61 protein-coding genes, 1 pseudogene and 3 riboswitches (2 of these 65 only partly in view) are annotated in these 56,235 nt (G+C 34.2%); of the genes and pseudogenes, 39 read left to right on the top strand and 23 right to left on the bottom strand.

Annotated elements, in window-relative coordinates; genetic code table 11:
* The 4 genes from AC1Q8L_RS12320 to AC1Q8L_RS12335 form a co-directional block, all read left to right on the top strand.
* Positions 1 to 829 carry the 3' portion of a GGDEF domain-containing protein gene (locus AC1Q8L_RS12320; protein WP_001023187.1) on the top strand. The gene continues 464 nt to the left of window position 1, outside the view, so 829 of the gene's 1,293 nt are visible here — the last part of the coding sequence; the start codon falls outside the window, past its left edge; its stop codon occupies positions 827 to 829.
* A 90-nt stretch (positions 830 to 919) separates the two neighbouring features.
* Positions 920 to 2,056 carry a serine hydrolase gene (locus tag AC1Q8L_RS12325; RefSeq protein ID WP_000592902.1) on the top strand — a complete coding sequence of 379 codons (1,137 nt, stop codon included), beginning with the start codon at positions 920 to 922 and terminating at the stop codon, positions 2,054 to 2,056.
* Between the two features lie 4 nt (positions 2,057 to 2,060).
* Positions 2,061 to 2,939: an NAD(P)-dependent oxidoreductase gene (locus AC1Q8L_RS12330; protein WP_000400437.1), complete on the top strand. Its 879-nt coding sequence runs from the start codon at positions 2,061 to 2,063 to the stop codon at positions 2,937 to 2,939.
* Positions 2,940 to 2,944: 5 nt separating this feature from the next.
* Positions 2,945 to 3,277 carry a DUF3909 family protein gene (locus AC1Q8L_RS12335; RefSeq protein ID WP_000365617.1) on the top strand — a complete coding sequence of 111 codons (333 nt, stop codon included), beginning with the start codon at positions 2,945 to 2,947 and terminating at the stop codon, positions 3,275 to 3,277.
* Positions 3,278 to 3,312: 35 nt separating this feature from the next.
* Here AC1Q8L_RS12335 and AC1Q8L_RS12340 read toward each other — a convergent pair whose 3' ends face one another.
* From AC1Q8L_RS12340 to AC1Q8L_RS12365, 6 genes are all read right to left on the bottom strand, one after another.
* Complete coding sequence (locus tag AC1Q8L_RS12340) at positions 3,313 to 3,588, bottom strand: hypothetical protein (RefSeq protein WP_000054659.1); 276 nt, start codon at positions 3,586 to 3,588, stop codon at positions 3,313 to 3,315.
* Positions 3,589 to 3,876: 288 nt separating this feature from the next.
* Positions 3,877 to 4,389 (bottom strand): 1,2-dihydroxy-3-keto-5-methylthiopentene dioxygenase, encoded by a 513-nt coding sequence (locus AC1Q8L_RS12345; protein WP_000057317.1) that lies wholly within the window; start codon positions 4,387 to 4,389, stop codon positions 3,877 to 3,879.
* A complete protein-coding gene (locus AC1Q8L_RS12350; RefSeq protein WP_000811341.1) occupies positions 4,367 to 5,005 on the bottom strand; it encodes a methylthioribulose 1-phosphate dehydratase in 639 nt (212 codons plus the stop codon). Before AC1Q8L_RS12350 ends, AC1Q8L_RS12345 begins: the two co-directional genes overlap by 23 nt.
* A complete protein-coding gene (mtnX, locus tag AC1Q8L_RS12355) occupies positions 5,002 to 5,661 on the bottom strand; it encodes a 2-hydroxy-3-keto-5-methylthiopentenyl-1-phosphate phosphatase (protein WP_000027487.1) in 660 nt (219 codons plus the stop codon). Before mtnX ends, AC1Q8L_RS12350 begins: the two co-directional genes overlap by 4 nt.
* A complete protein-coding gene (mtnW, locus tag AC1Q8L_RS12360; protein WP_061659899.1) occupies positions 5,658 to 6,902 on the bottom strand; it encodes a 2,3-diketo-5-methylthiopentyl-1-phosphate enolase in 1,245 nt (414 codons plus the stop codon). The genes mtnX and mtnW overlap by 4 nt, the downstream gene beginning before the upstream one ends.
* 64 nt (positions 6,903 to 6,966) lie before the next feature.
* Positions 6,967 to 7,072: riboswitch (SAM riboswitch) on the bottom strand.
* 64 nt (positions 7,073 to 7,136) lie between these two features.
* A complete protein-coding gene (locus AC1Q8L_RS12365) occupies positions 7,137 to 8,315 on the bottom strand; it encodes a pyridoxal phosphate-dependent aminotransferase (RefSeq protein WP_072940328.1) in 1,179 nt (392 codons plus the stop codon).
* 14 nt (positions 8,316 to 8,329) lie between these two features.
* On the opposite strand from AC1Q8L_RS12365, the gene AC1Q8L_RS12370 reads away from it, so the two are divergent.
* The 4 genes from AC1Q8L_RS12370 (at position 8,330) to AC1Q8L_RS12385 (ending at position 11,965) form a co-directional block, all read left to right on the top strand.
* Positions 8,330 to 9,193 carry a carbon-nitrogen family hydrolase gene (locus AC1Q8L_RS12370; protein WP_016512349.1) on the top strand — a complete coding sequence of 288 codons (864 nt, stop codon included), beginning with the start codon at positions 8,330 to 8,332 and terminating at the stop codon, positions 9,191 to 9,193.
* 71 nt (positions 9,194 to 9,264) lie between these two features.
* Positions 9,265 to 9,406, top strand: a riboswitch (SAM riboswitch).
* Positions 9,407 to 9,496: 90 nt separating this feature from the next.
* A complete protein-coding gene (gene mtnK, locus AC1Q8L_RS12375; protein WP_000542679.1) occupies positions 9,497 to 10,678 on the top strand; it encodes an S-methyl-5-thioribose kinase in 1,182 nt (393 codons plus the stop codon).
* Positions 10,675 to 11,736, top strand: a complete 1,062-nt coding sequence (mtnA, locus tag AC1Q8L_RS12380) for an S-methyl-5-thioribose-1-phosphate isomerase (protein ID WP_000104616.1) — start codon at positions 10,675 to 10,677, stop codon at positions 11,734 to 11,736. The genes mtnK and mtnA overlap by 4 nt, the downstream gene beginning before the upstream one ends.
* Before the next feature lie 67 nt (positions 11,737 to 11,803).
* The gene (locus AC1Q8L_RS12385; protein ID WP_000393338.1) at positions 11,804 to 11,965 is read left to right on the top strand and encodes a YvrJ family protein; all 162 of its coding nucleotides are present in this window, start codon (positions 11,804 to 11,806) and stop codon (positions 11,963 to 11,965) included.
* A gap of 30 nt (positions 11,966 to 11,995) precedes the next feature.
* On the opposite strand, the gene AC1Q8L_RS12390 is transcribed toward AC1Q8L_RS12385, so the two are convergent.
* Positions 11,996 to 12,772, bottom strand: coding sequence for a 3-hydroxybutyrate dehydrogenase (locus AC1Q8L_RS12390; RefSeq protein ID WP_000258450.1), 777 nt, complete (start codon positions 12,770 to 12,772; stop codon positions 11,996 to 11,998).
* A gap of 196 nt (positions 12,773 to 12,968) precedes the next feature.
* On the opposite strand from AC1Q8L_RS12390, the gene AC1Q8L_RS12395 reads away from it, so the two are divergent.
* The 4 genes and pseudogenes from AC1Q8L_RS12395 to AC1Q8L_RS12410 form a co-directional block, all read left to right on the top strand.
* On the top strand, positions 12,969 to 13,301 hold the full coding sequence (locus tag AC1Q8L_RS12395; protein ID WP_000107977.1) for a PadR family transcriptional regulator: 333 nt from the start codon (positions 12,969 to 12,971) through the stop codon (positions 13,299 to 13,301).
* Positions 13,301 to 14,068 carry a DUF1129 domain-containing protein gene (locus AC1Q8L_RS12400; protein WP_000952892.1) on the top strand — a complete coding sequence of 256 codons (768 nt, stop codon included), beginning with the start codon at positions 13,301 to 13,303 and terminating at the stop codon, positions 14,066 to 14,068. The genes AC1Q8L_RS12395 and AC1Q8L_RS12400 overlap by 1 nt, the downstream gene beginning before the upstream one ends.
* Positions 14,069 to 14,081: 13 nt before the next feature.
* Positions 14,082 to 14,843: a DUF1129 domain-containing protein gene (locus tag AC1Q8L_RS12405; RefSeq protein ID WP_001103075.1), complete on the top strand. Its 762-nt coding sequence runs from the start codon at positions 14,082 to 14,084 to the stop codon at positions 14,841 to 14,843.
* A gap of 12 nt (positions 14,844 to 14,855) precedes the next feature.
* Positions 14,856 to 14,999, top strand: a pseudogene (locus AC1Q8L_RS12410) (DNA-binding protein); the annotation flags it as partial.
* Between the two features lie 15 nt (positions 15,000 to 15,014).
* On the opposite strand, the gene AC1Q8L_RS12415 reads toward AC1Q8L_RS12410, so the two are convergent.
* Positions 15,015 to 15,632, bottom strand: coding sequence for an ImmA/IrrE family metallo-endopeptidase (locus AC1Q8L_RS12415; protein ID WP_000371606.1), 618 nt, complete (start codon positions 15,630 to 15,632; stop codon positions 15,015 to 15,017).
* A 174-nt stretch (positions 15,633 to 15,806) separates the two neighbouring features.
* Here AC1Q8L_RS12415 and AC1Q8L_RS12420 point away from each other — a divergent pair, with 174 nt between their 5' ends.
* The 3 genes from AC1Q8L_RS12420 to AC1Q8L_RS12430 all read left to right on the top strand — a co-directional run bounded on the left by AC1Q8L_RS12420 (position 15,807) and on the right by AC1Q8L_RS12430 (position 17,973).
* Entirely contained in the window at positions 15,807 to 16,100 is a 294-nt protein-coding gene (locus tag AC1Q8L_RS12420) for a DUF3928 family protein (protein WP_000288330.1), read from the top strand.
* A gap of 108 nt (positions 16,101 to 16,208) precedes the next feature.
* Positions 16,209 to 16,658 (top strand): NUDIX hydrolase, encoded by a 450-nt coding sequence (locus AC1Q8L_RS12425; RefSeq protein WP_002005651.1) that lies wholly within the window; start codon positions 16,209 to 16,211, stop codon positions 16,656 to 16,658.
* 139 nt (positions 16,659 to 16,797) lie between these two features.
* Complete coding sequence (locus AC1Q8L_RS12430) at positions 16,798 to 17,973, top strand: acetyl-CoA C-acetyltransferase (protein ID WP_000552075.1); 1,176 nt, start codon at positions 16,798 to 16,800, stop codon at positions 17,971 to 17,973.
* A 29-nt stretch (positions 17,974 to 18,002) separates the two neighbouring features.
* Here AC1Q8L_RS12430 and AC1Q8L_RS12435 read toward each other — a convergent pair whose 3' ends face one another.
* Positions 18,003 to 18,728 (bottom strand): AAA family ATPase, encoded by a 726-nt coding sequence (locus AC1Q8L_RS12435; protein ID WP_000568009.1) that lies wholly within the window; start codon positions 18,726 to 18,728, stop codon positions 18,003 to 18,005.
* A gap of 216 nt (positions 18,729 to 18,944) precedes the next feature.
* Here AC1Q8L_RS12435 and AC1Q8L_RS12440 point away from each other — a divergent pair, with 216 nt between their 5' ends.
* Positions 18,945 to 19,673: a DUF4184 family protein gene (locus tag AC1Q8L_RS12440; protein ID WP_061659896.1), complete on the top strand. Its 729-nt coding sequence runs from the start codon at positions 18,945 to 18,947 to the stop codon at positions 19,671 to 19,673.
* A 37-nt stretch (positions 19,674 to 19,710) separates the two neighbouring features.
* Positions 19,711 to 20,475: a hypothetical protein gene (locus tag AC1Q8L_RS12445; RefSeq protein WP_000973896.1), complete on the top strand. Its 765-nt coding sequence runs from the start codon at positions 19,711 to 19,713 to the stop codon at positions 20,473 to 20,475.
* A 46-nt stretch (positions 20,476 to 20,521) separates the two neighbouring features.
* Here the strand turns inward: AC1Q8L_RS12445 and AC1Q8L_RS12450 are convergent, their stop codons facing one another.
* Positions 20,522 to 20,953 (bottom strand): DUF3997 domain-containing protein, encoded by a 432-nt coding sequence (locus AC1Q8L_RS12450; protein ID WP_000758786.1) that lies wholly within the window; start codon positions 20,951 to 20,953, stop codon positions 20,522 to 20,524.
* 131 nt (positions 20,954 to 21,084) lie between these two features.
* Between AC1Q8L_RS12450 and AC1Q8L_RS12455 the strand changes: the two genes are divergently transcribed.
* The 3 genes from AC1Q8L_RS12455 (at position 21,085) to AC1Q8L_RS12465 (ending at position 22,429) form a co-directional block, all read left to right on the top strand.
* Positions 21,085 to 21,540, top strand: a complete 456-nt coding sequence (locus AC1Q8L_RS12455) for an RDD family protein (RefSeq protein WP_000769096.1) — start codon at positions 21,085 to 21,087, stop codon at positions 21,538 to 21,540.
* Positions 21,541 to 21,758: 218 nt separating this feature from the next.
* The gene (locus AC1Q8L_RS12460; RefSeq protein ID WP_000145638.1) at positions 21,759 to 21,848 is read left to right on the top strand and encodes a hypothetical protein; all 90 of its coding nucleotides are present in this window, start codon (positions 21,759 to 21,761) and stop codon (positions 21,846 to 21,848) included.
* 71 nt (positions 21,849 to 21,919) lie between these two features.
* Positions 21,920 to 22,429, top strand: a complete 510-nt coding sequence (locus AC1Q8L_RS12465; RefSeq protein WP_000218406.1) for an SDR family NAD(P)-dependent oxidoreductase — start codon at positions 21,920 to 21,922, stop codon at positions 22,427 to 22,429.
* A 64-nt stretch (positions 22,430 to 22,493) separates the two neighbouring features.
* On the opposite strand, the gene AC1Q8L_RS12470 is transcribed toward AC1Q8L_RS12465, so the two are convergent.
* Positions 22,494 to 23,594, bottom strand: coding sequence for an ABC transporter ATP-binding protein (locus tag AC1Q8L_RS12470; RefSeq protein WP_098311698.1), 1,101 nt, complete (start codon positions 23,592 to 23,594; stop codon positions 22,494 to 22,496).
* Positions 23,595 to 23,856: 262 nt separating this feature from the next.
* Between AC1Q8L_RS12470 and malL the strand changes: the two genes are divergently transcribed.
* Complete coding sequence (malL, locus tag AC1Q8L_RS12475) at positions 23,857 to 25,533, top strand: oligo-1,6-glucosidase (protein WP_000415172.1); 1,677 nt, start codon at positions 23,857 to 23,859, stop codon at positions 25,531 to 25,533.
* Between the two features lie 39 nt (positions 25,534 to 25,572).
* Here the strand turns inward: malL and AC1Q8L_RS12480 are convergent, their stop codons facing one another.
* Positions 25,573 to 27,333: an alpha-glycosidase gene (locus tag AC1Q8L_RS12480; RefSeq protein WP_061659894.1), complete on the bottom strand. Its 1,761-nt coding sequence runs from the start codon at positions 27,331 to 27,333 to the stop codon at positions 25,573 to 25,575.
* Between the two features lie 324 nt (positions 27,334 to 27,657).
* Here AC1Q8L_RS12480 and AC1Q8L_RS12485 point away from each other — a divergent pair, with 324 nt between their 5' ends.
* The 4 genes from AC1Q8L_RS12485 to malR all read left to right on the top strand — a co-directional run bounded on the left by AC1Q8L_RS12485 (position 27,658) and on the right by malR (position 32,439).
* Positions 27,658 to 28,917, top strand: a complete 1,260-nt coding sequence (locus AC1Q8L_RS12485) for an extracellular solute-binding protein (protein WP_000709931.1) — start codon at positions 27,658 to 27,660, stop codon at positions 28,915 to 28,917.
* A gap of 76 nt (positions 28,918 to 28,993) precedes the next feature.
* On the top strand, positions 28,994 to 30,295 hold the full coding sequence (gene malC, locus AC1Q8L_RS12490; protein WP_001194982.1) for a maltosaccharide ABC transporter permease MalC: 1,302 nt from the start codon (positions 28,994 to 28,996) through the stop codon (positions 30,293 to 30,295).
* Positions 30,296 to 31,138 (top strand): maltosaccharide ABC transporter permease MalD, encoded by an 843-nt coding sequence (gene malD, locus AC1Q8L_RS12495; RefSeq protein WP_001022603.1) that lies wholly within the window; start codon positions 30,296 to 30,298, stop codon positions 31,136 to 31,138.
* 269 nt (positions 31,139 to 31,407) lie between these two features.
* Positions 31,408 to 32,439 carry a maltose operon transcriptional repressor MalR gene (gene malR, locus AC1Q8L_RS12500; protein WP_000219057.1) on the top strand — a complete coding sequence of 344 codons (1,032 nt, stop codon included), beginning with the start codon at positions 31,408 to 31,410 and terminating at the stop codon, positions 32,437 to 32,439.
* Positions 32,440 to 32,443: 4 nt separating this feature from the next.
* On the opposite strand, the gene AC1Q8L_RS12505 is transcribed toward malR, so the two are convergent.
* Together AC1Q8L_RS12505 and AC1Q8L_RS12510 are read right to left on the bottom strand one after the other, a co-directional pair.
* Positions 32,444 to 33,607 carry an aminotransferase A gene (locus AC1Q8L_RS12505; protein ID WP_000434552.1) on the bottom strand — a complete coding sequence of 388 codons (1,164 nt, stop codon included), beginning with the start codon at positions 33,605 to 33,607 and terminating at the stop codon, positions 32,444 to 32,446.
* Positions 33,608 to 33,729: 122 nt separating this feature from the next.
* The gene (locus tag AC1Q8L_RS12510) at positions 33,730 to 33,930 is read right to left on the bottom strand and encodes a hypothetical protein (RefSeq protein WP_000929276.1); all 201 of its coding nucleotides are present in this window, start codon (positions 33,928 to 33,930) and stop codon (positions 33,730 to 33,732) included.
* A gap of 310 nt (positions 33,931 to 34,240) precedes the next feature.
* On the opposite strand from AC1Q8L_RS12510, the gene kinB reads away from it, so the two are divergent.
* Entirely contained in the window at positions 34,241 to 35,515 is a 1,275-nt protein-coding gene (gene kinB / locus AC1Q8L_RS12515) for a sporulation sensor histidine kinase KinB (RefSeq protein WP_000420372.1), read from the top strand.
* A gap of 38 nt (positions 35,516 to 35,553) precedes the next feature.
* Here kinB and AC1Q8L_RS12520 read toward each other — a convergent pair whose 3' ends face one another.
* Complete coding sequence (locus AC1Q8L_RS12520) at positions 35,554 to 36,303, bottom strand: DUF3967 domain-containing protein (RefSeq protein WP_000388467.1); 750 nt, start codon at positions 36,301 to 36,303, stop codon at positions 35,554 to 35,556.
* A gap of 226 nt (positions 36,304 to 36,529) precedes the next feature.
* Between AC1Q8L_RS12520 and nucA the strand changes: the two genes are divergently transcribed.
* On the top strand, positions 36,530 to 36,964 hold the full coding sequence (gene nucA / locus AC1Q8L_RS12525; RefSeq protein ID WP_098311697.1) for a DNA-entry nuclease: 435 nt from the start codon (positions 36,530 to 36,532) through the stop codon (positions 36,962 to 36,964).
* Between the two features lie 36 nt (positions 36,965 to 37,000).
* Complete coding sequence (locus AC1Q8L_RS12530) at positions 37,001 to 37,390, top strand: competence protein ComJ (protein ID WP_000424024.1); 390 nt, start codon at positions 37,001 to 37,003, stop codon at positions 37,388 to 37,390.
* Positions 37,391 to 37,428: 38 nt separating this feature from the next.
* Here AC1Q8L_RS12530 and metE read toward each other — a convergent pair whose 3' ends face one another.
* The 3 genes from metE to AC1Q8L_RS12545 all read right to left on the bottom strand — a co-directional run bounded on the left by metE (position 37,429) and on the right by AC1Q8L_RS12545 (position 42,417).
* Positions 37,429 to 39,717: a 5-methyltetrahydropteroyltriglutamate--homocysteine S-methyltransferase gene (gene metE / locus AC1Q8L_RS12535; RefSeq protein WP_061659893.1), complete on the bottom strand. Its 2,289-nt coding sequence runs from the start codon at positions 39,715 to 39,717 to the stop codon at positions 37,429 to 37,431.
* A gap of 128 nt (positions 39,718 to 39,845) precedes the next feature.
* A riboswitch (cobalamin riboswitch) is annotated at positions 39,846 to 40,033 on the bottom strand.
* Positions 40,034 to 40,228: 195 nt separating this feature from the next.
* The gene (locus tag AC1Q8L_RS12540; protein ID WP_000062063.1) at positions 40,229 to 40,786 is read right to left on the bottom strand and encodes a PadR family transcriptional regulator; all 558 of its coding nucleotides are present in this window, start codon (positions 40,784 to 40,786) and stop codon (positions 40,229 to 40,231) included.
* An 89-nt stretch (positions 40,787 to 40,875) separates the two neighbouring features.
* Positions 40,876 to 42,417 carry an MDR family MFS transporter gene (locus tag AC1Q8L_RS12545; protein WP_061659892.1) on the bottom strand — a complete coding sequence of 514 codons (1,542 nt, stop codon included), beginning with the start codon at positions 42,415 to 42,417 and terminating at the stop codon, positions 40,876 to 40,878.
* Between the two features lie 411 nt (positions 42,418 to 42,828).
* On the opposite strand from AC1Q8L_RS12545, the gene AC1Q8L_RS12550 reads away from it, so the two are divergent.
* The gene (locus AC1Q8L_RS12550) at positions 42,829 to 43,329 is read left to right on the top strand and encodes a hypothetical protein (RefSeq protein WP_000708119.1); all 501 of its coding nucleotides are present in this window, start codon (positions 42,829 to 42,831) and stop codon (positions 43,327 to 43,329) included.
* A 31-nt stretch (positions 43,330 to 43,360) separates the two neighbouring features.
* Here the strand turns inward: AC1Q8L_RS12550 and AC1Q8L_RS12555 are convergent, their stop codons facing one another.
* Complete coding sequence (locus tag AC1Q8L_RS12555; protein ID WP_000939446.1) at positions 43,361 to 43,594, bottom strand: SPP1 phage holin family protein; 234 nt, start codon at positions 43,592 to 43,594, stop codon at positions 43,361 to 43,363.
* A gap of 163 nt (positions 43,595 to 43,757) precedes the next feature.
* Between AC1Q8L_RS12555 and AC1Q8L_RS12560 the strand changes: the two genes are divergently transcribed.
* Both AC1Q8L_RS12560 and AC1Q8L_RS12565 read left to right on the top strand, forming a co-directional pair.
* Complete coding sequence (locus tag AC1Q8L_RS12560) at positions 43,758 to 44,411, top strand: diguanylate cyclase domain-containing protein (protein ID WP_000680816.1); 654 nt, start codon at positions 43,758 to 43,760, stop codon at positions 44,409 to 44,411.
* A gap of 613 nt (positions 44,412 to 45,024) precedes the next feature.
* Positions 45,025 to 45,687, top strand: a complete 663-nt coding sequence (locus tag AC1Q8L_RS12565) for a YkyA family protein (protein ID WP_000922465.1) — start codon at positions 45,025 to 45,027, stop codon at positions 45,685 to 45,687.
* Between the two features lie 31 nt (positions 45,688 to 45,718).
* Here the strand turns inward: AC1Q8L_RS12565 and AC1Q8L_RS12570 are convergent, their stop codons facing one another.
* Positions 45,719 to 46,177, bottom strand: a complete 459-nt coding sequence (locus AC1Q8L_RS12570; RefSeq protein ID WP_000804864.1) for a YkyB family protein — start codon at positions 46,175 to 46,177, stop codon at positions 45,719 to 45,721.
* A 141-nt stretch (positions 46,178 to 46,318) separates the two neighbouring features.
* On the opposite strand from AC1Q8L_RS12570, the gene AC1Q8L_RS12575 reads away from it, so the two are divergent.
* The gene (locus AC1Q8L_RS12575; RefSeq protein WP_050551976.1) at positions 46,319 to 47,893 is read left to right on the top strand and encodes a Ppx/GppA family phosphatase; all 1,575 of its coding nucleotides are present in this window, start codon (positions 46,319 to 46,321) and stop codon (positions 47,891 to 47,893) included.
* Between the two features lie 108 nt (positions 47,894 to 48,001).
* Positions 48,002 to 50,110, top strand: coding sequence for a polyphosphate kinase (locus AC1Q8L_RS12580; RefSeq protein ID WP_025118759.1), 2,109 nt, complete (start codon positions 48,002 to 48,004; stop codon positions 50,108 to 50,110).
* Positions 50,111 to 50,270: 160 nt separating this feature from the next.
* Here the strand turns inward: AC1Q8L_RS12580 and AC1Q8L_RS12585 are convergent, their stop codons facing one another.
* The gene (locus AC1Q8L_RS12585) at positions 50,271 to 50,507 is read right to left on the bottom strand and encodes a hypothetical protein (RefSeq protein WP_000283738.1); all 237 of its coding nucleotides are present in this window, start codon (positions 50,505 to 50,507) and stop codon (positions 50,271 to 50,273) included.
* Positions 50,508 to 50,604: 97 nt separating this feature from the next.
* A complete protein-coding gene (locus tag AC1Q8L_RS12590) occupies positions 50,605 to 51,462 on the bottom strand; it encodes a metallophosphoesterase (RefSeq protein WP_025118419.1) in 858 nt (285 codons plus the stop codon).
* A 231-nt stretch (positions 51,463 to 51,693) separates the two neighbouring features.
* Between AC1Q8L_RS12590 and fadH the strand changes: the two genes are divergently transcribed.
* The 3 genes from fadH (at position 51,694) to AC1Q8L_RS12605 (ending at position 54,601) form a co-directional block, all read left to right on the top strand.
* Complete coding sequence (fadH, locus tag AC1Q8L_RS12595; protein WP_000660913.1) at positions 51,694 to 52,458, top strand: 2,4-dienoyl-CoA reductase; 765 nt, start codon at positions 51,694 to 51,696, stop codon at positions 52,456 to 52,458.
* 254 nt (positions 52,459 to 52,712) lie between these two features.
* Entirely contained in the window at positions 52,713 to 53,930 is a 1,218-nt protein-coding gene (locus tag AC1Q8L_RS12600; protein ID WP_000564307.1) for an EAL domain-containing protein, read from the top strand.
* A gap of 182 nt (positions 53,931 to 54,112) precedes the next feature.
* Complete coding sequence (locus AC1Q8L_RS12605) at positions 54,113 to 54,601, top strand: DUF3993 domain-containing protein (protein WP_001233805.1); 489 nt, start codon at positions 54,113 to 54,115, stop codon at positions 54,599 to 54,601.
* A 77-nt stretch (positions 54,602 to 54,678) separates the two neighbouring features.
* Here AC1Q8L_RS12605 and AC1Q8L_RS12610 read toward each other — a convergent pair whose 3' ends face one another.
* The gene (locus tag AC1Q8L_RS12610) at positions 54,679 to 54,915 is read right to left on the bottom strand and encodes a glutaredoxin family protein (RefSeq protein WP_000717873.1); all 237 of its coding nucleotides are present in this window, start codon (positions 54,913 to 54,915) and stop codon (positions 54,679 to 54,681) included.
* Positions 54,916 to 55,147: 232 nt separating this feature from the next.
* Here AC1Q8L_RS12610 and AC1Q8L_RS12615 point away from each other — a divergent pair, with 232 nt between their 5' ends.
* From AC1Q8L_RS12615 to AC1Q8L_RS12625, 3 genes are all read left to right on the top strand, one after another.
* Positions 55,148 to 55,384 (top strand): YkuJ family protein, encoded by a 237-nt coding sequence (locus AC1Q8L_RS12615; RefSeq protein WP_000055151.1) that lies wholly within the window; start codon positions 55,148 to 55,150, stop codon positions 55,382 to 55,384.
* Between the two features lie 241 nt (positions 55,385 to 55,625).
* The gene (locus AC1Q8L_RS12620; RefSeq protein WP_000440540.1) at positions 55,626 to 55,775 is read left to right on the top strand and encodes a hypothetical protein; all 150 of its coding nucleotides are present in this window, start codon (positions 55,626 to 55,628) and stop codon (positions 55,773 to 55,775) included.
* Between the two features lie 74 nt (positions 55,776 to 55,849).
* On the top strand, positions 55,850 to 56,235 hold the 5' portion of the coding sequence (locus AC1Q8L_RS12625) for a ribonuclease H-like YkuK family protein (protein ID WP_000348490.1). 133 nt of this gene lie beyond the right edge of the window; the window shows 386 of its 519 coding nt (coding positions 1–386); it begins with the start codon at positions 55,850 to 55,852; the stop codon falls past the right edge of the window.

The raw sequence follows: 56,235 nt of genomic DNA on the forward strand, positions 1-56,235 counted from the left end.
TCTATTATTTATAGTAGAAGATGATGAGATTGTTGATTGTAATACAAATTTTTTAGCTTTTTTTGGATATGAAAATCTGTTTGCCTATCGTGAGCAACATTTAGTATTTGCTGAACATTTTATTAGAGAAAGTGGATACTATTCGACGACGCATGATATAACATGGTTAGACGATACTTTATCAAGTGGTAGAAGAATTAAGATGCTAAATTATGAAGGGGTAGTATCCACTTTTTTATTACGTGCGACACCATTGCCAGAAGATTTATCAAGATTTATTGTAAAGTGCACGGAAATTACAGAATTAGATGAAATCTATCAAGAGCAAGAAAGACTTGCTATGGTAGATTCATTGACAGAGATTTATAATCGTTTAAAGTTTCAACAAATACTAGAGGTAGAGTGGGAAAAGGTAATACGTAGTGATGAGAAAATAGCTATCATTTTATTTGATATAGATAATTTTAAAACGGTTAATGACACATATGGTCATGATTTTGGTGATTTGGCATTAATACAACTTGCAGAGCTTATGAAATCTAAAGTGGAGCAACAACATGTATTTGCAAGATGGGGAGGAGAAGAATTCATTATATTAGTGACAAATACAGTAGAAAAGGAAGCATTTCAAGTTGCGGAGTCATTACGATTCTTCATTGAAACAAAGCAATTCACTGGAATTTCGAAGCTAACAGCTAGCTTTGGAGTTGCGTTATATGAACAAGGAACTACAAGAGAAGAATTAATGCAACGAGCGGACATTGCATTATATGAAGCGAAAAAAAATGGGAAGAATCAAGTATGTGTGTATAGAAAAGAAAAAATGTAATTTTTCGCAACAAATTGTTGCGATTTTTTTTTATTGTTTGATAATAGAATAGGGGGACAATTTTTAGCGAAGGAATTATGGAGGATCAATATGATAAAAAAAGTAATGGTGATGGCTTCACTGTCTGCTATAGTTGGCGGCGGAGTATACTATTTTCTTGTTAGCCCCAATATAAAGGAAAACACTGTATTAACAACTAAAGTGAATCCTACTATTGAATCAGAAGTACAAGGGAATATAGAAGAAAAAGAAGAGCAACAAATTGATTATGCTAGCATATCTCAAAAATTAGATCAATATTTAGTCGGAAAGCAATTTAATGGAACAGTTTTGGTAACAGATAAAGAGCGTGTTATATTGAATAAAGGATATGGGTATGCTGATGTTCAAAATAAAATAGAAAATACGCCTCAAACAAAATATCGTATTGGTTCTATTACGAAAACAGTTGTTGCCACATCTATTTTACAGTTGCAAGAACAAGGTAAATTGAATATTCAAGATAATGTAAATAAATATATTCCTTCATTTCCGGAGAATAAAAATATTACGCTATATCATTTATTAACCCATACCTCTGGTTTACCTGAACATGCGAAAGGAAATGTGAATGCTGCTTCCCGTTTACAGTTAATTAATTGGATTGGACGTCAAAATTTAGAATTTCCTGCAGGAACAGGTTGGAGATATACAGATTATAATTATATGGTTCTTGCTTATATAATAGAACATATCTCGAAAAAACCTTTAGGAGATTACATAAAAGAAAACATATTTGTAAAAGCAGATATGCATGAATCCGGTATGGGAAATATGGTACCTGGAGATAAAAATTTTACAAAGGGTTATGTGAAAAAAAATCAAGAGCTTGTACCAGCGCAGAAGTTAGGCATGGATTGGCTATATGGTTGTGGTGAGATGTATACGACAGTTGGAGATATGAAGAAGTTAGACGAAGCAATTATAAATGGAAAACTTCTTTCTGAACAAAGTATACAAGCAATGTTTTCGCCTTCAGCAGAACGGAAATATGCATTTAGTTTTTATATATATCCAGATTATTTTCATAATCATGGTGTATTATCTGGTTGGAACACTTTCAATAATTTTAATAAAGAAAAAGGAATTTTTGTTATGTTATTTTCAAATGTAAAAAATAGTATGGATGATGACTTTAATAAAGAGTTCCGAAAGATGGTAAATGATTTATTAGAACAAAGGGGATGAGAAAATGGAACATAAAACTTTATCAATAGGTTTCATTGGTATTGGCGTAATGGGAAAAAGTATGGTTTATCACTTAATGCAAGATGGTCATAAAGTATATGTATATAATAGAACGAAAGCAAAAACAGATTCTTTAGTGCAAGATGGTGCACAATGGTGTGATACGCCAAAAGAGTTAGTGAAGCAAGTTGATATTGTAATGACAATGGTTGGATATCCACATGATGTAGAAGAAGTGTATTTTGGTATAGAAGGAATTATAGAACATGCAAAAGAAGGTACGATAGCAATTGACTTTACGACATCTACACCTACTTTAGCAAAACGTATTAATGAAGTTGCAAAAAGCAAAAATATATATACGTTAGATGCACCTGTCTCAGGAGGAGATGTTGGTGCGAAAGAAGCAAAACTCGCAATTATGGTAGGTGGAGAGAAAGAAATATATGATAGATGCTTACCTTTACTTGAAAAGTTAGGAACAAACATTCAATTACAAGGACCAGCTGGGAGTGGACAACATACAAAAATGTGCAATCAAATTGCGATTGCTTCCAATATGATTGGAGTATGTGAGGCTGTTGCTTACGCGAAGAAGGCTGGATTGAATCCAGATAAAGTGTTAGAGAGTATTTCAACAGGGGCAGCAGGTAGTTGGTCATTAAGTAATTTAGCTCCTCGAATGTTAAAAGGAGACTTTGAGCCAGGATTTTATGTAAAGCATTTTATGAAAGATATGAAAATTGCTTTAGAGGAAGCAGAGAAATTACAATTACCAGTCCCAGGCTTAAGTTTGGCGAAAGAATTGTATGAAGAGTTAATTAAGGATGGCGAAGAAAATAGTGGAACACAAGTATTATATAAAAAATATATAAGGGGGTAAACGAGGTGGACCTTCAAAAGTTTGATGAGATGATTGATACTGTACAGCGAGCTACTTGTATGCAAATTAATGAAAAACAAAAAGAAGCTTTTAAACAAAAATATGATTTTGAACCAGACTTTGAATATGGAAGAGATGAGAAGGGGCATTATGTAATTCGAACCTCTAAAAAGATGTTAGAAGAAATGGAGTTTTATTTGGCATTGAAATATGATCGTGATGGAGTGGATCTTTATATGCAAGCTGAGATTGACGGTATATTTCATGTATCTGTTAGCTATGGTGAAGATGCCCTACATCTACAAGAATTGTTTCAATTTCTAGAAGAAAATAAATAAAAGTCCTCATTTGAGGACTTTTATTTATTTAGTCATTATAAGTTAGAAGCGCGGCGACATCGTTCAACCGGGAATGGGATAATTTGTGCGATGTGATTAGGACCAAATTGTTTTGTACGAGCATGGCGTATTATATAAAAAGCACACAGAATTGAAACAGGAATAGCGCCGAATAAACCAAATAATAAAGCGCTTACACAAGATGCGACAAATCCTAAAACACCAATTTCTAACTCTTCCATAATAGCTCCTAAAATAACAGGAAATGCTCCACATGTAACTCCAAGTATAAGTGCGATAAGTAAGCTCATGATTATCCCCCTCTGTTTGCGATATTATTTTCCTTCTTAGTTAATTGTAGTATATCACATTTAAAACAGAATTTTCAGAAAGATTTCAATAAATGTTCAATAAATGTTCAAAAAATACACTTGAAAAATCAAGGCGTTAAATTTGTGATGAAATGGTACTTTTGAGTAAATAAAAAATCAGGCTTATTTCAAAAGTGAAATAAGCCTGTTCCATAGGAGGATGTATATATGTAGAGTGAATAAAAGTTTGGAAAAGGGGATCCAAGTCCTTTTATTCAACTAACTACCTTAATAGATTGGAACCCAGCCTTCAGTTGTTACAAAAATACGAATAGCTACAACTTGACGATCATCTTGCAAGGTAAAATAATGTCTTGCATTTTCTGGAACAGATATTAGATCGCCTGGCTCAAGTTCAACATCAAAGAATTTCCCATCTTTGCCTTCAATAGCGAAAATGCCATGACCACTGACGATAAAGCGGACTTCGTCGTCTGTATGATGATGTTCTTTTTGGAAATTAATTAATAATTCGTCAAGGTTAGGTGTGCTATTTGAAAGTGAAATTACATCATGTGCTTTATAACCTCGACGTGCTGAAACATCAGCGATTTCTTTTGAAAAAACAGCTAATATTTCAGCTTTGTTTTCATCTGTTAAAGAATAATTTTCATTTAAATGAGTAGGAAGTTTAGAAATATTCCATTTCTCATATAAAACGCCTTCCTCTTGTAGAAATTTAGATACTTCCACTTCATTTTCAATACGAGTATTTACTTCATGAATACGAATTTGCGCCATTAGAAACGCCTCCTTGAATTGATAATAGTTTTATATGAAATTGGAATAAAAACTCATAAGCTTCTAATCTCTTCTTTGCATCAAAGCTATCTCGGCCCCATACGGTAATACCGTGGTTACGGATTAATACCGCTCCCGAATCACCTTGTATATGCTTTCGGAAGTTTTCTCCAAGCGTTGGGATATGGGCATGGTTTTCGATAATAGGAATGTGAATTGTTGCCCCTTCTTCCCAAATATCGAGAGCTTTAATAATTTCTTGATTTTGAAGGGTAACTGCATCACTATATAAATTTGTGATGACATTATTATCAGTTGTATGAACATGAAGTACGCACCCGGCATTCGTATTGTTATAAATATGTGTATGCAATATTGTTTCTGCTGAAGGGCGTAATTCAGTCTCTAAAACGGGAACTCCTACATGATCTACTAATAGAAAATCATCTGGAGTGGTTTTTGTTTTATCTTTACCGCTTGCTGTAATGAGAAAAGTAAGTGGCTCATGACTAACTTTTATAGAAATATTACCACTTGTTGCTGGGAACCAATTTCGAGTTGTTAATTCTTTTTTTATCTCGCTTAAGTCATACCATTGACGAAAAAGTTGTTTCATGATTTCACCTCCAACAAATGTTTTAATTCATTTTGAATATCATGGAATGTTTCAAACGGTGTATAAGCAATATAATTCTCTTCACACTTTGTAATAAGGAAGTCACGAGCAAATACTTTATCTGCTTGTTTCGCAGCTTGTAAATCAGTAATTGAATCTCCAATCACAATATGGAAGTCATTCGTATCACTCAATTTACGGATGAGTGATGATTTACATAATCCGCAATGATTTTGACAATGATGATCACAAGGATGAGGCCAATTCACCGTAATGTATTCATTTGAAAAATCTGTTTCATTACAGTAAATTTGCTCTTTTGGAATGAGTCCTTGTAAGAGTGGATAGACGAAGAAATCCATTCCACCTGATATAACGTAAAAAGAAATGTTATTTTCATTTACAAATTGTATAAATTCATGAAAACCATTACGAATTTCAGCAGTTTCTATTAAAAATTGAATAATTTCATCGTGCAGATGAGTAGGTATTAATCGAAATAATTGAGAAACACCTTCTTGAATAGATAGCTCTTGTGATAAAATTCTATTCTTTACTTCTTCAGCTTCTGGTGGTGCGAATTTTTCCATAATGGACATAATGTTATCATTATTTGTAATCGTGCCATCGAAATCACAAAATACTTGAATACTCATAATTTCACCTCATGAGAGGGATTTCCCCATATTTGTAGTGCACTATGCAAATTTATGTCATCTACTTCATGGAGTGGTTTATTTTGCAAAGTAGCATCAATTGCAGTACGGAAAGCTTTACCACCGCCTTGCGCTCCATTTGGATGTCCATGTATCCCGCCGCCAGCATTAATAACAACATCTTTACCGAAATCTCGTACAATAAAGGGAACGAAACCAGGGTGAATACCAGCAGATGGAACAGAAAAGCTCTTCTTGAAAAATGCATCGTCTTCAGTTAAATATTTTGAGATAGCAAGAGCTTCCTCTTTTTCTAGCGCAACACTTCCGTATGGAGATGGGAATAATGAAAAGTCAGCCCCAGCATAGCGTAGTAGCTTTCCGAGTAATAATGGAGATGAAATTCCATATAACTTAGATGCTGAATAAGCACCACTTACAGCAGGGTGTGCCATAATAGGAACTGGGATTTCATCATCTTCTGCAAGTGATTGCAGTACATCTAGTCCGTAAGCAAATACGTTAAATAATAGAATATCAGCTCCAGCTTGCACTGCACGTTTCGCATTTTCTTTTAAATCAAAAGTTCGTCCTGTTAAATTTACGGCATATAACGTTTTATGTCCGTATGTTTCATATACGGATTGTAAAACTTCTTTTCCAGATACAATGCGTTTCGTAAGTGGTGTTAATGCATTTTCAAATAATATTTCATCATCTTTTACTATATCTACACCACCACTTGCTTGATCACGTAATTGCGTTTTTAAATACCCAATATTTCGTCCAATCATTCCTTTAAAAATACTCATTAAAAGGGGACGATCATGCACTTGTAAAAGGTTTCGAATCCCATCTATCCCGAATTTTGGACCAGGAAAATGTTCTTTCAATTCTTCTGAAAAAGTTAAGTCAATTAATTTTACTTCGCCATCAAGGGATAGCTTTCCAAATGTAGTCGTTAAAATTGCTGGTAAATCTGGACTGAAGTTTAATAACGGATATTCGATTTTAATAATTCCGCGTTCTACTTTTTTACGTAAATACGAATTCGTATGTTCATGTTCAGCTAATTCCTCAATATGAATGACGTTGCCTTTATGTTGCTTTAATTGTTCTTGCAATAATTGTGGCAAATGAGTCCAAGAGCCAATTGTTAAACCAAGAGCAATTTGCTCAGCTTTTTTTTCTAAGTTATGTGAATCATCATGGATTAAATACGTCGCTATAATTCCGCTCATTGTTATAACCTCCTAGTTAAATAAAAAAACCTCTCAGCTAAGGAGAGGTTTTTTTACAACCAGCTCCTTATCTGTCAGCATAATGCTGCGAGAATTAGCACCGTGTCTACGATTGTAGATCGGTTGCCGGGTTTCGTCGGGCTCGTCCCTCCACCTGCTCTTGATAAGAAGTATTTAGAAATGTTTAAATTTTTAAGATAACTGAATTTTGTCAGATATTTTTCATGTTGTCAATTACTTTTTGAAAAAATTTAATTTATCAATTCGATTAATGGCTTCTCGTAATCTATCTTCTGTATGCAAGAGACCAACACGGACATACCCTTCGCCATGTTCACCAAATCCAACACCAGGAGCAACTGCAACGTGTGCTTTTTCTAGTAAAATATCAGAAAATTGCTCGGATGTATAACCTTCTGGTACAGGAAGCCATGCAAAGAATGATCCGGTTGGAATGTCTACATTCCAACCAATTGAGTGACAAGCTGAAATAAGAGCGTTTCTCCGAGATTCGTAACTATTTACAAGATCTACTACACAAGACTGTGAACTTAATAGTGCTTCGCGAGCAGCATCTTGAATTGCACCAAAAATACTAACATACATATGATCTTGCAATAGGTTAATGGTTTCGATGACACTTTCATTTCCAACTGCAAAAGCAATACGCCAGCCAGCCATATTGAAAGTTTTTGATAACGTGTAAATTTCAATTCCTATATCTTTCGAACCATCTGCTTGCAAGAAACTAACAGGTTTTTGACCATCAAATCCGATAGCACCGTAAGCGAAATCGTGAACAACTAATATATTATGTTTATTAGCAAAATGAATGGTTGTATCAAAAAAATCTTTTGATGCAGTAGCACCTGTAGGGTTATTTGGATAGTTTAAAAACATTAACTTTGCCCGTTCAGCGATAGAGTCGTCAATTTTTTTATAATCCGGTAAAAAATGATTTTCTGCAATAAGCGGCATGGTTTCAAAGTGTGCCTTTGCTAAGGCAACCCCAGATAAATAATCTGGATAGCCTGGATCCGGAACGAGAATTGTATCACCAGGATTTGTAAAACAAATTGGTAATTCTACTAGTCCAGCCTTCCCACCAAACAAAATAGCAACTTCAGTTTTTGGGTTTAATTCGACGCCGTATTCACGTTTATAGAATGTAGTCACGGCTTCCTTTAAGCTTTCATGTCCGCGAAATGGCGGATATTTATGATGAATGGTCTTTTCGGCAGCATCTTGTAAAGCTTTTACGATATGCTGCGGTGTTGGTTGATCTGGATTACCTTGACCTAGATTAATAACATCGTGACCAGCTGCAACGACTTTGTTAACTTTTGCAACAAGTGAAGCGAAAAATTGTGTTGGCAATGATGTTACTATCTCAGAAGGTTGAAATAATTTCATACTTTCCACCTCTTTTGAAAGTTGTTACAATTCTAGTGACAAATGATATAATCTTTCCAGTATTTTGTAAAGAAAAAAATAAGAATGGGGCTGAAAAAATGAAAGTCGCATGTATTCAAATGGATATTGTTTTTGGAGATGTAGAAAAAAATATTGAGAATGCTAAAAATAAAATAAGCGAAGCTATGAAGGAAAGGCCAGATGTTATCGTCTTACCAGAACTATGGACAACAGGATATGATTTAACGAGACTTTCTGAAATTGCAGATAGGGATGGAGTGGAAACGAAAGAAAAGTTAATAGAATGGGCGAAGCAATATGATGTACATATTGTTGGTGGTTCTATAGCAAAGCAAACAGAGCAAGGCGTTACAAATACGATGTATGTTGTAAATAATGAAGGACAGCTAGTCAACGAATATAGTAAAGTACATTTATTTCAGCTTATGGATGAACATAAATATTTAATAGCCGGTAATGGTACGGGCGAATTTAAGCTGGATGATGTTGAATGCGCTGGAACAATTTGTTATGATATTCGTTTTCCAGAGTGGATGCGTGTCCATACTGCTAAAGGGGCAAAAGTATTATTTGTTGTAGCTGAATGGCCATTAGTTCGTTTAGCACATTGGCGTTTGCTATTGCAAGCAAGAGCAGTTGAAAATCAGTGTTATGTTGTTGCATGTAATAGAGCGGGAAAGGATCCAAATAATGTATTTGCGGGTCATTCTTTAATTGTGGACCCTTGGGGTGAAGTTGTAGTAGAGGCGAATGAAGAGGAATCAATTTTATTTGGAGAGCTTGAATTCGAGAAAATTAAAGAAGTACGTAAAGGAATTCCAGTTTTTGCGGATCGCCGTCCAGAATTATACAAATAAAATGTTGACAAGTGATTTTTATTCTTGGTATAGTCTTCAACATAAAGTTAAAAATTCAAAAAATTATACAACTCTTATCAAGAGCAGGTGGAGGGATTTGGCCCGATGAAGCCCAGCAACCGACCGTAATACCATTGTGAAATGGGGCGTTTATTACGCCAAAAGGCACGGTGCTAATTCCAGCAGAAAGTAAAACTTTCTGGCAGATAAGAGGGGAGAAGATAAACTTCAAACCTCTTTCTTAGTGGAAAGAGGTTTTTCTATGTTAGAAAAACCTCTGAATTTAAAAAGGGGGAGAAGACGATGGGATATTATTCATTAACAGAAATAACAGCTGTACAATATGCGAAAGATCATGGCTATTTTGAAGCAAAGGCAAATGTCGTTTGTCATGAAATTGGAGACGGAAACTTAAATTACGTGTTCAAATTAGATGATGGAGAGAAATCAATTATAATAAAACAAGCACTGCCTTATGCGAAAGTAGTTGGTGAAAGCTGGCCATTGTCTATAAAAAGAGCAACGATTGAAAGCAAGGCATTACAAATTTTTGCACAGTATGTACCGGATTATGTTCCAGTAGTGTACAGTCATGATGAAGAGTTAGCGATAACGGTAATAGAAGACTTATCAAGACTAACAATTACAAGAAAAGGATTAATAGACGGAGAAGAATATCCGCTTTTATCCCAGCATATCGGCCGTTTTCTAGCACATGTTTTATTTTACACTTCAGATTTTGGTTTACAATCAGAAGAGAAGAGGGTACTAGAAGGTACCTTTGTAAATCCGGACCTTTGTAAAATTACAGAGGAATTAGTGTTTACAGATCCGTTTGGACATTATGATACAAATGATTATGAGCCAGATTTACAGCTAGTGGTTGATGAACTTTGGAGTGATAAAACTTTAAAACTAAAAGTAGCACAATATAAATATAAGTTCTTAACAAGAAAAGAAACTCTTATTCATGGTGATTTACATACTGGTAGTATTTTTTCGTCACCTTCTGAAACGAAAGTGATTGATCCAGAATTTGCGACATATGGCCCATTTGGATTTGACATAGGTCAATTTATTGCAAATCTATTACTAAATGCTTTATCTAGAGAAGAAGAAAAAAGAAGTGTACTATTTTTCCATATAGAAAAGACGTGGAGTTATTTTGTAGAAAATTTTACAAAATTATGGATTGGAGAAGGTGTAGAAGCATATACGAAAGAAAAACAATGGTTACCAATTATTTTGCAAAATATCTTTACTGATGCAGTTGGATTTGCCGGATGTGAACTGATTCGTAGAACAATTGGTTTAGCTCATGTAGCAGATTTAGATGAAATAGAAAATAAAGAAACAAGAATTCAAGCTAAGAAACAAGCGCTATCCTTAGGTAAAGAACTAATAAAATATGAATCTAAAAGTGCTGATATTCAACTGTTTCGAACATTATTTCAACAGACAGTTTCAGGGGGCGTAAAAGCGTGAGTACAATTGTTACTGTTCCGAGATCTGTAAGCTGGAAAGGTGATGCAATTGCGGTATTAAATCAAACGAAATTGCCGCATAGCACAGAATACAAAACATTGACGACTATTGAAGAGGTTTGGAAAAGTATCGTAATGTTAGAAGTACGAGGAGCGCCTGCAATTGGAATTGTAGCTGCATTTGGCTTGGCGCTTGCATCAAAAAAATATAACACTGTACATATTGAAGAATTTCAAAAGAAGTTTAATAGAGATTGTAATTATTTAGGAACGTCACGCCCGACAGCAGTAAATTTATTTTGGGCAATTGATCGTATGAGAGAATCTATTCGAGAGATTACTACAATAAAAGAAGCACAAAAAACATTAGAAGAAGAAGCGCTTCGCATTCAGCAGGAAGATGAAGAGGTGTGCCGAAATATTGGGGAATATGCGTTAACATGTTTTAAAGATGGCGATAATATTTTAACAATCTGTAACGCTGGAAGTATCGCAACTGCCAGATATGGAACTGCATTAGCTCCCTTTTATATTGGAAAAGAGAAAGGTGTGCGTCTACATGTATATGCGTGTGAAACGAGACCAGTTTTACAAGGTGGTCGCTTAACGACCTGGGAATTGAAGCAAGCAAATATTGATGTGACCCTTATTACAGATAATACTGCAGCTCATGCTATTCAAACGAAAGAAATAAATGCAATTATTGTAGGGGCGGATCGAATTGTCGCAAATGGAGATACGGCAAATAAAATAGGGACAATGAATTTAGCTATTTTAGCAAAGCACTTTGATATCCCATTTTATGTTGCTGCGCCACTGTCAACATTTGATGTTACGAAAGAAACTGGAGCCGAAATAATTATTGAAGAAAGAGATGAAACAGAAGTTACGAAAATCTTTGGAAAACAAGTAGCACCAATTGGAACGAATGTTTATAACCCTGCATTTGACGTAACACCGAACGAATTAATTACAGGAATTATTACTGAGAAAGGTATTATAAGCGGGGATTATAAACGAGAAATTGCATCATTATTTGAAAAACAGGCTAATACATAATAGCTTGTTTTTTTATGCCTAAATGCATTGTTTTCTCTTACTTATATAATGAAAGGAGGAGAAGAGGATGGAAGAGTGGATCAAGATGATAGGTAATGTAGGGTTTCCAATTGTTGTAACATTATATTTACTCCACCGTATTGAAAGTAAATTAGAGGGGGTAATTGTTGCAATTGAGAAGCTCCCGCGGCAATTACTAAAGTACGAAGATCCTCGCAATAAAAAATAAAGTTTGCTCTTCTTGAGCAAACTTTATTTTTTATTGAGCAGTATAGCCACCATCGATAACGACAGCTTGACCAGTAATACCTTTAGCTTTTTCACTCGCTAAAAACATAGCATAATCAGCGATTTCTTGTACTTGTAATAAGCGCTTTTGTGGGACGAGTGGATAAATAACATCTTCTAAAACATTTTCAAGTGGTACATTTCGTGTAGTAGCTAAGTCTTGTAGTTGATTACGTACAAGAGGGGTATCGACATAACCAGGGCAAAGGGCATTAACAGTAATACCATGCGTAGCACCTTCTAAAGCGGCAACTTTTGTTAATCCAATTACGCCATGTTTTGCACTATTGTAGGCAGCTTTTCCAGCAAACCCGACAAGGCCGTTAATAGAAGCGACATTAATAATACGACCATATTTTTGTTGTTTCATAATCGGAAAGGCATGCTTAATTGCGATAAACGGAGCAATTTGCATAATTTGAATTAGTAGCTCAAACTTTTCCGTTGGAAAGTCTTCAATGGGTGAAACGTGTTGCATTCCTGCGTTGTTAATTAATATATCTAATGAACCGAAATGACTAACTGTTTGAGAAATTGATGCTGTAATTTCCTCTTCAGATGTAACGTCACATTTTAAACCGATAGCTTGAAAACCTTCACTTTGTAATTGCTCAGCAGCTTCTTTCGCACGTTCTTCAAGACGATCAGTAATCACAACTTTTGCACCTTCTTTTGCAAAAGCACTTCCCATTTCATATCCAATACCACTCGCAGCACCTGTTAAAAAGACAACTCGATTTGTAACCATGATGAAAAACATCCCTTCATAATAAAGTTTTCATAGTGCTCTATTTAGAGAGGTTATAATGAAAATCCTGCAAACATTTGGAAAAAATATCGTTAGCTATCTTGTTTTGCAAAATAGTCTTTGCTATACTATTTTGTAAAGCAAGATACTTACGTTTATCTATCTTGTAAAACAAGATAGTAGGAGGATTTGAATTATGTCGACAAGTCAAATGCTGAAAGGGATCTTAGAAGGATGCTTACTTGCTATTATTTCTGAAGGCGAAATATACGGTTATGAAATGAGTGAGAAGCTAGCAAAGTATGGTTTTACAATGGCGAGTGAGGGAAGTATTTATCCGTTATTAATACGAATGCAAAAAGAAGGACTAATAACAAGCGTAATGAAGGAATCTCCATCTGGTCCAAAGAGAAAATATTACACATTAACAGAAAAAGGCGAGGAAGCACTTGATGAATTTATGGATCGCTGGGAAGCGATGCAAAGTAGTGTAGAACGTCTACTTGAAGGGAAGGGAAGGAGAAAATAATGTTATCAAGTGAAGCACGAAAGTTTTTGTTAGATATGAGATTATTTTTGACGGCAAAGAGTGTGAAAGAAAGTGATATTGAAAACTTTTTAGAAGACGCAGAACTTCATTTAATAGAAGGTGAGAGTGAGGGGAAGAGTGTAGAAGATATTTTCGGAAGCTCACCGAAAGAATATGCAAATGAACTTGTAAAAGTGATGGAAAGAGATAGACAGGAAACGTGGAAGCAAATTGGTTTTACAGTAATGAATATCGTATCTTTTTGGATTATTGCTTCTATCTTAATAGTGAATAATGGAATGTTACAGATTTCACTTATTCAGTGTATCGGTTACAGTTTTTCATTGATTTTAGTTGTTATAGGTCCTAATTTTCTACTTCGCAAAATGACCTTCGTCACAAGCTTTACAAAAACATGGTTTTCCATGTGGTCTTTAGTTATGATTGCTCCATTGTTTTTATTAGGAGCTGTTACGATATTAGATGTGATATATCCTACAAAAATGCTCACATTCACCGAAGTCCAAAGTTATATAGTAGCTGGTGGGATTTTTATGATAACAGTAGCTATAAATATATATTTTGAAGGATGGTTTAAAAACTTATATTTAATCATTCCGCTTTCTATTATGTTAATGTTTAAAACATTTACATCTGAAGATCTCATGCCAATGTTATTTCAAATTATATGTTTATATGGAAGTTTGTTTATTTTAATTTTCCTTGAAATTATGATGAAGACGAATAGAAGAGAAATGGTTAAATAAGGGAGGGGTTATAATGAATGTTTCTAAAGAAGGAGAAAAGTTTTTAATTGATACGAAAGTATATTTAATAACAAAAGGGATTAAAGAAGAAGAGGTGGACGCCTTTCTAGAAGATGCAGAGCTTCATTTAATAGAAGGTGAAAAAAAGGGGAAGACGGTAAGGGACATATTTGGTGACTCACCAAAAGAGTATGCGGAAGAATTAGCGAAAGAGATGGAGAAGGATAAAAGCGGGAGTATAAAGACTATTTTAGGAATGATAATTGGAATAGGAGGATATTGGTTACTTACAAATATTTTATTTGGAAATCCGAATCAACAATTTACGTTAACGAATGTACAGTTAATCGGTTATCCTATCGTTTTAATCATTACGATTATTGGAACGATTGTTGCGTTTAGAATGTCTTCTTTTAAAAGTAAATTAGTAGAGTTTGGAATTATTTATGTAGTAGTGATGATACCTATTTTATTATTAGTGTTATTAATATTTATGAATAAATGGTATGGGACACCAATTTTACAATTGTCGACAATACAGACATATATATTAGCAGTAACTATATTTTTATTACTTCTTATTGGTGAAGTATATGTTCTTGGTTGGATGGGTGTTGTGGTACTAATTGTTCCTCTTGCGATTATGTTCTTATTTAAAGACTTAGAAGAAAGAAATGTATTTTGGGGAATTGCAAAGATCTTACTTATGTATGGAAGTATATATGGATTAATGAGATGGTCTTTAAAAATTGAAGAAAGAAAAATTGGGAACTAGAAATTCAATAAAAAGCGGCTGCTCTGGATATGCAAAAAATTATTTCCAAAGAAATATTATATAGGGATTTTTAGAGGGATTACATTTACATTTAGTTGTCTATTTTTATTTCTAGCAGCCGGAATTTGGTTTGTTGATTGGAACAAGTTGTTTTAAACAGTAACATGAGGGTTACTGTTTTTTTCTTTGTAGTAAAGAGCTTTGTAAAGAGAGCGCTTTTTGTTCTGTTGTTAATAAGGAATGAATATGAACGTTTTCTGGACGAGGGACTATCGGATACATAAGATTTGTTGGAGAAGGGTGGTGCTCCGAGCCGGTTGGAGAATGAGGATCTGCATGAGTAAGTTTTCCATGAATACGTCTTGTAAATAAAATATGACCGATTTCGTGAGCGAGCGTATATATATTTTTCATAGGGGCAGCCGAATTTGTTAAAACGATATAGCCAGTAAGTTGCTGTTGTTTTGCTAAAGAATAAGCGCAGGCAATTACTGCTGTTTCTTTGAAATAATCACTGCCAATATAACAAATATAAAGGTCGCATTCAGGAGCTTCATTTACACATGTTTGGAAAAAGGATGCCAACTTTTCTTGACTTTGAATGGAATTTTTATAACTGATTTCACGGTCAAAAAAACGGAAAAGTTCATTTAATACAATTACTTCTTGAATTTGAAATGTAATGGGGTGCCAAATTGATTCTGCAACAGCTAAATCTTTTGCGATGCGGTCATCAGAAATATCGGCACCGGGAGTAATACAAATACATATATTGACGTATGGATCCATAAGGAACACCTCAAATGAAAAAAGTTCTTCCTATAATATATGTGGGAAAAAGATGTCATGTATGGATAAACGCCTTCTTTATTGAATATATAGATGACAAGTCGAAAAAATTTCATAGTTCTATAACATTGTGTGGCCGTCTTTTTGATATAGTAAAGGAAAGGGGGAGAATATATGTATACATTAAAAATCGTTTCAGACAGAGAAGCACTTTATCAATTTGCGAGTTATGTAAGAGTTGTACAAGGGGTTGAAGATGTATATGTAGAGGTGGGAGAACCTTTATATGAACATCCTTTAATGAAGTTTTATGTACATATTAAGCTGAAAGAAACATATGAGCAGCATAAAGCGTTACAGGAAATAGCAAGATTAGTAGAATTGGGTCGTTTTACATATGTCCATTATCGTAATGATGAAATTGAGGAAGCTTTTGAAGCTGTAAAATATGAAAGTTTTAAGAAATAAAGATGAAAAAACGGAGGCGAAAGCTTCCTTTTTTTCTTTAAAATTACATGAACAAAAAGAGAGAAATTTTGTTATGATAAGGGAGGTTAGGGAAAGGGGAATTTACATATGGGGTATATTGAAGAGTTACGAAAAGTCGTTGGTACAAGACCGCTTATTCTCGTAGGATCAGCAATCATTATATTAAATGATAAACAAGAAGTATTGCTTCAATATCGTTCAGATACATATGATTGGGGTGTACCTGGCGGGGCGATGGAACTGGGTGAAACGACAGAAGAAACGGCACGTAGAGAGTTATTTGAGGAAACGGGGTTAACTGCAAAAATAATGCAATTTCTTGGTGTTCTATCAGGAAAAGAAGTATATTTCCGTTATCCGAATGGCGATGAAATTTTCAATGTCATTCATCTGTATCAGGCACATCATGTGAGCGGGGAATTAAAGCTCGATCATGAAGGGTTGAAACTTCAATATTTTCCAGTAGATAAGTTGCCAAAATTGAATGAAACGACAGAGAAAATTTTGCAAAAGTTTTTATATGCACTGACAGAATAGAAGGTTAATTCCTTCTATTTTTATTATATTAAATATTTTGATTTTTTAGTATGTTTATAGTATGATAGTTATAGATATACATCTTATGGAATTTCACCTAAAAACTTACTAGGGTACATAAGAGAGGGGCAAGTACAAAATGCATAATGTTGTTATTACAGCTGCAGTTCGTTCGCCAATTGGAACTTTTGGAGGAGCGCTAAAAAATGTAACGCCAGTAGAATTAGCTGTTCCTGTACTTCAGGAAGCTGTAAAACGAGGCGGGGTAGAACCACATGAAGTTGATGAAGTAATTTTAGGTCATTGTATTCAAAGAACTGATGAAGCAAATACAGCGAGAACAGCTGCATTAGCGGCAGGATTTCCTGACACAGTTACGGGATATACAATCCAACGTCAATGTTCTTCAGGTATGCAAGCAATTATGTCAGCTGCAATGCAAATCCAATTAGGTGTAAGTGATGTTGTTGTTGCAGGTGGAGTAGAAGCGATGAGTTCGAGCCCTTATGCATTGAAACAGCACCGCTGGGGACAACGTCTACAGCACGGAGAAATTCGTGATACGGTGTGGGAAGTGTTAGAAGATCCGATTCACCATATTATGATGGGTGAAACAGCGGAAAATTTAGTTGAACAATATGAAATTACAAGAGAGGAACAAGATGAAGTTGCTCTTCGCAGTCATACATTGGCACTGAAGGCAATCGAGTCTGGACACTTTGACGATCAAATTGTTCCTATTACAATAAAAGAACGTAGAAAAGAAGTAGTATTTTCGAAGGATGAGCATCCACGTGCAGATATTACAGCGGAAAAATTAGCAGGGTTAAAACCAGCATTCCGTAAAGATGGGTCTGTAACTGCAGGTAATGCATCTGGCCTGAATGACGGAAGTGCAGTTCTAGTATTAATGAGCGAAGAAAAAGCGAAAGAAAAAGGCTTACAACCGTTAGCTAGAATTGTTGGATATTCAGTAGCTGGAGTAGACCCGAAAATTATGGGTATTGGACCAGCACCAGCAATTCGTAAAGGTTTAGAAAAAGTGGATTGGTCATTAGAAGATGCAGATTTACTTGAAATTAATGAAGCTTTCGCGGCTCAATATTTAGCTGTAGAGAAAGAGTTAGGTTTAGACCGTGAAAAAGTGAACGTAAACGGTAGTGGCGTAGGACTTGGGCATCCAATTGGTTGTACAGGGGCTCGTATTACGGTAAGTTTAATTCACGAATTAAAAAGACGTGGGTTAGAAAAAGGAATTGCCTCTTTATGCGTCGGTGGCGGTATCGGGGTTGCCTTATTTATAGAAGCACTATAAAAAAGAAGCAGCTATTGCTGCTTCTTTTTTTATGACTCAAATAGATGATGGAATAATCGATCGCGATTTTCAAAGAAAAGTTTCGTCGTTTGATAATGCTCAGTTTCTTCTAATGTGGATTCGTGAATCCCTTCTTGTGTTAAAGAATATATAGTGGATTCAGGGTAGGCCATTAAAATAGGAGAATGCGTCGCAATAACAAATTGTGAACCTTGTTCCGCTAGCTCATGCATTCGAATAAGCATGGAAAGTTGTCTCATTGGTGATAAAGCTGCCTCAGGCTCATCTAAAATGTATAAACCTTGTCCTGAAAAACGGTTCATAAATAAGGAAAAGAATGATTCGCCGTGAGATTGTTCGTGTAGTGAAACGCCGCCGTAAGATTTTATAGCATCTATTTCATCAATATAAGAAGCAACGTTATAAAATGATTCAGCGCGAAGAAAGAAACCGTCGTTTGGTGTATTGAAACTTTTGGAAATTCGAAGGTATTCATGTAAAGATGAATGTGAATCGTTAGTGCTAAAGCGGAAATTCTTCGTTCCACCTTCTGCATTAAAGCCTAACGCAATTGCAATTCCTTCAAGTAATGTTGATTTACCCGTTCCATTTTCTCCAATAATGAATGTTACATTTGGATGAAAAACTAGTGATTGTAATGTTCGGATAGCAGGTAAGCAGTAAGGATATGCGGAAAAACTAGGGATATTTTCTTTTTTTAATGTGACATTTTGTAAAAAGGGTACGTCAATCAATATATAAACCTCAATTCATAACGGATTTTGATTCTAAAAAGGCGGCAAATACAAGTGTTAATGACACCTGAATCCCTACCTTATTTTCTGAATATTTTATGTGGATTATATCATTTAAACTATCATATTCCAATGTGAAAATAAATATTGCATGAAGATCCATTCTCTCGTTATGATATATGGTATTCTATTGAAAATGTGAGAAGGAGTTAAAGTATGCCGTTTACATTTGCACATCCAGCAGCAGTTCTTCCTTTTGCGAAAAAGCATTCTAAACATATTTCAGTAACGGCTCTTATATTAGGTAGTATGGCGCCTGACTTTGAATATTTTTTACACTTTAGACCGTATGGTGTAATTGGGCATACGTGGCTTGGATTCTTATATTTGAATTTACCACTGGTCTTCTTGTTAGCATACATATATCATTACATTTTAAAAAAGCCTTTTATAACGCATTTACCTAAACCGTTTGCTGGGTATTATACATATGTAGTAGACAAGCGGTGGGAGCTTCATAGATGGAAGAATCTTTTTGTATTTTGTTATTCAGCATTATTCGGTATGTTAACGCATGTTGTTTGGGATGCATTCACTCATAAGACAGGCTATTTTGTTATGAAAATACCATTATTACAAAGAGAATGGTACGGTATCTCTGTTTATAAATATATGCAACATGGAAGTACATGTATTGGTTTTCTATTATTAGTATACGTTTTATGGAAGTATAGAAATGAAATGGGTAAAGATCTTATTTTAGCTTCGGAAAAAAGAAAGTATTGGGTTTCAGTAATTGTTGTAGCAACTATTATATTTATCGTGCACGCGTTCCTAGATCCCTATTTTCATATTTTCCAAATTGGAGGTATAATAGTATCTGGACTGACAAGTTCATTTTGTGGACTTGTCATTGTTTCTATAGTTTACAAAGCCAGGGACTAATTTTATATTCATGAATGATAGCGTTAGGAGAAATGAAATGATGAAAGCATGGAAAAGTATTTTTGTTTTATGTAGTTTTCTTCTTATGTTAAGTGGTTGCTTCCATCAAGAAGAAAAGAAAGCTGAACCGAAGAAGAAAGAATCTATTCCTGAAACAAAAGAATATGGTGGGCGTGAGCTGAAAAAAGTAGGACAAAAAGTGAAAGAAACAGGATGGGGTACTTTCAAGTTAGAGCAGATGCATTCTGTGAATCAAACATTTGAAGTAGCACCAATGAAAATTCACGTACAAGATGTGAAAGTAATTTCTTTATCACAGATGAGTGAAAAGGCAAAAAAAACATTGAAAGTATACACGGCACTAACTCCTGAAGAAGTAAAACGGAGATTAGGGGATAAAGTAAGCCAAGAAGATGCAGAATTATATGCATCGCTAAGTGGAACAGAGATTAGTAATACAATTCGTTACGTTGAGATTACATATAAAGTGGAGAATACCGGAAATAAAAATATGCAATTTTTCTCTATGAATGATGTTATGATTAATGGTAAGCAACATTTTAAAGTAGCCACTCAAAACTTTTTATATGACGAAGATACGTTAGTTGGTACAAAAAATGTATCAAGAGAAGACTATAAGCCTGGTGAAACAAGAGATGGTATTATTGGTTTAATACTTGACGATGGAAAAGACAAGGTAAAGGATATTCAGTTTACAACTGATGATTTACTTGCAGGAGATTCAGAAACACAAGATGTTGTAAAAGAGCCACAAACGTTTAACATCTCACTTTCGGAGTAATGTGTTTTTAAAATAATGTAAGAAAAAACAGTCAGCACTCAAAAGATTATGTTGACTGTTTTTTTATTTCTTTTATGTATGAATCTACATTTTGAAAAGGCACCTTAATTTTAAACGCATCTTTTTGTTCATTAAATTGCTTTTCATTGTAGGGACCGAAACGTTTATTGTGCTTTACGTCAATAATCCAATAATGTTCACTTTTTTTATTTGCAATTGCTGCGTCAGGGTTATTCGGATCTGATTTTTCCTCGGTTTGTTTTGCAATAATGTATTTATCATCCCAAGCAATGTCTGTAATTTTTGCAGGGATGTATTGTGTGGCATATACAGCATCTTGCGAGGGGAAAAGTTCAAATGCATTTCCAGAAGTACGTATGAGTTCGTATTCATCGTTAACCGTATAAGTTAAGTGACCTGTGTTTCCTGCACAACCAGTTAATAGGAAGGCGACGAATAGGATTATCCATTTTTTCAATATGGGAACCTCCTTTATAATGCTATTGTAACAAATTGTACAAGAAAAGTAAGAGAAACGCTAGTTTACAATGTTTTTTAGAAGTGGTACGATGAGACGGGTAAAGAAGGATATGAAGGAGTCGACATAAAATGAAGTTAAAGATGCATCGTCCAGCGCTTGTAATGAATCGCATAGGTGCTTCCCTAATTGACATGTTTTTAATCTCGGTTATGTATGGTGCAGTAGTAGCTGTTATGACCGGAAACTATAGTGCTATGTTTAAGCGCTTTAATATAAGTTTAGGTGATTTTAGATATGATTTCGCAGTAGTTTTTATATTAATGGCGATATATTTTATTGTGTTACCCTTTATCTGGAACGGTGTTACACTTGGAAAAAAGGTAACGAGAATAAAATTAATTTCATTGAAGAGTGAAAAGCTAACGTTGCAAACATTAATTATAAGATTTTTTGTAGTGTTATTACCGAACGTATTGCTATTAGGAATTCCATTAATATGTAACGTATATATGATGTTGTTCCGCAAAGACAATTGCGGTTTTCAGGACTTAATTACAAAGACGAAAATAATAAGTCTTGTATAATAAAATAAAAAAAGACCCTTTTTATATATAAAAAGGGTCTTTTTTTTATTTTATAAGTATATTGTGAATATTTACAGTAAGGAAAAGCTAAAATGTGTCATTTCTATTTATAATAGATTGAAAATTAAGATAATGGTATAATAATTAAAAATAATATCTTTATCTCACCATTCGGGGCTGATTAAAGTTTTACTTTATATAATAAGGGGGAAGTTGAGATGACAGGAGGTAGCATAATTTTTTGGGGCATTCTCATTTTTATCGGTCTAGTTCTTGATCAGCGTAAGAGTAAGAAAAAAGAAGGATAAAAAGTAAACGTTTACAAATCGAATAGCAATTTTTCTTGCTTGCAGAATAATCTCATAAAGGAGTATACTGAATGACGGTAAGACTTATAGAAGGGGTAATGAAAATGAAGCTTGCAGGAAAAGTTGCTATCGTAACTGGCGGTGGCATCGGTATTGCACGTAATACAGCTCTTTTGTTGGCTAAACAAGGCGCAAAAGTAATTGTGACGGACATTGATCAAGAAAGTGGACAAGCAACAGTGGAGGAAATTACGAATCTAGGCGGAGAAGCCCTTTTTGTATTCTATGATATGGAAAAGCAAGGAGATTGGCAACGCGTTATTAGCATTACTTTGAATGCATTCAGTCGCATTGACATGCTTTTTCAAAATGCTGGTTTATATAAAATAGATTCGATTTTTTCTCGCCAACAAGAGAACGATTCCAATGTACTTTGTATTAATGACGTTTGGATAGAGATAAAACAATTAACGTCATCTTTTATGAAACAGCAAGAAGAAGTGGTGCTTAGTGATTTACCGATTTTCGGTATTATTGGCACGAAAGGACAATCATTTCATACAGTAGAAGCCCTAGTATAATAATGAAAACCGCCCTCGATATATGTGGACGGTTTTTTTGTATGTTATATAGAAGGAAATTTTTTTAGCGAATACGTTGTTCTGTTTGGCTGTCAAAGAAATGCGCTTTATTTAAATCAAATGCCAATTTAATTTGGTCTCCAGGTGAGAATATATGTCTTGCATCAACACGTGCTGCAAAATCTTGATTTCCAAGTTTCATATATAAAATAGATTCAGCACCTAACAATTCAGCAACTTCAATTTTTGTTGTGAAAGTAGTAGATTCTGAAGCTTCTAAAAATAGTAGTTCATCATGAATGTCCTCCGGGCGAATACCTAAAACAATTTCCTTATTTACATAGCCTTGTTCACGTAGCATCTTCATTTTTCCTTCAGATACTTTGATTTTTATAGTATTATCTATAACGAAATCGGTTTCAGTCAATTTACCACGGAAGAAGTTCATCGCTGGTGACCCGATAAATCCACCCACGAAAATGTTTTCTGGTGTTTCATATACTTCTTTTGGTGTTCCAATTTGTTGAATCTTTCCATCCTTCATAACGACAAGACGCGAAGCCATAGTCATTGCTTCTGTTTGGTCGTGTGTTACATAAATTGTTGTTGTTCCAAGGCGATGATGTAGCTTAGAAATTTCTGAGCGCATTGCAACACGGAGTTTAGCATCTAAGTTTGATAATGGCTCGTCCATTAAGAAAACTTTTGCATCTCGAACGATTGCTCTACCTAGCGCAACACGTTGGCGCTGTCCACCTGATAATGCTTTCGGTTTTCTATCTAAATATTGTTCAAGTCCTAAAATTTTTGCTGCATCTTTTACACGACGATCGATTTCATCTTTTGGTATTTTTCGAAGTTTTAATCCAAATGCCATATTATCATATACACTCATATGTGGATAAAGAGCGTAGTTTTGGAAGACCATTGCGATATCTCGATCTTTTGGAGGAACATCATTCATTAGTTTACCATCAATTGAAAACTCGCCTTTTGAAATATCTTCGAGTCCAGCTACCATTCGTAATGTTGTAGATTTTCCGCATCCAGAAGGACCGACAAATACGATAAATTCTTTATCTTGAATGTGTAAATTAAAATCAGTTACAGCTGTTACGTTATTATCATATATCTTATAAATGTTTTCTAATTTAAGTTCTGCCATGGTATTTCCCCCTAGAAATAATTATGCAAACGTTTTCTTTGAGTTCATTATAAACGAATAGATTCAAAAAATAAATAAAAAAATAAAACGTTTTCATATATTGGAGAATTATTAGTGATTTTCGCATGTTTTCTTAGAAAAAGAACAATAAAAATTGTAAGCGCTATTTTAAATTGAGATAGAATCTGTTATCATTCATTAATGAAAACGTTTGCGCCTTAAAAAAGAGAAAAATGAATTATGAATGAAATGGGGTAGCATAATGGAAAAACAATGGTGGAAAGAAAGCGTAGTATATCAAATTTATCCTCGTAGCTTTATGGATAGTAATGGTGATGGTATAGGAGATCTTCAAGGGATTATTTCAAAGCTAGATTACTTAAAAGAGTTAGGGATTGATGTGATTTGGTTATCACCAGTCTATGAATCTCCAAATGATGATAATGGTTACGATATAAGTGATTATTGTAAAATTATGAACGAGTTCGGAACAATGGAAGATTGGGATGAACTATTACATGAAATGCATGAACGTAATATGAAATTGATGATGGATTTAGTTGTTAATCATACATCTGATGAACATAATTGGTTTATTGAATCACGTAAATCAAAAGATAATAAATATAGAGATTACTATATATGGCGTCCTGGAAAAGAAGGGAAAGAACCAAACAACTGGGGAGCTGCTTTTAGTGGATCTGCATGGAAGTATGATGAAATGACGGATGAATATTATTTACATCTGTTTTCTAAAAAACAACCGGATTTAAACTGGGATAATGAAAAGGTAAGACAAGATGTTTATGAGATGATGAAGTTTTGGTTAGAAAAAGGAATTGATGGATTCCGCATGGATGTTATCAATTTTATTTCTAAAGAAGAAGGGTTACCAACAGTTGAAACAGATGAAGATGGTTATGTTTCAGGTCATAAACATTTTATGAACGGTCCAAACATTCATAAATATTTGCATGAAATGAATGAGGAAGTATTATCGAATTATGATATTATGACGGTTGGTGAAATGCCAGGTGTAACGACAGAAGAAGCCAAATTGTATACTGGAGAAGAACGAAAAGAGTTGCAAATGGTATTCCAATTTGAACATATGGATTTAGATTCAGGAGAAGGTGGAAAGTGGGATGTAAAACCATGCTCACTTCTTACTTTAAAAGAGAATTTAACAAAGTGGCAAAAAGCATTAGAGCATACCGGATGGAATAGCCTTTATTGGAATAACCATGATCAGCCTCGCGTTGTATCTCGTTTTGGTAACGATGGAATGTATCGCATTGAATCTGCAAAAATGTTAGCGACAGTTCTTCATATGATGAAGGGGACGCCATATATTTATCAAGGTGAAGAAATCGGAATGACGAACGTTCGATTCCAATCAATTGATGAATATAGAGATATTGAAACGTTAAATATGTATAAAGAAAAAGTGATAGACCATGGTGAAAATATAGAAAAAGTAATGGAATCTATTTATATAAAGGGTCGTGATAATGCTAGAACTCCAATGCAGTGGGATGATCAGAATCACGCTGGATTTACAACGGGTGAGCCTTGGATTACTGTAAATCCTAACTATAAAGAGATTAATGTGAAACAAGCAATCCAAGATGAAGGTTCAATTTTTTATTACTATAAGAAATTAATTGAGCTACGCAAAAATAATGAAATAGTTGTATATGGATCATATGATTTAATATTAGAGAATAATCCTTCTATTTTTGCTTATGTAAGAACATATGGAGACGAAAAACTACTTGTTATTGCAAACTTTACTGCGGATGAAAGTGTATTTGAAATGCCTGAGGATATTAGTTATAGTGAATCAGAATTATTCATACACAATTACGATGTAGAAATCGGATCGATAGATAACATTACATTACGTCCGTATGAAGCGATGGTATTCAAATTGAAATAAGAAAAAGCCTTATGCCACCTTGGCATAAGGCTTTTTTGATTACCATTTTAATATGGAGAATCCATATGGAGGAAGTGTAACTTGTAATACACTTGCTTCTGCTGAAAATTCTTCATTTGTATAAATGTTAATTATTTTCTTACCAGTAACATGAAGAGGGAGTGAAACTGTAACTTCACTATTAGTAGGGTTTAAAACGAAAAAGATAGTTTCATCCTCATATGTTTTCGTATAAGAAATATAATTATGTTCATCATTTGCTTCGATGAATTGAAAAGTACCATGTCCTCCAAAAGCTGCATGTTGTTTTCGTAATGAAATCAATGTTTGTATATGTGTAAATAATGCATGATCTTGTTCTTTAGTATCCCAAATCATACATTTACGGCAATTGGGGTCCATACCACCATCCATGCCGATTTCATCTCCGTAATAAATACATGGAGAGCCGATGAAAGAAAGATGGAATACATAGAGCAATTTCAACTTATTTTTATCTCCATTGCATGTTGTTAAAATTCTTGGAGTATCATGGCTATCTAATAAATGAAAGGCTGCTTCATTTACATTCATAGAGTAGGAATGTAGAGATTCTGTAATTTGCTTCATGAATTCACTTGCTTTAATGGAATCGTTAGCAAAGTAAGAAAGTAGAGCGTTTGTAACAGGATAGCTCATGACAGCATCAAATTGATCACCTTGTAGCCACGGAAGGGCATCGTGCCAAATTTCTCCCAAAATATATACTTCAGGATTTAATGTTTTTATTTCAGTTCGGAATTCTCTCCAAAAGTTGTGATCGACTTCATTTGCGACATCAAGGCGCCAGCCATCTATATTGAATTCTCGTACCCAATAACGTCCTACTTCAAGTAAGTACTCTTTTACATCTGGATGAGCTGTATTTAATTTAGGCATATACGGTGTAAAGGCGAAAGTATCATAATTTGGAAGTGGTTCGGTTATAATCGGGAAATCATGAATGTGGAACCACTCTTTATATGCGGACTTCTCACCATTCTCTAGTACGTCTTGAAATTTCTCGAAAAAGTATCCACTATGATTAAACACAGCATCGAGCATGACTTTTATACCGTGCTTATGACATTCTTCAACGAGCTCTTTAAAAGTTTCTTTCGTCCCAAATTGTGGATCAATTTCCATATAGTCAATTGTGTCATATTTATGGTTTGAATGAGCTTTGAAAATAGGTGTGAAATATATTCCGGAAATGCCAAGCTTAACAAGGTAATCAAGGTTTTGAATAACACCAGCAAAATCCCCACCGAAAAAATTAGTTGGAGTAGGATTCGCACTTCCCCAAGGAAGGGTGTTTTCTGGATTCAGCGTACTATCGCCATTAGCGAATCGTTCAGGGAAAATCTGATACCAAATGGTGTCTTTAATCCAAGATGGTGCTTTGAATACATCATCTGCATGAATAAATGGAAAACAAAAAAAGTTACCAACATCATTATTTGGAATGTTAGAAAAGAATCCTCGCTCTGTATAAATAAGAGTGTCTGTTTCAGATTTTAATTCAAACCCATAACGTAAGCGCTTAAATTTTGGTTCGATTGCAATGGACCAATAATCAAATAATGCAGTAGAACCCGTTTTTTTCATTGGTGTACTTGCTGATATCCATTTCCCATCTTTCCATTCGTAAGGATCACCGTAAATAAGATCGGCGCTTTGAACATCATCTCTCTTAGTACGTATTCGGATGTGAATTGTTTGTTCATCGTAAGCGTATGCATAATTATCTTTCGGCCTATGATAAATGGCTTCTTTAAACATATAGAAAATCCCCCTTCAATATCTCTATACATAGTATTCCCTTAAGTGTAATAATAAAGCCTATATTGCAAACGATTGCCTTTTTTATAGCTTTAATATTGCTTATAAGAGTAGTATTCATTTAATATAAAGTCAATGTATAAAGAGTATAATGACATAATTTTTAAATTAATATTTGCAAAATGAATAAAAGAATGTATAATGATAGACAAATAGCGCAAACGTTTTCATAGACTTGAGATATTGTTTGCGCTTCAATTAAACTATTAAATGCAAACGTTTTCAGTTACTAAGGTACATAGACAATTTAGGGAGGTTTTTGGGATGAAGAAAGCATTATCATTATTAACGGTTTCAGCATTATCTATTGGTATGTTATCTGCATGTGGACCGAAAGATTCAGGGAAAAAAGAGGAAAGTAAAGCGAAAAAAGATTATGATCTTCTTGTTTGGGAAGATGAGAAAAAAGGTGTGGGTCTAGAGCCAGCGGTGAAAAGTTTTGAAAAGAAATATAATGTGAAAGTAAAAGTTGAAGAGGTTCAGATGACGAAACAAATAGAAAAACTTCGTCTCGACGGTCCAGCTGGCACAGGGCCAGATGTTGTAACATTGCCACATGATCATATTGGTAATGCGGTAACAGAAGGGCTACTTTCAGAAGTGAAAGTAGATGATACAGTAAAAAGTAAATTTACAGATTTATCAATAGAAGCACAAACATATAACGGAAAAATATATGGTTTACCAAAAGCGATTGAAACACCAATCTTTATTTATAATAAAAAAATGATGCAAAAAGCGCCGGAAACGATGGATGAACTGTTTAACTTCTCAAAAGACTTTACGAAAGATGGAAAATACGGATTTTTAGCACTAGGAGATAACTTCTACTTTGCTAATGCATTTATGGCAGGTATGGGTGGTTATGTATTTGGTGAAAAAGATGGAAAGCCAAATGCAAATGATATTGGATTAAATAATAGCGGTGCGGTACAAGGTGCTGAATATATTCAAAAATGGTATAAAGAAAAGTTATTCCCGAAAGGTATTATCGGTGAATCTGGTGGTTCAGCTGCAGATGGATTATTTAATGAAGGAAAAGCAGCATCTATTATGAATGGTCCATGGGCATTCCAAGCGATGGAAAAGGCTGGAATAGACTATGGTGTTGCTCCAATGCCGAAATTACCAAATGGTCAACCGATGAAAACGTTCGTTGGCGTAAAAGGATGGCATGTAACAAGCTTCTCTAAACAAAATGATTTAGCTACAAAATTTACTGAGTGGGTTACAAATGAAGAAAATGCTAAAATTCGCTTTGAGAAAACGAAAGAAATTCCACCAGTAAAATCAGTAATGGAAGATCCAATCATTAAAGAAAATGAGGCTGCAAAAGCGGTTGCGACACAATCTGAAAATGGAATTCCAATGCCAAACATTCCAGAAATGCAAGAAGTTTGGAAACCAGCTGGAGATGCGCTTCAATTAGTTGTATCAGATAAAGAAGCACCAAAATCCGCACTTGATAGTGCAGTGAAACAAATTAAAGGTAATATTGAGGCAAATCATAGTAAGAAAAAATAAGGTGAAATTCGTGCCTCTAATATGAGGGGCACGAATTCTCTCCCTTCCATGTAGGAAGAAAAAAGGGGGAAGGAACATGCAAACATCTATGGAACCTGCAAAGGGGTTAAATGATTCAAAGCATAGGAAAGTGGCAACCATGTTATCAATCATTCCAGGCGTGGGCCAAATGTATAATAAACAATTTGTAAAAGGTCTTATTTTTCTAGTATTAACAGGTTCATTTATTGTAGCCTTTGCTGATTTATTAAATATGGGATTATGGGGCATTGTAACGCTCGGTACAGAAGTTCCACGTGACCATTCCGTCTTTCTATTAGTAGAAGGGATCTTGGCACTTATCGTTATCGCTTTTGGGCTTGGCATATATGCATTTAACTTATATGATGCATATCAAAATGGGAAGAAACGTGATATTGGAACACCGTTAAATTCTGTAAAAGAGCAATACCGTAATTTGTTAGATCAAGGCTTTCCTTATTTAATGGTTTCACCAGGTTTTCTACTACTTATCTTTGTTGTCGTATTTCCAATCATCTTCGTAATTTTAATTGGATTTACAAACTATGATTTATATCATTCTCCTCCAGCTAAATTAGTAGATTGGGTGGGCTTTAAAAACTTTATTGATATTTTCACATTACCGATGTGGAGAGATACATTTTTAAGTGTATTTTCTTGGACTGTCATTTGGACATTCGTTGCAACAACATTACAAGTTGCACTTGGTATTTTTTTAGCGATTATCGTAAATCAGCCTGGTATTAAAGGTAAGGCAATTATTCGAACAATCTTTATTTTACCGTGGGCTGTTCCAGCATTCGTATCTATTCTTGTATTTGCTGGTATGTTTAATGAAACATTTGGAGCAATTAATAACCAAGTATTAGCTTTATTCGGGATTGAAAAGATTGCTTGGATGACAGACCCGTTTTGGTCAAAGATTGCTTTAATTATGATTCAAACGTGGCTTGGTTTCCCGTTCGTCTTTGCGATGACAACAGGTATACTGCAATCGATTCCAGGAGAATTATATGAAGCGGCTACAGTAGACGGAGCAACTGCTTGGCAACAGTTCCGCAAAATTACATTGCCACTTGTGTTATATGCAACAGCGCCAATATTAATTACGCAATATACGTTTAACTTTAATAATTTTAGTATTATTTATCTATTTAATAACGGGGGACCTGCTGTGTCTGGACAAAATGCAGGTGGAACGGATATTTTAATTTCATGGATCTATAAGTTAACGATGACTTCGGCTCAATACGGCAAAGCAGCAGCTCTTACAATGATTTTATCGTTAATCGTTATTACAGTTGCGTTATGGCAATTTAAGAGAACAAAATCATTCCAAGAAGAGGATATGATGTAAATGAATATTAAACGACAAAAGATGCTACGTCTTTCATTAAGTTATTTAGTTATCTTCATAATGTGTGCGATTGTTTTCTATCCATTACTATGGATAATTGGCTCATCGTTTAATCCAGGTGATAGTTTATCTGGGTCAAGTATTATTCCGAAAAATGCCACATTAGATCATTATCGCAAGCTACTTGATCTCGATTCAAGTAATTACTTACTTTGGTATAAAAATACTTTGAAAGTTAGCGTAATGACGATGATTTTCTCTGTACTAGCCATTAGTTTTACTGCTTATGCATTTTCGAGATATCGTTTTGTTGGAAGAAAGAATGGTTTATTAACATTTTTAATTCTGCAAATGATCCCGAATTTTGCAGCGTTAATCGCACTATATATATTAGCTCAGTTAACAGGATTACTTGATACACACCTTGCATTAATTTTAATTTATGTGGGCGGAGCAATTCCGATGAATACATGGCTTATGAAAGGGTATTTTGATACGATTCCGAAAGAGTTGGATGAATCAGCTCGAATGGATGGAGCAGGGCATTTCCGTATTTTCTGGCAAATCATTATGCCACTTGCAAAGCCAATCGTAGCGGTTGTAGCATTATTTACTTTCATTGGTCCATTTACAGATTTCATTTTAGCGAGTATTATTTTGCGAACACCAGAAAATTATACTTTAGCAGTTGGATTATATGAAATGGTTGCGAAAAAATTCGGTAATGAATTTACAACGTTTGCAGCGGGTTCAGTGTTAATTGCGATCCCGATTTCAATTTTATTCCTATCACTACAAAAATATTTTGTTTCCGGTTTAACAGCTGGAGGTACAAAAGGATGAAAAATGGGACATTATGTCCCATTTTTCTTTTCATCTCCCTATAAATAACTTTATAGGGAGATGAAAAGAGATTTGACATCACATGTGAAAAGAAGTGAAATAAATAGTATATTATAGTATAGGAAAAAATAGCTATATCCCTTACAATACATGAAGAGGGAGAATAGGATTAGTTTTGCAAGATATAAGAAATGAAAGTTTATGACTTGCAATGAATGCGAGATAAAATATATGAAAAATGACAGAGAAATGAGAGGAGGGGGATTTTTATGACAGTTACAATTAAAGATGTGGCGAAGCAAGCGAATGTTGCACCATCAACAGTTTCTCGTGTAATTGCTGATAATCCAAGTATAAGTGAAAAGACAAAGCGCCGTGTTAGGAAAGTGATGAGTGAATTAGGGTATCATCCCAATTTAAATGCGAGAAATCTTGCGAACCAAACGACGAAAACACTTGGTCTTGTTATGCCAAGTTCTGCAAGTAAAGCTTTTCAAAATCCATTTTTCCCAGAAGTTATAAGAGGGATTAGTTCATTTGCACACGTAGAAGGTTATGCGCTTTACATGTCGACAGGTGAAACGGAAGAAGAAATTTTTAATGGTGTCGTAAAGATGGTACAGGGACGCCAAATTGGTGGCATTGTTCTTTTATATTCAAGGGAGAATGATCGGATTATTCAATATTTACATGAACAGAATTTCCCGTTTGTTTTAATAGGAAAACCATATGATCGAAAAGATGAAATTACATATGTAGATAATGACAATTATACAGCTGCAAGAGAAGTGGCAGAATATTTAATTTCATTAGGGCATAAGCAAATCGCGTTCATTGGTGGTGGATCAGATTTACTTGTAACGAGAGATCGTTTAGCTGGTATGAGTGATGCCTTGAAATTAGCAGACATTGTATTACCAAAAGAATATATTTTACATTTTGATTTTTCGAGGGAAAGTGGTCAACAAGCCGTTGAGGAATTAATGGGACTGCAGCAACCGCCGACGGCAATTATGGCAACGGATGACTTAATTGGACTTGGTGTGTTAAGTGCTCTTTCTAAAAAAGGATTCGTTGTACCGAAGGATGTTTCTATTGTAAGCTTTAATAATGCTTTATTATCAGAAATTGCGAGCCCTCCACTTTCGACAGTTGATGTGAATATTTATCAGCTAGGATATGAGGCAGCGAAAGCTTTAGTTGATAAAGTAGAGAATGCAGAATCCACTGCAAAGTGTATCATTATTCCTCATAAATTACTAAAACGTCAAACTTGTGATCATTATGCAGAAAAAAGCTAAGAGTTTAACTCTTAGCTTTTTTCTTTAGAAAGGCTTCTAATCGGTCGCAGCCTTCTTTTAAAGTTTCGATACTATACGCATAGGACAAGCGAAGGTAGCCTTCACCGTATTCAGAGAATGCTGTTCCAGGAACTACAGCTAGTCCAGCTTCTTTGACAAGATCAAGTGCAAAATCAAATGATGAAGATGTCAAATGACCAACATATGGGAATAAGTAAAATGCACCTGTTGGCTTTTCAACTGCTAATCCCATTTGAGTGAGTCTATTATATACGTAATCACGGCGTTTTTTATATTGGTGGCGCATCATTTTGGGTGCGTCTTTAGCAGCTGTTAATGCTTCAATCGCAGCGTATTGAGCGATTGAAGTAGCACACGTTACATTGTATTGATGAACTTTTAATATGTGTCCTGCTAAATAGCTTGGTGCGAATAAAAGTCCAACACGCCAGCCAGTCATAGAATGTGATTTAGATAAACCGTTAATGACAATTGTCTTTTCACGCATTTCTGGGAAATGAGCGATAGATGTATGCTTTTGTTCATACACAAGCTCGCTATAAATTTCATCTGAAAGGACGAAAATATTTTTATCTTTTAAAACATCTACAATATCTTTTAATTCTTCTGTGGATAAAGTTACACCAGTTGGGTTAGAAGGATATGGTAGTACGATACATCTTGTTTTTTCTGTAATAGCATTTTTTAGCGCGTCAGCTGTTAAACGGAATCCAGTTTCACGAACATCTACAAAAATGGGCGTTGCACCGCATAATCGAATAATAGGTTCGTAACCTGGATAAATAGGAGCAGGTAAAATTACTTCTGTTCCTGGCTCTAAAATCGTTCGGAATGCAACATCAATTGCTTCGCTAGCACCAATTGTAACGATGGTTTCGTTTTCAGGTGAGTAATGTAAATCGTAGTTATCTTTTACGAAGTTACAAGCTGCCTTACGTAATTCTAGTAAACCAGCGTTATGTGTATAGCTTGTATAGTTTTCTGTAATAGCCCGTTTTGCCGCTTCTTTTACGAGAGAAGGTGTAGGGAAATCGGGTTGTCCGATTGTTAAAGAAATCAAATTATCATAGTGTTGAATCATGTTAGAGAATTGACGGATTCCAGAAATTTGGATATCCTTCACTCTAGGGTTAATGAATTGTTCCATTGTATCTCCCTTTCTTCCGTTTGAAAATTAAGTTCATTTTATCATATTTTCTATGATTGCGCTTTGTATATGTAATTTAGAAAGAGAGAGAAAAGAGAAAAAAAGCCGCTATAAGCGACTTTTTAATATCCGTATTCCCAATCTATTTCATCTTCATTCCAGAGTACAGAGGATACCTTGCCAAGGTGAACAACTGATTCGTTCACAGCACATGTGCAATCTTCATCTCCTGCTTTATGCTGTAACTCTTCATATACTGATTTTTCAACATTTTCTAGAACAACCAAATTTTCTTCTTTTAAAACAAGCGTAGTACCCGCCATATTTATCTTCCTCCTACTAAAGTAATGATCACTTATTTGTAAACATAGATAGTATGGATTATATGCTGTATTTTGCTATAGTTGTCCGTCTAAAAAAGTATTTTTACATTTTCTTTGTAATCCGTATTCATTGTATACTGCACGAAGGAAATTTGGTACAGGGTTTACAATCATTTCGAAAATCTGTAACAATTATTATGAGTTGTTAACAAAGAATTAACAAATATGTTAAGAAAAATCAAAATTTTAAAACAAATAAACCTATAAAATGATATAATCATATCAAAATACATATAGGGGATGAGAGGTTATGGAGCTTATCCGTGATTTGTTGATTCAAATTGCCATCATAATTTTACCACTATTTTTATATGAAGCGATTCGTTTAAATCGCTATCAAGAAATGCCTCCGAAGCCAAATCGTTACTTTATTATGTTTTTATCTAGCGTTACGCTCGTTCTCTCCATGACATACTCTATTTGTTTTGGCAATGTGTGTGGGTATAACTTTCACCCAATTCCAATTGTCAGTGGTTTTTTATATGGTGGGATTGTTGGTTTAATCCCAGCGGTTATTTTTGTTGCATATGAATGGTTACTAAAGGGAATGAGCTTTCTTCCAGTTTTAGAAGTAACATTTCTATTGATAGTTCCGCTATTTTTATCAAAGAAATGGTCTCTTTTTTCAAGAGATAAGAAATTAATTTTAGCATTTATGATTTCATCATTTTATGTGCTTGTTTCTTTAGTATTAGGCATGATTAATGTTCTTTTGGAAACAGGATTTACACCGTATATTTCGCAAATATATAGCGGATTTATATTTGCCTCGCTTATCATGGTCATGACAATGGTATTTCAGGTGTATTTAACTGAATATTTAAACGAAAATGCATTGCTACGTACAGAGATGCAAAAATCAGAAAAGCTTAATATTGTAAGTGAGTTAGCAGCAAGTGTGGCACATGAAGTTCGAAATCCACTTACTGTTGTTCGTGGATTTATCCAATTGCTAGAAAGTACGGAAGATGTGAAGAATAAGGATTATATGCGTCTCGTATTAGCTGAATTGGATCGGGCGGAACAAATTATTTCAGATTACTTGAATTTAGCAAGGCCGCAAATTGAGAAAAAAGAACACATTTGTTTATCAGCCCAATTAATAGAAATGACCACTCTTATGTCGTCATTTGCAGCGATGCAAGGTGTATATTTACAAGTTGAAATTTCAGAAAGTCTTTATACGATTGGTGATAAGACAAAATTGAAGCAAGCTATTATGAATGTTGTTAAAAATGGTATTGAAGCAATTCAAGGAAATAAAGGATATTTAAAAGTAACAGCTATTCAAAAAGACGAAACAATCATAATAAGAGTTAAAGATAGTGGTGTTGGTATGACGAAAGAACAGTTAGCAAGGCTGGGGCAACCATATTATTCTTTAAAAGAAAAAGGGACAGGATTAGGGCTTATGGTAACATTTAGTATTTTACAAGCGCATAATGGTACATTGGAATATAAGAGTGAAAGTGGAAAAGGCACTGAAGCAATTATTATATTACCAGCTGTACAAAATAAGGAATAAAAGTTACCGATGGAAGGTAACTTTTTATTTTATATTGTTTATTCATTTGTTTTTTCTTGTTTTGCTCGGCTAAATAAACTTTTAAATGATTGAAAGAAGCTTTGCTCTTTTGAGGCAGCGACCATTCTTTTTGTTTCTTGAATTTCTCGAATAACTTGCATAAGCTGTGCATCACGATTACTGTCCTTGTTATAAATTTGACTAACAAGTTTATTCATTTTTTCTTCTTGTTTGGATTCTCGTTTATACATATGATTCATTAATAAGTCCATTTTTTCTTTTTGCAATGCATCTGTTTGAGCGGCGTGCTCGACTAATTCTTGAAGCATTTTTTCTTGAGAGCCTTCTTTTACATACACTTGTTGCATCAATTCATCTAGTTTTTCATCCTTTAAACGATTTTGTGTAATTAGAGTAGAATTTTGATGAATAATTGCTTCATTTAATTGAGCTAGCATTTCAAGTTTCAACATGAACTCCTCAAAGTTACGCCCATCTTCTTTTTCTTTCGGTTGTATCTCTTGCTTATCTTGTATAACTGGTACAGGTGGGGCCTCTTTTTCTTTTAAAATAATCGGTATCGTTTCTGAAATATCTTCTTGTAATGTGGCAGCTCTTTCATGTATAGATTTCAATAGTTTTAAATCATCAAGTTTATAAATACGAGCATCAGCTGTTTTAGAAATCATATAACCATGTTCCTCTAACAGTTGACTATATTTGCGGACTATATGTTTTGGGATGCCTGTTTTATTCGTGACATCTTTCGTTTTATAGGTAGCTTCCATGATATTTCCTCCCCAAAAAGTATCGTATATATCATTTCAATCTTTTATGAGGACTTCCTTTGAAAAAGAATGTCGGAAGGCTATTAGTTTTCTACAGCATTAGTGAAAAAATGAAATTTTTTGGCGGAATGGCAAGGAATAACTAAAATAATGTCTGAAAACATATACAGGAGAAGTTTGTTATAATAACTGAGGAAAAGAAACTGGTAGAAACATGGAGGTATACATGAAGCAATTAAAAGGTATTATCATTTCAATTATTGCAATTCTGTCTATTTTAGTAGCAGTTTATGAAGTACTTGTGCCAGAGGAAACAAGTGTAAAGAAAACGAATACGTATGATCAAGTGTTAGAATTTCCGAAAGAACGTTATCCAGAGACAGGAAAACATATTACGGATGCTATAAAAGAAGGGCATTCAGAAGTTTGTACAATCGATCGTGGTGGTGCTGCAAATAGAAGGAAATTGTCGTTAGCACCGTATCCATCAAAAAAAGGGTATGATCGTGATGAATGGCCAATGGCGATGTGCAAGGAAGGCGGAAAAGGAGCACATATTGAATATATAAGTCCGGCGGATAACCGGGGAGCAGGCTCTTGGGTAGGGAATAAGTTAGATAAATATCCAGATGGTACGCGTGTGAAATTTGAAGTGAAGTAGTATTTGTACATTTCATAATGAAGGAGAAGAGGAACTATGGAGTTAACAATTTCTTATTCGCAATTAATGTTGATGAACTATGACGGTGAGCAGCCTTATGTAGACTGGACGGATGAAGATTTTGAAAGAGGTTATGCTGAGGCAGAGGGAACTGTTATTTTTGAAGCACTTTCTGATTATACTTGTGAAGTGAAAGTGACCCCAGGGAAACATATTGAAAAAGAAGAAGTGGTTAGAACGATTACGGTTCCTTTTACGGTTGAAAATGAAAGTATCGTTATAACGAGTATTCTTTCAAACAAATTTCAAATATCTATTCCAAATGGTGAGTATACAGTTGTCTTACAAGCAATTCCTCTTGAAGAGCCAACGGATGATGAATTATATAAAATACAATACGAATTCTTCTTTGAAAGTAAAGAATAAAAAATGGGTTATCCTGAGAAAAGGATAACCCATTTTTGTTATGCGTTTGTTTTTAAAAGGGAACGAGCATCTTTCGCTGCTTGAACCATATGTTCTAAAGCTGGAATAACTTCTTCTGTTCTTCTCGTTTTTAAACCACAATCAGGATTAATCCAGAAATATTTAGGATCGCATACTTCTAAAGATTGTTCTACGATTTTATACATTTCATCTTTACTCGGTACACGTGGGCTATGAATATCATATACACCTAGACCGATGCCTTTTTCATATGTTGTATGTTTTAATGTATCAATAAATTCTCCGTGACTTCTTGATGTTTCGATAGAAATTACATCTGCATCTAATGCGCGAATCGCGTCAACAATATCTTCGAAGTTACTGTAACACATATGAGTATGAATTTGTGTTTCATTTGCTACAGAAGAAGTTGCTAAAAGGAAGGATTGTACTGCCCATGTAATATAAGCATCCCAATCTTTTTCTTTTAGTGGCATTCCTTCACGAAGTGCTGGTTCATCGACTTGGATTACTCTAATTCCGGAAGATTCAAGTAGTTCAATTTCGTGACGAAGAGCTAGTGCAATTTGATACGAAACTTCTTTTCTTGGAATGTCATTTCGAACGAAGGACCAATTTAAAATCGTAACAGGTCCAGTTAACATTCCTTTTACAACTTTCTCCGTTAAGCTTTGTGCATAAATTGTTTCCTTAATAGTCATTCCGTTAATAAAGGCTACATCACCATAAATAACAGGCGGTTTTACGCAGCGGGAACCGTATGATTGTACCCAACCGTTTTTAGTGAATGAGAAACCAGCAAGGCGCTCACCAAAATATTCGACCATGTCAGTTCTTTCAAATTCACCATGTACAAGGACATCAAGCCCAATTTCTTCTTGGTAACGAATCCATTTTTCTGTCTCTTTTTCAATAAATTGTTCATATTGTTCATTTGAAATAACACCGTTACGCCATTCTTTTCGCGTTTGACGAACTTCAGTTGTTTGCGGGAAGCTACCAATAGTCGTTGTTGGTAATAGTGGTAACTCCAGGGCAACTTGTTGCAATTCGTATCGTTTTTCAAATGGAAGAGGACGTGAAAAATCTTCTTCTTTTAGTGCTGTTCGTGCTGCTTTGACATCTTCTCGGTTACGTGCAGCAGATGAGCGAATTGTATGATGTACGTTTCGATATGTTTCCAGCTCAGTACTAATGCTTTCTGTACCTTGAGTGAGAGCGGAATGAATAAGAACTAACTCTTCTAATTTTTGATTTGCAAATGCTAATGCATCAAATAGCTCAGTCGATAAGTGAGTTTCTTCTGTTTTATCGATCGGTGTATGCAATAAGCTACAAGAAGGCTGAACGATGAAATCTTTCGTTTGGACTTGTTTTTGTAACGTTGTAAATAACTCAAGAACTTCATCAAGGTCAGCTCTCCAAATGTTACGGCCATCTATACAACCGACAGCTAAAGTTTTATCAGCTGGGAATCCATATTTTGAAATAGCATTTAAATTACCTTCTTTACCATGAATGAAATCTAATCCAATACCGGATACCGGGAATGTAATAATTTCTTCATAGTTTTCTTCCACGCTATCAAAATATGTTTGTAAAAGAAGAGTCGCATTTGGAACTTCTTTACGAATAGCTTCATAAATTTCTTTTGCTTGTTGAACTTCTTCTTTCGTTAAAGAAGCGAAAATTGGTTCATCAACTTGAATGGCTTGTGCACCAGCTGCATGTAGTTCTGAAAGCAGTTGTACGTAAGGTGCAACTAACTGTTTTAAAATGGAAGGAAATTGTTCTTGTGTATAGCCTTTAGCTAATTTTAAGAAAGTATATGGACCTAAAATAACAGGCTTTCCATCTACTCCTAATTCTTGTTTTGCCTCTTCGTATAAGCGAAGTGGACGATTATCTTTTAAAGAGATTTGTAATCCCTCTTCATATTCAGGAACGATATAGTGATAGTTTGTGTTAAACCATTTTGTCATTTCGGAAGCTACGTGATTTTTAGAGCCACGCGCCATTGCGAAATATACATCAAGGTAAGATGTAAACTCAGAAAAACGTGATGGGATAAATCCTAGCATATAGGCAGTATCCAAAACGTGATCATAATATGTAAAGTCGCCAATTGGAATGAGTTCAATCCCTTTTTCTTGCTGTACTTTTACGTGTTGAAGGCGAATTTCTTTCATTGTTGTTAAAAATTGTTCTTCATCAATTTTATTGGACCAAAAAGCTTCCAATGTTTTTTTCCACTCTCGTTGTAGTCCGATACGTGGATAACCTAAGTTACTTGTTTGAATTGCCATTTTAAATTCCTCCCTAATTGAAAGTAAGCATTTCCGTTTACTAGGAAATACTTATAACAAAAAGTGCAAAGACATAGAAAATAAGCCTTCCTTTTTGTTTTAACACCTCATCATCATCCGTGAATCTATCAGTGTTGTTAAAACAGGCAGGTCTCCTGACTTATGCTTCATATAATTTCTTTCACCTTCCCGTTTTCACAGTGGCACCAAAAAGAAATCTCAGCATTTACAGTGGCGGGACCGTGTTGGAGTTTCACCAAGCTTCCCTTTTAAACACGAAACGAAATGTTCGTGTACCTATTTTCCTTTTGAAAGGAATTTAACAAGCGATATGATATTGAAACAAATTCTAACACAATTTTTGGAATTTTGTCTACTGTTTTAAAATAAGAAAATTCCAAAGTTTTTATTTCTTATTATTCTGACTTTTTATTCTGAAGTAACTAATAATATTACAGTATAAAAAGAGAAATTGAGCTATGAAAGAAGTAGGGATGTCTTCTTTCATAGCTCAATTTTCATCTATAGCAACTTCTGAAAGTCGGCCTGCTATAGCATCTTTAAGGAGGGTGTTTAGCCATTGTAATTCAACTGTAATATGCTCAATTACACTTTGCAAGATATATAGTTGTGCACGTGGAACCTTTCCTTTATTACAATCATATATCGTTTGCATAGTATGTAAATATTGAAGAGTATCATTTTTCTTTTTTTCTAAAATAGGAACTAATTCATGATCATTGCTAAAGTGAGCGAAAGATAGGGCTGAATAAATAGGTTTATATATTTGGTTTTTTGCTTCGAATTGTTTTAATAGTAAAGTGTGGAATAGTTTTTTGCCTTCTTCTGTTATATGAAAAATCGTTTTGTCAGGTCGGTTTGTATCTCTAATTACATTTGTAATGTGAATTGCGCCTTGCTTTTCTAATTGCTCGAAAGCGTAATAAAGTGATCCTTTAGCATATTTAATATAACAATCCATTTGTCGTTCTTTCATAATATGCTGCACTTCATATGGATGTTTATCTCCTTCGAGTAGCAAGCCGAGAATGACTAATTTCATGCTCATGCTGTCTCAACTCCTGTATATAAAAACTTTATACATATTATAAACGGCATATCCTTTTTCATAAAGGGATATGCCGCTTCTTTTTTATATTAACTGACTTGCTTTTGTTTTTCTTTCTTTTTAGGGCCTGTAAAGAGGCGTTCATTTCCCATTAGTAAAATACAAATAACACTTAGTACAGCCGGGATGAGTGCCCAGAAGAATGTGTTCGCAATAGATGTAGCGAGAGCTTCTTTAATACCCGCTAATATTTCAACAGGAATTTTTGCGGTAGCGCCTGGTGATAATAAGAAACTTGTGTCTCCGCCTTTTGGAGCTAATTTTGCTAGTTCAGGGGAGAACACAGAGTTTAGTTTATCTGTAAAAATATGATTTTGAATTGTACCGAAAATCGTTACACCAAGAGTCATACCGAGTGATCGGAAGAATGAGTTTGTTGATGTCGCCGAACCGCGGTCTCGCATTTCTAACTTGTGAATAGAAGACATACTTAATACTGAGAATGAGAAGCCAACACCAAGCCCAGCGAGAATCATAAATAGTGTTACGAGTAAACGAGGTGTGTCCATTGTTAAAGTACTTAATGAATAAATACCAAGAACGAAGAAGACACCAGATACCATCATAATGTTACGATAGCTTGTTCGAGAAGCTAATTGTCCTCCTGTTTGACTTCCAATTACAGAACCAACCATCATTGGTGTTAAAATTAATCCAGCATTAGAGGCCGAACCTCCAAGAACGCCTTGAATGAAGATTGGAATATAAACTGTACAGATAATAAAAGCAGCACCATAGAAAAAGGCAACTCCTTGACTAGCTGCGAATAAAGGTTTTTTAAATAGATGGAACGAAATAATAGGCTCGGTTGCTTTTCTTTCTACAAAGAAGAAAATAATAAGCGCAATAACTACTGTTGTAAATAAGCCAATAATTACAGTGGAATTCCAGGCATATTCCTTACCACCAAGTTCTAATGCGAACATTAAGCAAACGATACTTATGACAAGTGTAATAGCACCAGCCCAATCAATTTTTTGTTTTCTAAATTCTAGAGACTCACTGTAGTATTTAGTAATGAAGAAAAAGGAGATAAGTCCTAATGGAATATTGATATAGAAGACCCAATGCCAACTTATATAGTCTGTAATATAAGCACCTAATAAAGGACCGAATACACTAGATGTCCCGAAAACAGCACCGAATAGCCCTGTCATCTTCCCGCGTTTTTCTGGTGGGAAGATATCATACATAATTGTAAAGGCGATAGGCATAAGGGCACCACCACCGATACCTTGAATAGCTCTATAAATACTTAATTGCTCAATACTTGAAGCTGTTCCGCAAAGCGCAGAACCGAATAAGAAAAGAATGAGGCCCCCAATATAAAAACGTTTCCGCCCGTACATATCAGAAAGTTTCCCAAAGATAGGCATCCCTGCCATTGTTGCTACCATATAAGCTGATGTGACCCAAACAAACTTATCAAAGCCTCCTAGGTCTCCAACGATTGTTGCCATTGCGGTTGCAACGATTGTATTATCCATTGCGGCCATTAATATACCAAGCAGCAAACCAGCAACAACAAATTTTGTCTTGTTGGTGTCTTTTTTTAATGGTTGAATTTCCAAATATAACCCTCCTTTAGAAATAAGTAAACTATATTAAGTTTTGAGTGCAGTGGATAAAAAATTTAAATGTATAGTTGATTTTAATTTCTTTTCCATAAGTGCACTAATATGCCATAAAGAATATTATAGTCAAATTTGACTATAAGGCAAATTTTTTCTTCCGTCAAAATATTCTTTCATATGAGTAGAGAACGAGTGAGCGATACGAATATTGCTATAAAGGAAATGAAGTAAATTGTAAAAAAATTTCATAAAGAACACCTTCTGTTAATAGATGAAAAATGGTTTTTTCTTCATATTGTCGAATAGGATAAAAGGAAGAGAAATATTAAACATTACTTGTAGCAAGCTTTAGTAAGTTGGGGAATTCATTGTGTGTATGGTACATCTGAAATGAGGTGAATATATATTATGAAAATATGGGGACGAATTTCGGATACAGGAAAGTATTCAATACCGCTACAACCAGTATTGTGGATTGACGGATCGAAAAAGGAAAATGAATTTCCTCAAGTAGCCGTTACATTGCAAATTGGTAGTATGTATACAGAACAATTTTCGTATGAATTGACCTACGATGTAAACGACATACTTATTATGCGAATTGAAGTGGAAAATAAAGGGGTAGAAATGATTTCGAGAGTTGTTGTAAGTCATATGATTCGAGATTACTTTGCTTATATTCCTAATTCTTTAAAAGTTGATAAGGGGATAAGTGAGTTTTTATTCCAGCTTGTAAGGTGGCGAATTGATGATTTGTTACCGAATGAAAAGGTGGAACTACGTTGCAAAATAAAAGCTAATAAAGATAAAGCTCTTAAACAAGCATTCTTTCAGGCTACATATACATTTCAAGATAAAGAGATATCATATGGTCCACTGCAAACAAATGAAGTTGTTGTGCGGCAATGATAAAAAGGAACCTGTACAAAAGGTTCCTTTTTTAGTGAAGGTTGTGTTTTTTGAGTATTTTCTTTTGCTCTATTCCTTTTTTTCCTACATAGTTATTTTTGTAGCCAAAGTATAGAATAAATAAAAATGAAACAACATTAACAATAGCGTCGATTTGATCGTTTGTAATAAAGTGTATGCCGAAAGAGGTAAATAATAATTTTAATGATAATAGAAAACCAGCTAGTAAACGCATAGCATCTGATAGATTCTCTTTTTGTAGCATATAGATTACTCCTTTCTATAAAAGTTATATATTATATATATGAAATAGAGTAGGAAAGGTATACAAGCTTAAGCAGAAATGTACATTGCATATGTACATTTTTTATTTTGTAGAAAAACATTATTGATATAGAAACATATATTGGTATAAAAGGGGGAGAAGTATGAAACATAAAGGGAAAATTAGTGGATTATTACTTGGAAATACAGTGGCAGTTACAGAATGGATTGCACTTCAGGATGTAATTGCAAAACTGGATTCACGATCATTTTATACCGTCTTTATTATTTATATATTGCAAATGATACTAAGTTATTATTTTGGACATTGGTATGATAAAAGAGCGAACAAGCGTATGAATGTGGAAGGAGGAGGAATGGCAAGCAACGATTTTGTTGTTGATTTTTTTGGGAAAGTAGCCGCTTTATCTGAAAGAGATTCCCGTAATATTACGGTTTACATTCTTTCTGTAAAAGAATGGGAAGGATTAAAAGACACGTTACAAGAAAAAAAATTGGGAGTGTTAGTACAAAAATTAGAGAGTACCATTGTAAAGACAATTCGGAAGGGAGATGTTGTTACAAAGTGGGATGAAAATAAGTATGTTATTGTAGCAATTGATAATGGTCATGAAACATCAACAATAACAAACAGATTAATGAAAAATATTGAAAGTGAAATAGAAGGTGATTTACTCAGTGTCACTCTTTTATTTGGAGCAGCTAGCTATCCAGTAGAAGGAAAAACGTTTGAAGAACTGTTGAGAAAGTCGCAAAATCAATTGTATCAGTATAGAAATTTGCAAGAAAATGAGTGAAGCTTTGATTTGAAGATATATGATAGGAAGAAGTTTTATTTGTAACATTTTTTTGACTTTTATTACAAAAAACGTTGCGTTTGTAATAAAAGTCTTTAAAAATATATGAAATAAGCATATAATTATGATGGTAGTGCCAATACAATTTGCACAATGTGTTTTATTTTAAAAGTGTAGAGGAAAGCAAGCTCTACACTTTTCCTTTTTAGGAAATGAAAAGAATATTTGTAAGTTGTTGCGAGATATCGATTGTACTGTGTAAAATGAACAAAGAGATTATTTGATAGAAAGCTGGAAAGGGAATGATAGACGTGAGAGCGGAACGATCACCTTTTATCAGGTGAACTATTATAGTCTTATTAAGACTGAGGTGAAATTCTGTGGCCATTAAGGTAATACATAGTGTGAACAGGTTTTAAAAAACACGAAGAACTATACTTAAAGATGGATATGGAACTGCTAAATACTTCAAAAAGAATAATGTAATATTAAGTAATAATTCGTACAAACAATATTAATGATCTTCGTAAAAAAGATGCGAGTGTATAGAACAATTACATATTTTATAACTTTTTTATATTACACGATGGTCGTTTATAAATAGGAGGAAGAGATGTTGAAATATAGTAAATTAGCAATTATAACTGCATTATCAATGACTTTATTAGCCGGTTGTTTTGGACCGAAACCAGAAGAAGAATTATATGTAGCGTTTGAAAACGCTGCTAAACAAGAAAAAACAATGTTTGAAGATGCAAAAAAACTTGAGGCTTTAGAGAAAGAAGGACAAGAATTATATAACCAGATTGTGCAAGAAGGAAAAGATAATAATCAAACTGTTAAAGAAAAATTGAATCAAGCAGCAAAGAATACAACTGAACGAGAAAAAGTACTTACAAAAGAAAAAGAGGCTTTAAATAAAGCGCAAGAAGAAGTGAAGTCAGCTGATAAGTATGTGAAGAAAATTGAAGATAATAAGTTGAAAGATCAAGCTGATAAAGTGAAAAGCACCTATGAGAAACGACACGATTCATTTAATAAAATGTATGACAGCTATAATAAATCTTTAAAACAAGAAAAAGAGTTATACACAATGTTACAAGATAAAGGTACTAAATTAAAAGATATTAGTGAAAAAGTAAAAGTAGTAAATCAATCTTATAAGGATATTGAGTCAGAAAAAGATAAATTTAATGAATTCACAAAGTCTTATAATACAGAAAAAGTAGCTTTTTATAAACAAGCAAATATTAAAATTAAAGAAGAGAAAAAATAAAACAGTTTGGCCTACACTTGGCCAAACTGTTTTATTTTTTTGTATAAGTACGACTATACCATGGAACAGGTTCACTTAATTTTTTTTCTTGTTTCAATGCTTCAGGACCAATATAATCTTGAAGTGTTTTTTTTGCTACTGTTAAAGATAAGGTTGTTTTCGGATTTCGATAGGAGGATTCAAGATGACCAAGATGCGGTAGAATTCGAAAATCTTCTTTCGTAGGAGGGATGTGGAAAAAATAATCGCCTAAACGTATAAGGACATCAGATTGTTGTTGGCTAAAACGTGGGTTTCTAGAAAAATGTAATCCTTCTTTAATTGCTTTTTTTTCAGCAATCAAACGTTCTAAAGCTGTCTTTTTTAACCAGTATAAATATTTAGGATTAGTAGCTGCTTTAGCATGACGATTCACAACGAAAATAGATTGAGCTAGTCGATTAATAGAATGTTGGTTTTGTAATTGAGATTGTGGTTGTGAAGGTTTCATATTGAATCTCCTTTCAATTTTTCATTATTATACCATAAATAAAAGAGGTTTTTATTATATGCAAAAAGTGATTGTATATATTTTCAATATTAAAGCAATATTGTTACAAAAAACAACTATTTTGTATAATAGTAATAGAATATGTTTTTGAAATTTGATAATGAAAGAGTGAGAAGTTTGAAAGAAATATTAAAACAACAGTATGCCATTATAGATATTGGATCTAATACAATGCGTTTAGTTATTTATGAAAAGCAAAATGGAGGTTTTTATAAAGAGATTGAAAATACGAAAGTGGTTGCTAGGTTAAGGAATTACTTAATTGATGGTGTGTTGAATGAAGAGGGACTAGAAGTATTATTACAGACATTATTTCAATTTCAAGAAAGTACAAGGTTCCATCAGTTGCATCATGTACTTTGTGTTGCAACAGCAACAATTAGACAGTCTGAGAATCAAGAGGAAATTAAAAAGCTTATTGAAGGACAAACGGACTTTACTCTTAGGGTATTATCAGAGTATGAGGAAGCGCGTTACGGATACTTGGCGGTTATGAATTCTACATCGTTTTCAGAAGGAATAACGGTAGATATTGGTGGGGGAAGTACGGAAGTTACATACTTTAGAAATAGAGAGATTTTAGAGTACCATAGTTTTCCTTTTGGGGCACTTTCTTTAAAGCAACAATTTATTAAAGGTGATATTCCTACTAAAGATGAGTTAGAAGGAATGCAACGGTATTTAGAGTTTCAATTTCGAACGTTACCATGGTTAAGCAATAAGAAATTGCCTCTTATTGCAATTGGTGGTAGTGCGAGGAACTTAGTAAAAATCCATCAAAATTTAATATGTTATCCTATAGCAGGATTACATTTATACAAGATGAAAGAAGAAGATATTGAAAATGTAAAAGATGAATTAGAAAAATTGTCGTTCATAGAACTTCAGAAATTGGAAGGATTGGCAAAAGATCGAGCGGATACGATTATTCCAGCGGTTGAAGTATTTCATACACTTGTTCATGTTATAGAGGCACCGGCATTTGTATTAAGTAGAAAAGGGTTAAGAGAAGGTGTTTTCTATGAAGAGTTGACAAAAGATTTGGGGGTTTCATATTATCCGAACGTAGTTGAAGAAAGTTTGCATTTACTATCACATGAATACGAAATGGATATGGAATTTGTAATTCAACTTATTAAACATGGAAGACTAATTTGCAAACAACTTGAGGAAATAGGGCTTATTTCTATGTCAATAAAAGACTGGGAAGTGTTCCATCAAGCAGCGAAAGTATTTAATATAGGCAAATATATAGACGAAGAAGCGAGCCGTTTACATACGTTTTATTTATTAGCGAATAAGACAATTGATGGCATGATGCATAAAGATCGAGTAAGGCTAGCACTTATTGCATCGTATAAATCAAAAATGTTATTTAAACAACATTTATCACCATTTGAAGGTTGGTTTGATAAAAGCGAACAAAAAAAAATCCGCCTGTTAGGAGCTGTTTTACAATTTTCAGCTACTTTAAATGTAAGGCAACGATCGCTTGTTGATACCATATCTATAACAGAAAACGAAGAAGGGTTAACGTTTAAAGTTTTATGCGAACAATCAGCATTAGCGGAAAAAGTGCAAGCTGAAAAACAAAAAAAACAGTTAGAAAGAGTATTAAAAACGAATATTAACTTGTTATTTGAACTAAAACATTAGGTTGTACGGATGTCTTTACAAAAAATTTACACTTTATAATATTGTAATTTGCTAAAATAAAAGTAACTAAATTATAGTAAAAAAGTTTCAAGGGGAAGTGTGAAGAGAATGGAATTATTGAAGGGGAATGCAGTAAATTTAAATGATACAGCTTATTACAATAATCGAGAGTTAAGTTGGTTAGCATTTAATGAACGTGTCTTACAAGAAGCGCAAGATGCAAATAATCCACTTTTGGAAAGATTGAAATTTATTAGTATTTTTAGTTCGAATTTAGATGAATTTTTTATGGTACGTGTAGCGGGATTAAAGGATCAAGTGAGTGCTGGATTTAACCAGCCAGAAAATAAAGCTGGCTTAACACCAAAAAAGCAATTAAATAAAATTGCGATAAAAGCACATGCACTAATGACAGTACAATATGATACATTTAAAAATTATGTATTACCAGCGCTTGAGTTAGAGGGAATTGAACGTTTAACATTCAATGATTTGACGAAAGAGCAGCGAGAATTTATAGAAGAGTATTTTGATGAGCAAATTTTTCCGGTGTTAACTCCTGTAGCTATTGATGCATATCGCCCATTTCCAATGTTATTAAATAAAAGTTTGAATTTGGCTACTCTTTTATATGATGAGAAGCAAGCGGAAGAAGAAAACAGGACGAAGTTAGGAATTGTGCAAGTTCCTTCATTACTTGAGCGCTTCATAATTTTACCGAGCGAAGGGCAAAAGCATAAATTTATTTTATTAGAAGACGTAATTAGTAGCTTTACTCATAAATTATTTACGGGATATACAGTATCATCTGTTACTCGTTTCCGTATTACACGCAATGCAGATTTAACGATTCATGAAGAAGGTGCGAGAGATTTATTAAAGGTAATTGAAAAAGAATTAAAAAAGCGTAAGTGGGGGGCTGCTGTTCGTTTAGAAGTTGGGAAAGAACACATTGATGAAAGAGTATTAGCGTTATTATATGAGGTTCTGGAAGTAAAAGATGAAGATGTATACATAATGGATGGTCCATTAGATTTAACATGTTTGTTTTCTTTATATAAAAAACTAGCTCCTTTATATGAACATCTTGTATATCCGGCTCTTATTCCGCAACCACCTCAAGATTTAGGTGATGAAGAAGATGTATTTGAAAAAGCAATTGAGCATGATATTTTATTACATCATCCTTTTGAATCATTTCAGCCGGTAGTTGATTTTGTTCGTGATGCGGCAGACGATCCGAATGTACTTGCGATTAAACAAACGTTATATCGTGTAAGTGGGGATTCACCAATTATTCAGGCGTTAAAGATAGCGGCTGAAAAGGGAAAACAAGTGACGGTATTAGTTGAATTAAAGGCAAGGTTTGATGAAGAAAACAACGTTCATTGGGCTAAAGAATTGGAACAGGCAGGCTGTCATGTTATTTACGGTGTAAGTCACTTGAAAACACATAGTAAAATTACGTTAGTTGTAAGAAGAAAAAACGGAAAAATTGAAAGGTTCGTACATCTTGGAACTGGAAACTATAATGATGCAACAGCGAAGTTATATACTGATTTTGGATATATTACATCAAGAAAAGACTTTGGGGTTGATGCAACCAATTTCTTTAATTATTTAAGTGGTTATACAACAAAGCCACAGTTTCATCATTTATCGGTTGCACCATTTGATATAAGAGAGCAATTTATAGATTTAATAGATGAAGAAATCCGTTATCATAGGCAATATGGCAATGGATATATTATCGCTAAGATGAATTCATTAACAGATAAACCATTAATAAAAAAAATGTACGAAGCATCACAAGCTGGAGTAAAGGTAGAGCTCATTGTTCGAGGGACATGTTGCCTACGACCTGGTATTCCAAATGTAAGTGAAAATATTCGTGTAGTTAGTGTTGTTGGAAGATATTTAGAACATAGCCGTATTTATTATTTCCATCATAATGGGGAGGAGAAAATATATTTATCTTCAGCTGATTTGATGACGCGAAATATGGAGAAGCGAGTGGAAATATCTTTCCCGATATTAGATATTGAAATGAAGGCACGAATTAAGGCGATTTTACAGCTTACATTAGCTGATAATGTGAAAACACGTGAACAAAATAAAGATGGTGATTACTATTATGTTATTAATGGTAGTACAGAAGAAATTGATAGCCAAGTGAAGTTGTTTAAGATGGCGTATCAAAATACAGACGCTGAATAATAAAAAAAGTAAAAACCTCTTATGTCAATAAGAGGTTTTTACTTTTTTCTACTCATATGCTCCAAAAATGGAAGGATGAGTAGAAACAATAGTTTTATTATAAGCGTGTAATGAGATGGCTCGTTGAGAGAATAATATTTGAAAGAATCTTTATTTTAACTTAGTAATAGTATGGTTGCTGACATGGTCCACCGTAACAAGGATAAGGTGCTGGCGGCGGAAAAGGTGGTGGATAAGGTGGATAAAATGGTCGAGGGCCGAAAGCTAATGCTCCGCCGAGCAATCCACCAGCAATTCCAGCTAGAAAGGGAACGCCAAAAAACGGGAAGAAGCGTGAGTCGCCTACTGGACCAATAGGTGCTGAACGGACTGGAATTGGTTGATAATATGGATACATGAACATACCTCCTTTATTGGACTCATTTTTATCATATGGTAAACGAAACATGGATGAGCGCGTACAAGAAAGGATATGTAAGAAAATAGGCGAATCATTACGAATGTTGGAGTGTAAAAATTGTGATTTCAGGTTTTGACATAAAACGAAATGGGACACGTGTTCTTCCCAGGCCTCGATTGACATAGAGAGTTAAATCCTGAATTGTATAGAAGCCTTCAATATAGTCTTTGGCGAGTGAAGGTGTAATAATAGCTCCTAAAAAAGGAATTTGTACTTGTCCGCCGTGACTATGACCAGAAAGTTGCAAGTTGATTGGATATCTAGAAACTTGGGGCGCGATATCTGGTTCGTGAACAAGAACAATGTTATAAGTACTTTGCCGTGCATGCGCTAATGTTTTCTCTATTTTTGGTTTGCCTAGTAGTATATCATCGAGACCGAAAATAGAAATTTCACTATTATCCATTAGACGAATTCTTTTTTCACTATTTAGCAATAGCTCAAATCCTGATTCACGCATGATGTGCTCATAGTATTCAGTTCCATATCCACCGTGATCATGGTTACCATAAATAGCGAATTTACCGAAGGGGGCTTGTATATTTTTTAAAATGGATGCAACGAAAGGAGTGTCAGTATACGTTTGATAATTATCAATGAGATCTCCGGTAAAAAGGACAATATCTGGATTTACAGCATTAATTTTAGAAACAACTTTAGATAAATGTTGAAGCGAGAAATAGTATCCGAGATGTAAATCGCTGAATTGAAGAATTTTCATACCATGAAAACTTTTTGGGATGAGTTGTGATTTTAATGTGTGCTGTGTAAAAGAAATGAAATGGGGCTCTATATATTTAGCATAGTAGTATCCGATGTTGCTGGTTATAAATGAATAGAGACAAGTACGCATACCAATTTTTAAAAAATTTCTTCTTGTAATGTGCTTCATAAAAATATGAGTATACCTCAATGTTTTTATTCCATTTATAGGCTACTCAAATCTCCTTTCAGTTTATTTAAAATATACTTTACATAATAAAAAAGTAGTATAGATTACGAAAAAAAATGAATAAAAAGAAAGTTCTTTACGTTAAAATATCAGAAAAGTTTAAAAATATAAAGATTTCTATTAAATAAAGTGATAAAATGAATATGTATTCATTTTTTGGAGGGGATGTATGTGAAAGAAAAGGTAGTTATTATAACAGGTGGATCGAGTGGAATGGGAAAAGGAATGGCGACTCGTTTTGCAAAAGAAGGGGCACGAGTTGTTATTACAGGACGTACAAAGGAAAAACTAGAGGAAACAAAGTTGGAAATTGAACAATTTCCAGGGCAAGTGTTACCTGTACAAATGGATGTAAGAAATACGGATGACATTCAGAAAATGATTGAACAGATTGATGAGAAGTTTGGTAGAATTGATGTTTTAATAAATAATGCAGCTGGAAACTTTATTTGTCCAGCAGAAGATTTATCTGTGAATGGCTGGAATTCAGTCATTAATATTGTGTTAAACGGTACGTTTTACTGTAGTCATGCTGTCGGAAAATATTGGATTGAAAAAGGTATAAAAGGGAATATCATTAACATGGTAGCAACATATGCATGGGATGCTGGTCCAGGAGTTATTCATTCGGCTGCAGCGAAGGCAGGAGTATTAGCGATGACGAAGACGCTCGCTGTTGAGTGGGGACGTAAATATGGAATACGAGTTAACGCTATCGCGCCAGGACCAATTGAACGTACGGGCGGTGCTGATAAATTATGGATTTCAGAAGAAATGGCTAAACGTACGATACAAAGTGTTCCGCTTGGAAGGCTGGGTACGCCAGAAGAAATCGCTGGTCTAGCTTATTATTTATGTTCAGATGAAGCTGCGTACATAAATGGAACTTGCATGACAATGGATGGAGGCCAACATTTACATCAATATCCATTTTAAAAGGGATAAAAAAATGAATGTTTGATTCATTTTTTATGGTTAAATGTGACGGAATTGTGACATATGAAAGAAAAGTGTTTACAAGAGGTCATATATACGTTATATTTAAGACCTCTTTTTTCTTCATAGTAGAATTGCTAATTCCCCTTAGCATTTTACCCCTCTAATCCCTTCAGGAAAACTGAAGGGATTTTTTATTATTTTTCCGTAAATATCATGTTATAATTTTTGAAAAGTAAAGGGAGGGAAGCACGTTGATAGATGCATTAGATGTAATGAGTAACTTGGATAAAGTCCTTCCTTATTATCAAGCTATTTTTAGTGCTGATGAGCATACTGTAATTGGATACGAAGTAGTAGGACGTATTCAAACAGAAGAGGGCATACAAAGTTTAGCTTCTTTCTTTCACGATGATTCGATTCCAAGTGAATTTCAACTGGAAGCGGATAATATTATAGTAGAAAAAGCTTTAAATCGTTATTTAGAAAGCGATCAAAAATTATTATTATTTATACATCGGAATGCTAATGTATTAATGAATGATGATGATGAAAGCTTGCTTCAACTTTTATTGAGGTATGAAGAACAAGGTTTAAATTTAAAACAAATTGTTTTAGAGATTACAGAGCATGAATGTAAAGAAGATATAGAGCAATTTAATCATTTGCTTATGTATTATCGTACATATGGTATTCAAATTTCGATTAATAAAGTCGGAACGGGCACAAGTAATTTAGAGCGTATTAGCGTGTTAGCACCTGATATTTTAAAAGTAGATTTAACGAACTTAAGGCAAACAGCACTTTTACAATCTTATCAAGATATTTTATATTCTTTATCATTACTTGCTAGAAGAATTGGTGCAACTTTGTTATATGAAGAAATAGATGCTTTTTATCAACTGCAATATGCTTGGAAGAACGGCGGAAGATATTATCAAGGTAATTATTTGAAAGAATGTTTACCTGATTTTATTGAAACGAATGTTTTGAAAGAGCGACTTGGTAATGAATGTCATCAGTTTATTCAACATGAAAAGAAGAAGTTACAAAAAATTTATAATTTAACAGAGATGTTACGCGATCGCATTGGCGATGTTTTATCAAAACAAAAAAAGAATGAAGATATCAATGATTGGTTATTACAATTTAGTCAAAGTGTATCACAGTATAGTTTTCGCATATTTATTTGTAATGAAGATGGTTTCCAACAATCAGGAAATGTTATGAAAAAAGATGGAGAATGGATTGTGATGCCGGATTATTATATGAAGAACTGGAGTTGGCGCCCGTATTTTCTCGAGAATATCATGAAAATGCGTTTTGAGAATAAGGCAAGGCTTTCAGATTTATATGCAGATATCGAAACGGGCGAAATGGTACGAACATTTTCTTTCCCAATAGATGATGACAACTTTTTATTTATAGATTTATCATATGAATATTTATATGAAGAAGATGTTTTATTTTAATGCACGAAGAGATTCGTGCATTTTTTGTTTGTTTTTATCATAAATTGGTAATAGTGAAAATGGTGATGAAAATGCTGTCTATCGTTGTAAAGATTTTACGAACGAAATCTGTCCTTTCTTTGCATAATCATTGTTACAATGAATACTACAAAGACAAGTTCTTTTAAAAGGAAGGTGAAAAAATGAGGAAATATGGAATATGGCTTGTTCTATTTGTATGTGTTGCCTTTCTAGTTGGTTATAGTGTTACGACTGTTTTAGGGAAAGAGGAAGTGGAAGTGGATCGGAAAGAAGTATTTACAACGATACAAAAAGGCTATGAAACCCAGTTTTCAATTCGTGGGAAGCATTTGCCGATGAATAAGATGATAGAGACGTTATCACCGTATTTTACAGATAATTTCCTTCAAGTATTTACAGATGAAAATAGCAGAAGTGATAAACAAAGTGGTGAATATTTACTTCCGGCAAAAGAAGCACCGTTTTCTTTTAATTCAGAAACGAAAATGTCGTATGATCAAGAGCATAAAAATTTATATGTATATGAGCGGACAAAAAGTGGACAATATCAAATTGTAACATTGAAAAGGGATCAAGATAAATGGAAGTTAGCAGGATATCATGAAAGTCAGGAACTTTTAACTGAAATAAAAAGGTTGCAACAATTATAAAGTGAAACTTTTAATTAGTGGGAGTTTTACTACCTACAAACAGCGGGATAAGAATAGGAATAGGTATTTACCTATTCCTATTCTATATTGAGTAGTTGTTGTAACTTTTCAATTTGAAAACCTGCAACTACTTCGCCATCAATTACGACTGTTGGAGTTGAATAGGAATCATAGTCGTTTAAAAGACGGTTGCGAGCAGCAGCGTCTTTTTTTACGTCAAATTCTTCATATGCAACGTTATTATGCTTCAAAAATTCTTTCACAATAACACATGGCGGACAATCAGGTTGTGTATAAACCTCAATTTTTTTCATTGTAATTCCTCCCTTTTTCTGTTTTTTATTATATTCTTCCAGTATGAAAACCGCAATAAAGAAGAGGAAATATGTTCTTTCTGTTTTTTCCTTCGCATTTCGACAAATTTTAGTTGAGTTTCTGGCTAATAACCTTTATCCTAGAGTGTGGAACATTTTTTCTGTTATGACGGATAGAATGAGTATAGCTGTAAAACCTATTGGTAGGAAGATCAGAGAAAGGAGAGATTTCATGTCTCTACTCCAAGGAATTTTAACTCGACTTGTTAGTCTACAAGAACAAGCTGAAAGCGGTGAAGTAGCACAACGCTATTTTGAAGTGAACGGTGAGCGCAAATGTAGCGTGAAATTTTTCGATAAAAGTGAAATGTATGAGTTAGAAGTGTATCAACAAGGTGAAAAACCTCAAGTGTACCAATTCGATAATATCGACATGGTTGCAATTGAGATTTACGATATCATTTCTTGATACATATAAAAAAGGTACTGCCATATGGCAGTACCTTTTTTAGTTCTATTACTTTCCAGCGTAATGTATAGAAGTTTTTTATTTTTCCTACAATGGTATTAAAATGAAAATTTAATCCGTGCAAGTTTGCTTATCCATGTGGATAAGTAGTCCCGTCAACCGGGTGAATATGTGAAGCTAAACTTCTCACAATTGCTGGGTTCTGCAAATAGCGGGAGAAATATAACTAGGAGGTTATCGTATGGAACGTTTACCAGTTGTGATTTGTCCTAATTGTCAAAGTTCTGCTGAGATTATTCATGTATTAACGGCTCAATCTAATCAAAATGTAATTTATACGTGTCAAGTTTGTCACTTTGTAATTCGAAATATTGAAACGAATAAAGGATAGGAAGTTATAATTTTAGTTTTTGTCCCATACAATGAGAATACGAAAAGTCTGTCTAATTGAAAGGACGTGACTCTGTGGACGGTGCACATAAATTTTACAATGTTTCAGAGAGACATTTAAATTTTGATATGGTCTTTAACCGTATTTGTAGTTTCATTGAAAAGGATCCGCGAAATTTGTATCGATTATCCATTGGGACAGACTCGCAAGCGCATCAAAAGGATACGAGGTTTATTACAGCAATCCATATTCATCGTGTTGGAAAAGGTGCCTGGGGTTGTTTACACCATAGATCAGTAAAAGATAAGCCAGCGACCTTACGTGAGAAAATATATTTAGAAACGCAGTTTAGTCAAGAAATCGCATGTCTATTTACGCCTACTCATATACAAACAATATGGGAGTTATTGCATCCTTATGCTCAAGATGGGGCTGGATTCATAATGGAAATTCATTTAGA

The organism is Bacillus sp. GW823-FHT06A11 (genome assembly GCF_058795355.1).

What these genes read in the sequence shown, in the direction of transcription:
- AC1Q8L_RS12325 (WP_000592902.1), top strand. Translation starts at nt 920, where the DNA reads ATGATAAAAAAAGTAATGGTGATGGCTTCACTGTCTGCTATAGTTGGC.
- AC1Q8L_RS12330 (WP_000400437.1), top strand. Translation starts at nt 2,061, where the DNA reads ATGGAACATAAAACTTTATCAATAGGTTTCATTGGTATTGGCGTAATG.
- AC1Q8L_RS12340 (WP_000054659.1), bottom strand. Translation starts at nt 3,588, where the DNA reads ATGAGCTTACTTATCGCACTTATACTTGGAGTTACATGTGGAGCATTT.
- AC1Q8L_RS12345 (WP_000057317.1), bottom strand. Translation starts at nt 4,389, where the DNA reads ATGGCGCAAATTCGTATTCATGAAGTAAATACTCGTATTGAAAATGAA.
- AC1Q8L_RS12350 (WP_000811341.1), bottom strand. Translation starts at nt 5,005, where the DNA reads ATGAAACAACTTTTTCGTCAATGGTATGACTTAAGCGAGATAAAAAAA.
- mtnX (WP_000027487.1), bottom strand. Translation starts at nt 5,661, where the DNA reads ATGAGTATTCAAGTATTTTGTGATTTCGATGGCACGATTACAAATAAT.
- mtnW (WP_061659899.1), bottom strand. Translation starts at nt 6,902, where the DNA reads ATGAGCGGAATTATAGCGACGTATTTAATCCATGATGATTCACATAAC.
- AC1Q8L_RS12365 (WP_072940328.1), bottom strand. Translation starts at nt 8,315, where the DNA reads ATGAAATTATTTCAACCTTCTGAGATAGTAACATCATTGCCAACACAA.
- mtnK (WP_000542679.1), top strand. Translation starts at nt 9,497, where the DNA reads ATGGGATATTATTCATTAACAGAAATAACAGCTGTACAATATGCGAAA.
- AC1Q8L_RS12385 (WP_000393338.1), top strand. Translation starts at nt 11,804, where the DNA reads ATGGAAGAGTGGATCAAGATGATAGGTAATGTAGGGTTTCCAATTGTT.
- AC1Q8L_RS12390 (WP_000258450.1), bottom strand. Translation starts at nt 12,772, where the DNA reads ATGGTTACAAATCGAGTTGTCTTTTTAACAGGTGCTGCGAGTGGTATT.
- AC1Q8L_RS12395 (WP_000107977.1), top strand. Translation starts at nt 12,969, where the DNA reads ATGTCGACAAGTCAAATGCTGAAAGGGATCTTAGAAGGATGCTTACTT.
- AC1Q8L_RS12400 (WP_000952892.1), top strand. Translation starts at nt 13,301, where the DNA reads ATGTTATCAAGTGAAGCACGAAAGTTTTTGTTAGATATGAGATTATTT.
- AC1Q8L_RS12405 (WP_001103075.1), top strand. Translation starts at nt 14,082, where the DNA reads ATGAATGTTTCTAAAGAAGGAGAAAAGTTTTTAATTGATACGAAAGTA.
- AC1Q8L_RS12415 (WP_000371606.1), bottom strand. Translation starts at nt 15,632, where the DNA reads ATGGATCCATACGTCAATATATGTATTTGTATTACTCCCGGTGCCGAT.
- AC1Q8L_RS12420 (WP_000288330.1), top strand. Translation starts at nt 15,807, where the DNA reads ATGTATACATTAAAAATCGTTTCAGACAGAGAAGCACTTTATCAATTT.
- AC1Q8L_RS12425 (WP_002005651.1), top strand. Translation starts at nt 16,209, where the DNA reads ATGGGGTATATTGAAGAGTTACGAAAAGTCGTTGGTACAAGACCGCTT.
- AC1Q8L_RS12430 (WP_000552075.1), top strand. Translation starts at nt 16,798, where the DNA reads ATGCATAATGTTGTTATTACAGCTGCAGTTCGTTCGCCAATTGGAACT.
- AC1Q8L_RS12440 (WP_061659896.1), top strand. Translation starts at nt 18,945, where the DNA reads ATGCCGTTTACATTTGCACATCCAGCAGCAGTTCTTCCTTTTGCGAAA.
- AC1Q8L_RS12445 (WP_000973896.1), top strand. Translation starts at nt 19,711, where the DNA reads ATGATGAAAGCATGGAAAAGTATTTTTGTTTTATGTAGTTTTCTTCTT.
- AC1Q8L_RS12455 (WP_000769096.1), top strand. Translation starts at nt 21,085, where the DNA reads ATGAAGTTAAAGATGCATCGTCCAGCGCTTGTAATGAATCGCATAGGT.
- AC1Q8L_RS12460 (WP_000145638.1), top strand. Translation starts at nt 21,759, where the DNA reads ATGACAGGAGGTAGCATAATTTTTTGGGGCATTCTCATTTTTATCGGT.
- AC1Q8L_RS12465 (WP_000218406.1), top strand. Translation starts at nt 21,920, where the DNA reads ATGACGGTAAGACTTATAGAAGGGGTAATGAAAATGAAGCTTGCAGGA.
- AC1Q8L_RS12470 (WP_098311698.1), bottom strand. Translation starts at nt 23,594, where the DNA reads ATGGCAGAACTTAAATTAGAAAACATTTATAAGATATATGATAATAAC.
- malL (WP_000415172.1), top strand. Translation starts at nt 23,857, where the DNA reads ATGGAAAAACAATGGTGGAAAGAAAGCGTAGTATATCAAATTTATCCT.
- AC1Q8L_RS12480 (WP_061659894.1), bottom strand. Translation starts at nt 27,333, where the DNA reads ATGTTTAAAGAAGCCATTTATCATAGGCCGAAAGATAATTATGCATAC.
- AC1Q8L_RS12485 (WP_000709931.1), top strand. Translation starts at nt 27,658, where the DNA reads ATGAAGAAAGCATTATCATTATTAACGGTTTCAGCATTATCTATTGGT.
- malC (WP_001194982.1), top strand. Translation starts at nt 28,994, where the DNA reads ATGCAAACATCTATGGAACCTGCAAAGGGGTTAAATGATTCAAAGCAT.
- malD (WP_001022603.1), top strand. Translation starts at nt 30,296, where the DNA reads ATGAATATTAAACGACAAAAGATGCTACGTCTTTCATTAAGTTATTTA.
- malR (WP_000219057.1), top strand. Translation starts at nt 31,408, where the DNA reads ATGACAGTTACAATTAAAGATGTGGCGAAGCAAGCGAATGTTGCACCA.
- AC1Q8L_RS12505 (WP_000434552.1), bottom strand. Translation starts at nt 33,607, where the DNA reads ATGGAACAATTCATTAACCCTAGAGTGAAGGATATCCAAATTTCTGGA.
- AC1Q8L_RS12510 (WP_000929276.1), bottom strand. Translation starts at nt 33,930, where the DNA reads ATGGCGGGTACTACGCTTGTTTTAAAAGAAGAAAATTTGGTTGTTCTA.
- kinB (WP_000420372.1), top strand. Translation starts at nt 34,241, where the DNA reads ATGGAGCTTATCCGTGATTTGTTGATTCAAATTGCCATCATAATTTTA.
- AC1Q8L_RS12520 (WP_000388467.1), bottom strand. Translation starts at nt 36,303, where the DNA reads ATGGAAGCTACCTATAAAACGAAAGATGTCACGAATAAAACAGGCATC.
- nucA (WP_098311697.1), top strand. Translation starts at nt 36,530, where the DNA reads ATGAAGCAATTAAAAGGTATTATCATTTCAATTATTGCAATTCTGTCT.
- AC1Q8L_RS12530 (WP_000424024.1), top strand. Translation starts at nt 37,001, where the DNA reads ATGGAGTTAACAATTTCTTATTCGCAATTAATGTTGATGAACTATGAC.
- metE (WP_061659893.1), bottom strand. Translation starts at nt 39,717, where the DNA reads ATGGCAATTCAAACAAGTAACTTAGGTTATCCACGTATCGGACTACAA.
- AC1Q8L_RS12540 (WP_000062063.1), bottom strand. Translation starts at nt 40,786, where the DNA reads ATGAGCATGAAATTAGTCATTCTCGGCTTGCTACTCGAAGGAGATAAA.
- AC1Q8L_RS12550 (WP_000708119.1), top strand. Translation starts at nt 42,829, where the DNA reads ATGAAAATATGGGGACGAATTTCGGATACAGGAAAGTATTCAATACCG.
- AC1Q8L_RS12555 (WP_000939446.1), bottom strand. Translation starts at nt 43,594, where the DNA reads ATGCTACAAAAAGAGAATCTATCAGATGCTATGCGTTTACTAGCTGGT.
- AC1Q8L_RS12560 (WP_000680816.1), top strand. Translation starts at nt 43,758, where the DNA reads ATGAAACATAAAGGGAAAATTAGTGGATTATTACTTGGAAATACAGTG.
- AC1Q8L_RS12565 (WP_000922465.1), top strand. Translation starts at nt 45,025, where the DNA reads ATGTTGAAATATAGTAAATTAGCAATTATAACTGCATTATCAATGACT.
- AC1Q8L_RS12570 (WP_000804864.1), bottom strand. Translation starts at nt 46,177, where the DNA reads ATGAAACCTTCACAACCACAATCTCAATTACAAAACCAACATTCTATT.
- AC1Q8L_RS12575 (WP_050551976.1), top strand. Translation starts at nt 46,319, where the DNA reads ATGTTTTTGAAATTTGATAATGAAAGAGTGAGAAGTTTGAAAGAAATA.
- AC1Q8L_RS12580 (WP_025118759.1), top strand. Translation starts at nt 48,002, where the DNA reads ATGGAATTATTGAAGGGGAATGCAGTAAATTTAAATGATACAGCTTAT.
- AC1Q8L_RS12585 (WP_000283738.1), bottom strand. Translation starts at nt 50,507, where the DNA reads ATGTATCCATATTATCAACCAATTCCAGTCCGTTCAGCACCTATTGGT.
- AC1Q8L_RS12590 (WP_025118419.1), bottom strand. Translation starts at nt 51,462, where the DNA reads ATGAAGCACATTACAAGAAGAAATTTTTTAAAAATTGGTATGCGTACT.
- AC1Q8L_RS12605 (WP_001233805.1), top strand. Translation starts at nt 54,113, where the DNA reads ATGAGGAAATATGGAATATGGCTTGTTCTATTTGTATGTGTTGCCTTT.
- AC1Q8L_RS12610 (WP_000717873.1), bottom strand. Translation starts at nt 54,915, where the DNA reads ATGAAAAAAATTGAGGTTTATACACAACCTGATTGTCCGCCATGTGTT.
- AC1Q8L_RS12615 (WP_000055151.1), top strand. Translation starts at nt 55,148, where the DNA reads ATGTCTCTACTCCAAGGAATTTTAACTCGACTTGTTAGTCTACAAGAA.
- AC1Q8L_RS12620 (WP_000440540.1), top strand. Translation starts at nt 55,626, where the DNA reads ATGGAACGTTTACCAGTTGTGATTTGTCCTAATTGTCAAAGTTCTGCT.